Raw genomic sequence first — 42460 nt, forward strand, 5'->3', positions numbered from 1 at the left:
TTTATCAGAAGTTTTAATCTTCATCACCGCCGATGGATGTGCATTCTACAGCATTTCTATCCCCTTGCAACCCCCTTCTCTCAATTATTTATAAAAAAACTCCCACTTGTTTATTTAATCAGCAAAATATTACTTTTTTCTTATTTCTTGAGTGAAAAGGGAACAATTTCTCCAATTTCATTGCGTATTTTTTCTTGTGAGTTATGTTCTTGCCACTTTAAAGCACGACAGTCGACATATTCACAGTAGCCACTTTCACCATTTTCCTCATAGTTATCAATTTTGACTTGATATTTAAAGCTTCCTACATAACCTGCTGCTAAGCCAAACTTAAAGTCTCCACGGCTCTGTGCGCAAATATGTATCCGATATCCCTGCTCACCTTGATAACACCATTCAAACTCTCGTGGTAAATACATTTTTTGCCCATTTGGCGTTTTCACAGCAGGATAAACACGATGAACTTGAAAGCGTACCATTTGGTCAAACATGGAAGTCTGCTGCTTTTTTAAATCACGTAAATAAATCCGTGACTGAACGACTCGATTAAATGAATCCCGAATTTGCTCTAATAAGAGCTGACGTTGATCTGCTAGATTAATGATTTGATATGTAAAAAAAGCTAAAGGAACATAACTAAAGTCAACACTGCGCCCATATTCAAATGCGCCGAGTTGATCTATGTCATAGTGTTGTCCTTTGTATTTTACCTCGCCCTGACACTGACACATCACCGACCAATGTTCAGCTAAGCCAAAACGTAACTTGGTAAAATGAGAAATCAAGGGTGTGGTGATAACTTCTATCTCAAAGCTTAGTTCACTATCTTTTCGTTGAATCTGAAATTTAGGAAATGCACCTATAACGTGTTCTTTGTTTGCAAATTTAAATTGTTGTTTTTCAAAAGCACATTCAGCAGAAATAGAATAGCGACTCAGTTGACCTGCCATATGCGGACTGCTACTGGCTAGAACCGTTGCTGTGTCTAGTGCTGTGGTTCTAATCGCACTGTTATTCCGAAGCATAGGCGTGTTGGGCTGCCCGATCATACTCAAAAAATTTAAGTAATGTAATGGTGCAGGAAGGTTAGGAATGGTTACAGCCTGATGAATGATTTTGTATTTCTTATTGGGCGGATGGTAGGCAGGCAAAGACCGTGAAGGAGTTTGATTAAGTTGTTTAGACTGATCGAGAAAATCTTGGAACAACCACATATCGCACTCCTTCTACATATTATTAACTCATCATGGGTTTTGTTGGCTTCGTGCTAAAAATGTCGTAACAAATCCAGATAACGCATAAATCAAGGAAATCACCAAAATACCCACAGGAATATTGTAGGTCATTGCTGCAAAAATAAAGACTGCAATCGGCAGAACAAAAAATGGAACGCGCTTGCGATCTACTGTTTTAAATGAATAATACTTAATATTCGAAATCATCAATAGACCAACAGAAACAATCACTACAGCGCTGATTGCTTGGATACCGCGCTCACGAATATCAAAAATTTCAGGAAAATCGAGCCCAACCCAAACCAATGAAATAATGATAATGGCTGCAAGTGGACTAGCCACACCAATAAAGTAACGCTTATCGACTACACCAATTTGCACATTAAAACGCGCTAAACGGAACGCAGCACATGCGGTATAGACAAAACAGCACGCTAGACCGATACGACCCAGCGAATCCAAACTCCAGCTATACATTAAAATCGCTGGCGCAACACCAAAGGCAAGTAAATCAGACAAAGAGTCATACTGCTCACCAAAAGCACTCTGCGCACCAATTGCACGTGCCACACGGCCGTCTAGGCCATCCAACAATGCTGCTAAGAAAATAGCATAAATCGCTTGTTGGAAATTACCATTCATACTAGCAATAATGGAATAAAAGCCTGACAACAACGCTGCCGTTGTAATCAGGTTCGGCCACAAATAAATACCTCGACGTTTTACTTTTTGACCTTCCTGTGTATGCTCTTCTTCTTCCACCTCGAAAGTGATCCCATCAAAGCTGGGAACACTGCGTGGAGTAGATTCGCTTTCAGGTTTATTTATATTTGTCATTTTCTGTCGATCCTAATGTAGCCTTTTTCTCTTTAAGTCTGTCTTTATTCGCCAACTAACCAACGAACAGCAGCATGACCACCATTTTCACTCATACGTAAATGCGGGAATAACCACTGTAACGCCTCATCGGCATCTTCGGAGAACTTCCAAGGCGGGTTAATCACCAATAGACCACAGCCGTTTAAGCCCACTGGAGTGTCATCTGGCCAAACACATACTTCACAGATCAACTGACGACGAATACCCGTTTTAATCATTTTCTTTTCAAAACGTTCAATCATCGCGCGGTCTTTAATTGGATACCAAATCGCAAAGACCCCTGTTGACCATTTTTTATGTGCTGCTGCAATCAGGTCAACTAACTGTGGAAAGTCTTTACGTTCAACTTCATAAGGTGGGTCAATCATCACCAAACCGCGTTTTTCTTTAGGCGGAATGACACCGAGTAAGCCTTCATACGCATCGCGCTCATGCAAACCCGCGCGTTTATCACGAACGTTGTAATACAACTGTTGGAATACATCACGCTGCATTTCAAAAATAGTGGCTTTGTCGATTTCACGCATGCCTTCTAAGGCAAACCACGGCGAACCAGGATAGGCACCTTTACCTGAACCTTCACGCATTTTTTCAACAATTTTTAAATACTGCTGAACGCCTTCAGGCGCATTACGCTTGATTGAATCATCTAGTTTCACTAAACGATGGATGCCATTTAAAAACTCACCTGACTTTTGTGCTTCTGAAGTCGATAAATCATATTTACCAGCACCGCCATGCGTATCAATATAACGATACGGTTTATCTTTTTGATTGAGGCGAGTCAAAATCTGAAGCAAAAGAACATGCTTCATGACATCGGCAAAGTTGCCTGCATGGAAATGGTGACGGTAATTCATGTTTGTATTATTCCTAAAATCAATGAGTATTTTAGCATGAAAAATAGTTTCGTTCAGACAGCTTTCTTACACTAGAATAACAGCGGCTTTTCTTTGTCTTTTAGGTTTTATGTTATGGAAGCAGTTCTTCTCCCAAAGTCTTGGAATGTTGATCAAATCCTAGATGATTTAGATCAACATGGTTTTGCCATCATTGATGACGCCTACTCTGGTGACTATGTACATCAACTCATTGAAGAATGTACTTCGAACTTAAACCGCTTTCGTGAAGCCGCTATTCAAAACGGTGTCATCAGTAAGATCCGTAGTGATCACATTTTATGGTTACATCCCGAACTCCACATTTCCAATCGACATGTACAGTCCCTTTTTAGCTTAGGTCAAGAGCTCAACCGTGCTTTCTATCTTGGTATTCGGGACGTCGAAGCGCATTTTGCTTGCTATAACGCCGGCGAGTTTTATGCACTACACCGTGATAATCCTCAAGGTAAAAATGGTCGTATGATTTCTGCGGTTTACTACTTACATGAAGACTGGCAAGACAGCTGGGGAGGCGAGCTTCATCTACAAGATAAAAATAACATTTGGCACGTACTGCAACCCAAGCCAAATCGTATCGCACTGTTTCAAAGTGACTTGCTACATGAGGTTTTAAAAGCAAAACATCAGCGTTTATCAATTACCGCATGGTTACGGAGTGACAGTACAATCCTGTAATTCAGGCAATAAGACTTTAAATTGTAAAAAGTATCCTCATATACTGAACATTCATTGAGGAGGATGTAACCGATGCGTGCCAACAGTCAACACATTATTCAGCGTATTGGTGAAACAGACCAACTCTACTTACAAGGCAATAGCCCTGAATTAGCACTTGAGCGTGCTGATTTGCGCTTACAGTTAGTCACACTGAGCCAACTGCGCCAAGAACAAGTCCACTTTTTACAAGAAGCGGTGGTATTACTTGAGCAAGGTCGAATTGAGTTTGAGGAAATGCCTCTGTCTTTGTACCTCAATTTGTCTTTGCATCTTGCTAAGGCATATATGCTGTACTTTGAAATCACCAAAGAAGATCGCTTTGCGTTGATTACACAGCAAATTTTAAAACCACTGACCAGCTATGGTCAGGGTGATATTTACCTGTTTTTGGCCTACGCCTCTGTGAGTAGAAAAGAATCTGCATTGGCACGACACTGGCTTGGAAAATATGCAAAAAGTACAGAGTTTGATTTCATTTTACTGCGTGAACATGCCGCTTTTATCAGCTTCCATCAAGAAGATTGGTTTATCAAACTCATACAAAGTAAATTACACTAAAATGTGGGCATCCAAGTTATACACCTAAAGAATAAAAAACGCCTGTGATCAGGCGTTTTTTATAGTTCAAAGACCGTGTTGATTTCAGTTGTGATTATTCATTTAAGCTGTTTGAAGCTTATAAGCATCTAAGTGCAGTTGTTGATTGAGTTCATCGACCATAATCGCCCAGTCATCATCTTGCACCAAATGGCTGATGAGTAATGCACGCTGTGCTGGATTCCAAAACGCTGCATCATGTAAAGATTGATGGGCGGGTAGTTGATGCGTACGAATATATAACTCAATGGCAGCTGCACTATTAGCAAGTCCCAGTTGAGAGAATAAAAGCTCTAAGGATGGTTTGTGTTGATTGAGCATCTCGCCCTCCTTATCAATACTATTGTCAATTGTTATTGAATTAACTTATATGTATTTTTTAAAAAAACCTAGTCTTAAAACTAGGTTTGTTGTTTCAATTTGTGATTATAAATGACACGAACCCGAAAATTTATTTTCTGTGTGTAATTGCTCGTTTAACTGGTCAACGACCAATGACCATTCATCATCTTTTTTCCAATTGCTGATAATAAAATCATGCTGTGCTTTAGACCAAAAAGGTGCTTTATGCAATGGAACATCTGAAGTGAGTTGATGTGTGTCAATAAACTGATTTATCGCATCCGCACTTGCATCAAGCCCCAATTGCTCAAATAAAAGTTCTAAAGTCGGTTGTTGATCAAACATCATTGTTCTCCTCAAGCCCTTGATCATACCTTTACAGATTAAGGTATGCTTATTTTTTAGTCAGTTGTGTCTATATCTCAGCATGTTATTTTTTGTTCAATAAAGCATTTGTATAAAAAAAGCACCCCGAAATGGAGTGCTTTTTCAACTTAATCAGTTCGATTAAATTATTTAACCATGTCAGCAACTGCTGCACGTTCTTCTTCTAACTCGTTCAGAGTGAAGTTGATACGCTCACGGCTGAATTCGTCGATCTCAAGACCTTCAACGATTTTGTATTCGCCATTTTCAGTTGTTACAGGGAAACCGAACATTACGCCTTCTGGAATACCATAAGAACCGTCAGAAGGAATACCCATTGTTACCCATTTGCCGTTTGTACCAAGAGCCCAATCGCGCATATGGTCGATTGCAGCATTTGCAGCAGACGCAGCAGAAGACAAACCACGTGCTTCGATGATCGCAGCACCACGTTTACCAACAGTTGGAAGGAACACATCTTTGTTCCAAGCTGCATCGTTGATTTTGTCTTTTAAGCTTTCGCCATTCACAGTTGCAAAACGGTAGTCAGCATACATTGTTGGAGAGTGGTTGCCCCAAACAGTCATGTCTTCGATGTCAGAAACTGCAACACCTGCTTTTTGAGCAAGTTGAGTCAAGGCACGGTTGTGGTCAAGACGTAACATTGCTGTGAAGTTTTTCGCTGGAAGATCTGGAGCAGATTTCATTGCGATGTAAGCATTGGTGTTTGCTGGGTTACCCACAACAAGTACTTTAACGTCACGGCTAGCAACTTCGTTTAGTGCTTGACCTTGACCAATGAAGATTTCACCGTTCACTTTCAATAAGTCAGCACGTTCCATACCTGGACCACGTGGACGTGAACCAACCAATAACGCGTAGTCAGCATCTTTAAATGCAACTTTAGGATCATCAGTACCGATCATGCCAGCCAATAATGGGAAAGCACAGTCGTCTAATTCCATCATTACGCCTTTAAGCGCAGCTTGAGCTTTCTCAAAAGGAACTTCTAACAATTGCAGAATAACTGGTTGGTCTTTACCTAACATTTCGCCACTAGCGATACGGAATAATAGGCTGTAACCAATTTGACCAGCTGCGCCAGTAACGGCAACGCGAACAGGTTGCTTCATGTACTTATCTCCATTTGAGGAACGTTAGATATGATTAAATAGCTGTTCTATCTAATCTTAATAATCATAAACGGCAAAGATTGTACTCCAATACTTTGGCAGATGCATGTAAAAGAGAATGAATTCCAACAAAAGTATGATAGGAAATATAAATTAATTTAGAAAAAGAGATTAGTAAGAACCTTTGATCGCAAAGGAACTTGGGCAGTTTTCTTGAATATTCTCTGCACAAGCTTTGTACTGACCGTTGGGTTTATAACAGACCTTGACTTCGGTCAAAATGTTGGTTTGTCGTTGTGTCCGACAGCTAAAACGTAGCCCACTTGCAGGTAGCCCTGGGTTTAAACGTTGAAATTGCCCTCGCAGTGTATTGAGCTGTGCGGTTTTATTTTCAGAAGAAGTCAAATCTGCAGGAATTTTTAAACGCTCTGCATAATTAATCACATTACGGAAATACTGACTAGCATTCATCGGCACACAACCGCCAATTTCTGCCCATAACTGGCGGCGCGCATGTTCATCAGGCATGACTCTCGCCACGACTTTGGTTTGAAGCGGAGAAAGGACCGCAGAAGAATTGGTCTGACACTCCCGTGTGGTGGTTTCAGGATATAAACCCGTAATATTGAGTGAATAACCCTCTAGACACTTCCGTTTTTTCGAGCCTTGGTTATCAAACATACACACGGCGGGTGTCATTTGAATTTCCATCACATAACCAAATACCGTCGGTGCAGCATGAGCAGATGTCGTAAAAAATCCCAAAACAAGACTACTACCAATCATCTGCAGTAGTTTTTGCGTTAAGACTGATGGGAGTGACATCAAAACCATAAAATGTCTAGACCTTTATTATTGACTTTTAAAAGGAATATTTTGCATACGTTGAGTAATGGACTGCGGTCCTTGGCCAAGCAAAACACCATAATGCGTGGCATTACTCATCACATGCTTGACGTAATCTCGGGTTTCAGTCAGTGGAATACTTTCCGTGTATTGATCCGCTGCAATGGCTTGATTTTCAGGCTGCCAACGACGTGCACGGTTCGGACCCGCATTATAACCTGCTGTCGCCAACACTGGATTATTGCTTAACTGACTTTGGATCATGGACAGATAGAAAGTGCCATAACGTACATTGGTATTCATATCACTCAGTGCGGCTGGATTATAGGTTTCACCCATTTGTCTTGCGACCAATTTTGCCGTATCTGGCATGATTTGCATCAAGCCACCTGCCCCGACATGCGAGCGAGCATGGGTGACAAAGCGGCTTTCTTGGCGCATTAGCCCATACGCCCATGCAGGATCTATGCCTGCATTACGACTGTGACTCACCACATAACTTTGGTGTGGCATGGCATAGCGATAGCTATAGTTATGTTGCTTGACTGTTCGATCGGCCGCATAGATCGCTCGGTCATACCACCCCATCTCCGTTGCCCGTTTTGCTGCAGCTAAAATTAAACCATCATCTTGTTTTAAATAAGCTTGTCTGACCGCCCAATTCCACTCACGGTTGACATAATTGTCTGGTGCGTTGACATTGCGCAGTGTAAAAGCACGACTAAAGTGAATATCTTGACTCAAACGCTGCGCATCTGCATTGCTCGGTTGGGTATTCGCAGGAATGGTCTGATAACGTTGTCCAATACGATCTTTTGCCAATAAGTTATGATAATCGTCACCTACTGACAATTTTTTGAAGATCTCACGCGCCAAGGCTTTTGACTTTGCATCACCTCGTTGTTCTGAAGCTCGGGCTAACCAATATTGCCAGCGATCTTCTTGTTTTTGCGTCACACTCATACCATCAACGGCACGAATCACACTCTCCCATGCACCAAAGCGAATGGCTTGGCGCGCATAAATTTCGGCTTCTTCTTCACTAAATGCCAAACCATAACTCCGATCGAAGGCTTGTAATACCTCCACATTAAAATTATTTTTCATGACAGTTGTGCCACCGATATACCCCACAGCACGGTACAACGCTTTTTGCACCGACTCAGGGGTACCCTCTGCAGCACGCTTTACCGAAGCCAATGCAGTATTTAGATCACTATCGGCTAAGCGCCCAATGGCATAAATTAAATATGCTTGATCTACAGCCGATGCTTTCGGTGCTGACCATAGATAGTTCAGTGGATCAGCTTGAATGCTATTCAGCTGCGCCAAAGACAAATTCATACCGATGGTTTGTGCAGTTGCAATCGCTTGACCTGACTGCCCTGCACGTAGCTGCGCCCATAGACGTTGTTGCTTGTCTTGTTCCGTCATGAGAGGGCTCGACAGCATCATGCGTCCCAGCCCAGTACATGATTCAGGTTGTGAATTGGTCGCGAGCCAAACATCTTTATATTCGGCGAAAACCAAAGGGTCGCCCGACTTGGCGCGGACTTGCGCCATAGCACAGCTTTCTGCTTGGTCTGCATTAGACACATACGCCAATACTGGCTGTGCGGAAGTAAAGTCAGCCATTTTGACTTTTTCTTCAATATAGTCTGCTGCCAATTTTTCAGCCATCGCGGACTGAGGATAGCGCTGTGCAAAGCCCACGATATTGGCCGCTGGTTGCAACGCTAAATTACTGTTTAATAGCCAATATTCAGGGTAATAGCCCAAGACATCACCCTGCATACTGCTTTGATATTCTTGCAACAAGCTGGCATTACCCGTATTGGCTGCGCGTAAAGCATCATTGAATTGTTCATCTGCGGCATGTGTCGCTGCAGATAAACCCAAGGCAGCTACACCCAACGCAAACACTTGATAATATTTATTCTGTAATCGTTTTAACATGGGTGTGCCTTCTGTCATCTTTGTATAGCCTAGTCTCGTCTCATCATTTTGATTAGTTTAATAACTCATAACAGACTCTATTGTTCTCTTATGTAACCTTATGATTAGACAATATTAATTTTCCTGTATTTTCACTTCACAAATCAATCTTTTTAGCTTCAGATTTAAAGCTATAAGTTTATTCAGATTTCCTGCTAAAATATGCGCCTTTCGTAGATTTCAAATGGTGCTTGATCGAGCATTTTTGTCGCTAGCCAAGCCCTGCTTTCGCCGCCACAGATACCGATCAGACACAAAAAACCTAGATTTATCCCCCTTAGGAGCCTACATGACGGTTCAAACCTTCATTCCAAATGGTGCCCAAGCTGCCTCAGAAAACACTGTCACCCAGCCACAGCACACCCCAGCCACCGATGGATCAGTTAAAAAACTGTATATCGAAACGCAAGGGTGTCAGATGAATGAGTATGACAGTCACCGTATGGCAGACTTACTGGGCGACTCACACGGTTATGTACTGACCCAAGACCCGAAAGAAGCCGATATTCTACTGATGAATACCTGTTCGATTCGCGAAAAAGCCCAAGAAAAAGTGTTCTCTGAGCTGGGTCGTTGGCGCAAGCTGAAAGACAAAAACCCTGACCTGATCATTGGTGTCGGTGGTTGTGTAGCCTCTCAAGAGGGCGACAACATTCAAAAACGTGCCAACTATGTCGACATGATTTTCGGTCCACAAACCTTGCACCGTTTACCACAAATGCTCGATCAGCACTTTGATCAAATCGAAAAACCCAAGAAAGAAAAAATCAAATTGGTAGATATTTCTTTCCCTGACATTGAAAAATTCGACTTTTTACCTGAACCGCGTGTGGAAGGTTACAAGGCTTTTGTTTCAATTATGGAAGGTTGTTCAAAATATTGTTCATTCTGTGTGGTGCCCTACACCCGTGGTGAAGAAGTTTCTCGTCCACTGGATGACGTTTTAGCTGAAATTGCCACCTTAGCCGAAAAAGGCGTCCGTGAGATTTCGCTATTAGGTCAAAACGTGAATGGTTACCGCGGTGAAACATTCGAAGGCAATATCTGTACTTTTGCAGACTTGTTACGTCTTGTTGCAGAAATCCCAGGGATTGGTCGTTTGCGTTATACCACATCACACCCGCTTGAGTTTAATGATGACTTGATTCAGTGCTACCGTGATTTACCACAAATGGTATCGCATCTACATTTGCCTGTACAAAGCGGTTCAAATGATGTGTTGCAAGCCATGAAACGTAACCACACCATTGACGTCTATATCGACAAAATTGCCAAGTTACGCAAAGTTCGCCCAGACATGCATTTATCGAGTGACTTTATCATTGGTTTCCCAGGTGAAACCGATGCACACTTTGAAGAAACTTATAAATTTATCAAAGACATGGACTTCGACCATTCCTATAGTTTTGTTTACTCAAAGCGTCCGGGTACACCTGCATCTGAGCTTGAAGACACCACTTCTGAAGACGTGAAAAAAGAACGTTTATCCAAAGTCCAAAAGTGGATTAAACAATCGAGTATTGAAAAGACCGATGCCATGCTCGGCACGATTCAACGCGTTTTGGTCGAGAAAGTTTCGGATAAAGATCCAAACCTACTGATTGGTACGGCGGATAACACTCGTTATGTGAGTTTTATTGGTGATGCAGCATGGGTCGGACGTTTCGCAGAAATCGAAGTGACAGAGATTAAAACTTTGAATTTTGTTTATGGCGAACTCTTGAATCTTGAGCCTGACGTGGCGTAATGTAAGAGAATAGATTCTGACTACTTAAAGGAATTCTCTTGACTGCAGCGATTCGACGTACAGTAACTTTTCCTGGGGTTTCAATTGAACGTTTAAAGAGCATGCTCGGTGCTTATAACGGTCATTTGAAACAAATCGAACAGCGTTTAGATGTCACTATTTCCCATCGAGGTGATGCATTTTATGTCGATGGTGAAATGGATGCAGTTGAGAGAGCAGAAGGTCTGCTCCATCGCCTGCATGAAGAAGCAGAAAATACGGTACAAATCAGTGCCGACACCTTACACCTCATGATTCAAGGCAGTCAGACTGACCGTGAATTGCAAGAAGACCTTGATGGGCAAGAGCACACTGGTTTAGATGAAGTGTGGCTTCAAACCCGTAAAGGTCGTATCAATCCACGCGGTGCTAACCAAAAGCGTTATGTGCAGCGTATTCTACAAAGTGATATTTCTTTTGGTATTGGACCTGCGGGTACAGGTAAAACCTATCTCGCCGTTGCAGCCGCAGTCGATATGCTAGAACGTAACGAAATTCAAAGGATTTTATTGGTTCGTCCTGCCGTTGAAGCAGGTGAAAAACTGGGTTTCCTACCAGGTGATTTAAGCCAGAAAATAGATCCGTATTTACGTCCACTCTACGATGCCTTGTATGAAATGCTTGGCTTTGAAAAAGTGGCAAAACTGATTGAACGTCAGGTGATTGAAGTCGCACCACTGGCTTATATGCGTGGTCGAACCTTAAACCACTCTTTTGTGATTTTAGACGAAGCGCAAAATACCACACCTGAACAAATGAAAATGTTCCTCACACGTTTAGGCTTTGGTTCACGTGCAGTGATTACTGGAGATATCACACAGGTCGACTTACCACGTGGCCAGCAATCTGGTCTAGCACATGCTTTGCGCATCATCGACAAGATCAAAGAAATTCACATCACCCGTTTCCACTCACGTGACGTGGTACGTCACCAACTGGTGCAAAAAATTGTTGAAGCTTATGAGGGATGGGATGCAGAACAACATCGCTTAACCGCTGAAGCGCGTGCTGAACGCAAAGCGCGTCAAGAAGCCTTAGTGGCTGAAAATGATGCTGCTGCTGATGCTCAGCATTAAATTACAGCCTACTGACAGCTAAACCCTGTCAGTAGGCTTTATTATCTAAGGATCTATTTTGAAACTGAGTCTTTCTCTACAACAGGACTTTCAAGCCCCTGAATTGGTCTTGAAACGTGGCTATCTCAAAAAAGTTGTAGAAACTGTTTTACGTCATATTGGCACACAGAGTAACTGTGAAATTGGTATTGCTTGTGTTGACCATGATGAAAGTCATAAATTGAATTTGGAATATCGTGGCAAAGATAAATCAACCAATGTGTTGTCTTTCCCTAGTGATTTGCCCGATGAAATGGCGCAGATTCTTGACTCATTTCCCATTGGCGATTTGGTCATTTGTATTCCTGTGGTGTTGTCGGAAGCAAAAGAACAAAACAAAGCGCCACTGACGCATTTCACTCATATGCTGGTCCATGGCACTTTGCACCTTATGGGCTATGACCATGAAACATCAGAAGCAGATGCTGAAGAAATGGAAGGCATCGAAATTGAAATTTTGGCTAAACTCGGTTTTGAAAACCCTTATTTAGCACAGTAACTATTAGATTTGAAACAACTTACCCGATTCATTTCGATGTATCGGGTTTATTTATGCTAAAAATAAAGCAAGATGAAAAAATAGATGAAGAGATTATAAAAATGCATACACCAATTTCAAAACTACTCTGCATGATCGCCCTATCCTGCACCACGCCACTTTATGCCAAGAGCAATGATGAAAATCAAACATCCTGTCAGGAAGTAAAGTTTCTAGATTCAGCTCAGGCTTGGGCTGGACATTATTATTTGCAGGGCGTTATGGAGGTTGGTTCTGAGCTTCTACTAGAACCTGACGGCAAATTTAAATGGTATTTAGCTGTTGGCTCTTTAGACCAATATGCCGAAGGGTCATGGTGGAAAAATGGCAACTGTATTGGTTTAAAAGCTTTGCCTAAATATAGCAAGCATTTAGAAATTTTTCCTATCCGCTTAGATGAAGAGGAGTCTCATTTAAGCGTAACTTGGATGGGTGGACATCAAGACGGCGCCTATGTCCGTGCAACTCAATAAACTGAGTTCACCCACATAATCAAAGCCTGATTAGAAATGCACAGCTCAACGCACTTCAAACTCTGCCTCTGCTGGGTCAAAGACCACATAGCATAACAACTGAAAAACAATGATACAGCCATTTAAAGTTGAAGTCTGAAACTTTGAAAGCGCTTACTCAAGTCAAGATTGCATGTGAATAAGCCTAGACTTATCCATATTTCCAACAAAAAACGGCTTTTAATAAGCCGTTTTTTATTTCTCAAGATTTTTTAGAATTGATAGCGGAAAGTTAACGTTGCATTGCGTGGTGCGCCATAGACCATGCCATTCATACCAAGACCTTCATAATATTTTTCATCAAATATATTATTAATATTCAGTTGCGCCTTGATATTTCGATTAAAATCATAACCGACCATTAAATTAGTCAATACATAAGCATCCTGCGTAATTCGACCTAAACTTTCATCCACATAAGTCTTGCTCTTATAATTTAGACCACCACCTACGCTCCATTTATCAACTTTATATTTGGTAAATAGATTAACACTGGTACGTGCAGATGTTGTTTGGACTTCTTTGCCATTCGCATCTTGTGCATCGAAATGCGAGATACCGAAACTAAGATTCCAATTATCTTTAATTTCACCATCTAGCTCAAACTCAACGCCTTTGCTTTCAACACCATCTACGCTACGATAAGCTTTTTCAGTCGTTGGGTTACCATTTGCATCAGGGACAAATACACCACTGATTTCTTCTGCAACATTATCCTGTTTAGTTTTAAATATTGATAATGCAGCATTCAACTTACCATCCAATAACTCACCTTTTAAACCCGTTTCATAGCTCTTACCTTCACGAGGATCAAGATATTGGCGATCAACACCTCTTTTATCCTCTGGTTTAAAGATGCTGGTATAACTCATGTACCAAGAATAATTGTCCATAAAATCGAAAATTAGACCTGCATAAGGAGTAACCTCGTTATTAAACTCACGATTACCATCGCCATCTTCACTTTCATATTTCCAGTTAGACAAACGTACCCCTGTCACCAGTTTTAAAGGTTCCAACAAGGTAAATTTACCTGCGACATAAGCGCCTGTCTGTGTAGTTTTATTGGATGGCATTTTATTGTTGTTATTGATTGAACCCAAAAGCCTTGAATTTGCTGCTTCATCAAAGTCAATTACATAATCATCAAGCAACGGATTACCATAGGCAGCATCCGTTTTCTTGCTCTGATTATACATAAAGCCAGCAATCACCTCCTGCTTTAACCCGGCAACAGTAAATGGGGCTGAAAATGAAGCGTCCACATTATTCTGAGTAAATGTAGATTCACTCGTATAAGGATATAATCCCGATGCACTATTGGTCGTTTTATCTACACCCGTCGTATTCCATAAATACAATAAGGCTGTTTCACCTTTTAATTGGCGATAGTCATAATTGACATTCAAGCTAATGTCATTCCATAATTTTTGCTTAAATGTGGCAAACGCAGAAGTTGTATCTGCATTCCAATATGTCCAGTCAGAGGTAACTGATTTGGAGTCATCAAAATTAGTACGTGTACCATCGCTATAAAATGCGGGCAAACCACCCCATTTAATCCCACTTCGTTCAAGATTCTGGTAACTTGCGCCTACCGATAAATATGTACTATCAGTTAAATCTGCATCAATCACACCATAAACCACATTATTGTCTTTATTATAATGGTCAGCAAAGGAATCTGTTTGTTCGTGTTTTACTACCACACGACCACGAACACTACCCTCCGAATTTAATGGCGTAGAAATATCTGCAGTGCTGTTCCATGCATTCCATGAACCTAGAGAAGTACTCACATTTCCTGTCAACTCCTTAGAGTTTGCATGTTTTCTAACCATATTAATCGCGATAGCAGGATTTCCTGCACCTGTCATCAGACCATTCGCCCCTTTTACCAACTCTACTCGATCATATAAACTTAAATCTGGATCGCCCGCATTATCAAAATCTGAAGTACTTGGCACACCATCAAACAGGTAATAATCGACATCAAAACCACGAGCCGTTGGATATTGACGCTCATCCCACTGGTTTACAGTGACACCTGTTACATTCTTCAATAATTCCTGAAATGAATTAATATTAGTGTCATCTAAATATTCACGGGTTAAAACTTTAACCGACTGCGGTGTTTCGCGAAGTGACAAATTTAATTTGGTAGAGGTACTGGCACTCTTCGCCGTATAACTCTTTGTCCCTTCCGTTACAGATGGATTCTCTTCCTCGGCTTGACTCGTAATCGTTTCAAGTTGTGCACTTTCATCGCTCGTAGTGGGTGCTGCAGACCCCAAAGTTGGGAGAAGTACTGTGGCTGCTGCCATAGCCAATATCAGTGGACTAACTTTGAAGCGCTTTAAAGTTGGGGAGTAATACATGAAACTATATCCTTATAACAGGGATCAAATATTAAAAAACATGCATGCATCCTCCCCCATTAACTTGCTTTAAGAAAGATTCACGAATGCTTTAAAATATTTAACAAAAAACATACTGCAAATGATAATTATTTTTATTATCAATTCAAGTTTTCACCTTTAAATATAAGATTATGTTTTTATTGAGAAAAAATAAATAAACCTCGGAATAAAAATTTAAGATATTGTTTTACATGTTTTTTTATAAATTAATTTAATCATTATAATTTCCCATAAAGAAGCAAGAATATCAATGAACTTCAAACTCTGCCTCTGCTGGGTCAAAACGCCATGTGCGTACAATGCGTAACTCAGAAATATCCTTCATTTTGGTATCGAAAGCGCCGAACGGGGCTGCTTTACGTACTGATGCCTTTGCTGCTTCATCCAATATCTCATGCCCTGAGCTATCAATCAGGCGAATGGCGCGGATACCACCTGAAGCATTTAAAATCACCATTAAACGTACTTCACCCGCCAGTCGTTGTTGTTTAGCTGCTTCTGGGTAGTAACGGTTGCCATAAAATTCTACTTTCTGACGAAACTTTTCAAGATAGGCTGCCGAAATATCTTGCTTGGCTTGAATACCATCAACTGTTTTGATTTTTTGCTGACGGCTAAAGTTTTGTTGACGTTGCAAATATTGCGCTTCAAGGCTTGCCACCATGGCTGCTTTGGCCTGAAACTGGCTGTTCATTTCTTCCATGGCTTTTTTGCGCTGATTATCTTCCGCTTGTTTTTGCCAGCTAAGTGTCGTCATTAACAACTTTTCTTCAAAATTTAATTCACGCTTTTGCTGGACCTGTTCTAAAGCTTCTCGCTGTTGTTCCCCAGCACTTTGCTCAAGCATCGGCACGGGCATATCACTCGACATCCGGTGGGACTCGCGAAAGGTGCCAGAACCCTGTTGATCCGCTTGCGCCAAGAAATCCGCATCTTCAATTTTTTGATCTGAAGGGCGTAAAGTCACTGCAATTTCTTTCACTGCGGCATCATTTTCTTGAGGCATGGCAAACTGTACAGTCAAAATCACCAGATGCAAAAAAGCTGCAAGCACAACGGTTGCTGTAAAAATTGGGTCTTTCCACCAATTATGCGCCAAAGGCATTACATTTATTTTTTTGAACATCACTTCAAACCGACAATTTGTCTTGTTCCCCTAAGCGTATGTACGCAGTATAAAATAGACACAGTTTTCATTTTATTGCTTAGAATGAGGCACTGTACCCTGTAGATTCACTGTTTCATAAAATCATGAAAATGGTGCAATTAATTTTGCTAAACTGCAAGCTTCATGAGCAGTATTTTTCAAACATTTCAACCAGAGATCTGATCGCTCAAAAACACTGATTAGCTAGGACGCCTCTTATGCAAACGCTTATTTCCAATATTTCTAATCGTTTACGCCAAGTTTATCAAAAGGCGGAAGGATTTATTGAGGATGAGCGCGAGTTTCCAATGTCTCAAGTCTTTTTAAACGCCACATTTCAACGATTTGTGACCGACAATGTGAGAATGTTAAAAGACTTACATGCAGACTTACATGATGACTGGTTACGCTTATATGCCACACTCGATTATAACGGTCTCAAACTGACGCTCTCTGTTGACTTGAAATTGGTGCAAATGGAATTGAATAAAAAAACGCAATTGATTGTGTTCGAACAAATCAGCGATACCAGTGTGCTAGATGCTGAATACCCAACGGTATTTCATAAAATGGGCGTGCGCTGTGCCCTGTTTTTTTATCAAAAAATCCTAAACCAAGATCCTTTAGGTATGATTTTAGAAAAGCTGAATGTGATTAAGGTTAAAGATGAGTTACTACATTTAAATTTGAACCGTTGGTTAGGCAAAAACCGTTCAATCATCGACACGCTAGGCAAAGTCCATGTTAATCATGCTGTGCTACGTGAAGCCGAATTGGTCGTGATTGGTAACGTCAATTTAACTGCACTATTTAATAAATTCTCTCAAACCTCGATTGATGATTTGATTGAACCCAATTTGGATGAAAGTACAGTCTCTCCCATTCGACAAAAATAGCTGATCATTTGGTGACAAAACCGTAATTTCAAATATGTAAATGAAACATAAAACTACAGTTCCCCTTATGTTTCGAATTTTTTCTTCATAATCAATGTGCATAATAGTTATATGCAAAAATTTTGTGCCTACAACTAAATAGGAAACTTTTTCTTATGGCTAAATCAAAATTGAAAACAGCCACAATCGCGACAAGTATGAGCGCTTTGCTATTTGTCGGGTTCTCAAGCCAAACCTTTGCCATGAGTCCATTTCAGGCCAGTTATCAATTTAACTATAATGGCAAAAATTTAGGCTCTGCAACTCGGACTTTATCAAAGTCAGGTAATAACTGGAACTATGTTTTTGCAGCCAAAGCAGGCGGTATTGCCTCAGCAACCGAAAGTAGCCGCTTTAGTTTAAATGGCAAACAAATTCAGTCCAATAGCTTTAGCCGTAGCAGTAAAATTTTGGTGCATAACAACACCATGAGTATTAACTTCAATCCAGCAGCAAAAACCATCAATACCAAGAAAGACAACGAAACGCGTTCATTTGCATGGAAAGCGGGTGTCTTAGATGAGCTCAATGCAGAATTGCAAATTCGTGAAGACATTAAAAATGGTGGTTTAAAATCAACTTACTATTTGGCCGATGCTAAAGAGGTTGAAGCACGTAAATTTGTGAAGCAAGGTACTGAATCTATCAAAACAGATTATGGAACTTTCGAGACCATTAAAGTAGTCATGAAACATGATAAGCCCGGCCGTGAAACCATTTTCTGGCTAGCTCCGAAATTAGACTATCTTCCTGTTAAAGTCAGCCATGTTGATAAGAAAACATCTTATGGATTGCTCTTAACGAGCTATAAAGGTGCAAGCAATTAGTCATTTTGACGAATTTTACTTGCATTTTTTCAGGTGCTTCCTAAAATACGCATTTGCTTGAAAAAGCACCTGCCCTTAGAGGATTCTCCCGTGTACGCACTAGAACAGAAAATCTTAAGCGAAGGTATCGTTCTATCTGATGAAGTTCTGAAAGTTGATGCTTTCTTAAACCACCAAATTGATCCAGTGATGATGCAATTGATCGGCAAAGAATTTGCTCGCCGTTTCAAAGATGCTGGCATCACAAAAATCATCACGATTGAAGCATCAGGGATTGCACCTGCAATCATGACAGGTTTAGAACTAGGCGTATCTGTTATTTTTGCGCGGAAATACCAATCTTTAACCTTAAAAGATGAGCTTTATCGTTCAAAGGTATTTTCATTTACCAAGCAAACAGAAAGCACCATTGCCATTTCAAATAAACACATCAGCTCATTAGACAAAGTACTTGTGATTGATGACTTTCTGGCCAATGGTCAGGCTGCACTTGGTCTAATAGATCTAATTCATCAAGCCAAAGCAGAAGTCGTGGGTGTAGGTATTGTGATTGAAAAATCATTTCAGCCTGGTCGCGATATTTTGCTTGAAAAGGGATATCGCATCGAATCTCTAGCTCGAGTTAAGTCACTAGCAAAAGGCACTGTAGAATTTGTACGAGACTAATCACAGCACCCTCCATAAAAAAAGAGCATTTTAAAATGCTCTTTTTTTATGACATTCATGACCCGCAGGTCATCCACACACAAGCGCCATATTTGCGCGGTAGATTACTTTTAATTTAAAGTAAAAAATATATCGTCTTTTATCAATTTAATTACATTTTTAAGTTGGAGAAACATGATTTATATAGCATGATCAAATTTAAATGGTCATAACCACTTTCTAAGACTAAAAATAAACAGCGATTAAACGAAATACTTTTTTATTGAGAAAGCCACACAAATGATAAAGAAGAAAGAAACGAGTGAACGATCGTTTGATCCAAATCAATTATCAGGATTTGATGGAGCTCACTCCATTCAACTTCCCGTCGACTTTATTCACGACCTAAGTAAAGCCAGCTCTTTACAGGTAGTATTAGATACAATTGCCTACTGGATTTCATACGTTTTCGATGCAGATCGGGCCAGCATCACCCTGCAAGATACTGAAGATTATCTCAAGCTATACTCAATTTCGGGCAATCATGCAATTCCGATGGATTTTAAAATTCCAATTGGACAAACTTTTGTAGGCCGAGTTTTTGCTGAGTCACAACTGATCATTTGCGATGACTTAAGCCTGTCGGATGAACTCGACTGTCAAATGCTTTCTGAACACGGTATGGGTAGCTGTATGGATGCCCCAATGATTCATAATGATATTTGTATTGGTACACTCAATGTGGCCGATGTGCGTAAACATCATTACACCCTACAGCAAGCCATCCTGTTACAAACCCTTGCAAAATGGTTAGCGTTAAACATCAAACTACATTTACAAGTTCAAGAGATGGCTATTTTAGCCTCTACCGATGAACTGACAGGCACTTTTAACCGAAGAGTATTTGTACAAGAAAGCCATCAAACCATGCTGCATTTTAGCAAATCCCGCGTACCGTTTAGCATTGGCATTTTAGATATTGATCACTTTAAACAGCTAAATGATTGCTATGGGCATACTGCAGGTGACTATGTGCTCAAAAAAATGGTGAAAAAAATACGAAGCATACTGCGTGATGAAGACTTTTTAGCCCGTATTGGTGGCGAAGAGTTTGCCATTATTCTACCTGCCTGCTTAGGTGATGAGGCTATGCGAATCTTTCGACGGATTTGTTCAACCATCGAAGCGATGGAAGTCAGTTATGAACAGGAAATACTATGTTTTACAGTTAGCATAGGCGTTGCAGAGGTCGGCAAACAAGATACCGATGCCGAAGATGTATTTAAACGAGCAGATAAAGCCCTCTACTGTGCAAAAGAAGCGGGACGAAATCGGATTCACTTTGCCAACTAAGTTAAGCCATGAACTTGAATACCGAGAACAATGGAGTAAGACTCTACAGAAACAGCGTAGATATTCCCAGAAAATTACAAGTCTAATAAATATTCTCAACTCAAATTCAGCTAGTATTTACTCTAGATTCAGATGTTTAGAAATCTTAGATCTGAGGTAACACGGTTGTCATGCGTCATGAACACCATAATCAGGCTATATATTTTAAGTACAGCTAGCCCTTATAGGTCAAATAAGCTATGGAAAAAACAATTCTCTGCCCAAAGTGTGGCTCAAGTGATATCGAAAAAAGAAATCATGAGCAACAACTGACAAAAATTGGAGGCGTATTGCTCAGTTCAGCAGGTGCAACCGCAGGTACTGTTGGGGGAGCAGCATCTGGAGCCTCTATAGGCGCAGCGATCGGTGCAGCGGCTGGGCCTTTAGGAGTCATTATGGGCGGTACCATTGGCACCTTCGTCGGTGCAGTCAGTATTGGGGTCACAGGTGGTTTTTTAGGACATCGCTTTGGTAAAAAAGCAGGTGTGATTGTCGATAAAAATGTGTTTCTCGACTATAAATGCCTAAACTGTGGTGCCAAATTTAAAGAACAACACCTAACACCAATTGAATAATAAAAAAGCCCATCATTCATGGACTTTTTCATGTCGCAATCACTAGGCTTGCAATTTCTTTACAACTTCGCCAAGACGTTTTCCTTGTGTTTCGCACAACACTTTTTCATCTTGGCTTAAACTCTGGTCATGCCGAGGACCACTGACATGACTCGCCCCATAAGGCGTCCCGCCTGTTTTTGTATTCGACAGTGCTGGAACAGCATTGTTTAAACCAAGAATCATCATGCCATGATGAAATAACGGGGGAAGCATGGTCAACAAGGTGCTTTCTTGCCCACCATGCATCGAACCTGATGAGGTAAATACACAAGCAGGCTTGCCATGCAAAGCACCATTGAGCCAAAGACTGGTGGTTTGATCGAGAAAATATTTCATTTCAGACGCCATATTGCCAAAACGCGTGGGGGAGCCTAGTGCCAAACCTGCACAGTTTTCCAAATCCTCTACGCTACAATAAATATCACCATCGGCAGGAATACTGGCTTCTGCTTCTTTCACCACAGTTGAAATATTTGGAACAGTTCGAATTTTTACAGCTATACCACTCGCCTCAATTCCATTTGCAATCAAATGCGCCATTTCACGGGTACTGCCATATTTGCTGTAATATAAAACTAAAACATAGGTTTGCATGAATAGAGTTCGGTGACAGAAAAAATAAAACTATACGGTATTTTTTCTATTTTTTGGTTAAGCTTAGAGTGAAAAATGTAGAAAAGATGAAGAAAACAAAGAGATACTTTGCCTATGTTAGAACAGTACTTAAAAAAACTTCCTTTCTATAAGAAAACTTGGTTTCAGTTCGTCTTATTTGTAGTACGGCGCTTTGAGGCCGACCGTTGTCGTGAACAAGCAGGTTCACTGACCTACACTACCTTGTTTGCGGTCGTACCAATGCTGACAGTTTTCTTGGTCATCATCTCGTCCATCAAAGCACTGGAACCTGCACGTCAGCAATTACAGCAATTGATTTATAGTAATTTTTTACCTAAAACCACCATTGCTTTTGATAAGGCTCTCAATGCTTTTACCGATAAATCGAGTAATTTGACCATTATCGGAATCTTATTTCTCTTCGTCACAACGGTCATGATGCTGACCAGTATTGAAACTGTCTTTAACCGAATTTGGCGAGTGCGCGAAACCCGCGGTGGCATTATTGGCTTTATGCGCTACTGGACCATTATTTCTTTAGGACCAATTCTCCTCGGTAGTGCCTTTGTTATTTCTTCTACTGTCGCCTCTTTAAATGTCTTAAGCAATAATTTTGCAGGCTATGAGTTAGATGGTGCTTTTATATTTTGGTTAATTTCATTCGCCTTAACGGTACTTGGTTTTTTTATTTTAAATTGGACCATTCCAAACCGAAGTGTGCCGATTAAATCGGCTCTCATTGCTGGTTTATTTAGTGCTATTGTCTTTGAATTACTGAAACATTTGTTCGGTTTTATTATGTCGAACTTTACCAGTTATGAAATTATTTATGGTGCGTTTGCCGCAATTCCCATTTTCCTGCTGTGGATTTTTCTATCATGGAATATCGTCCTGATTGGGGTTGAAATTAGTTATGCACTTACTGCATTTACCTCTCATAAAGAACAAAAGCGCCATCCTGTTATTATGTTGATGGATTTACTGGAACTATTTTATAAAAAGCAACAACAAGGCTTAAGTGTTTCAGACGATGAAGCGCTTGATATCTTGGGGCGAGATGAATTGGGTCGCTGGCCAAGTTACGTCCTCATGCTTGAAACACAGAATTTAGTTAAACGTACTGATGACAATCAATATGTTCTTGTACGCAATCTGTCTCACGTTGATTTTTGGAGTTTTTATAGCAGGCTTCCCTATCCACTGCCACAGCGTCAGGACTTAGGCAATATACATCCTGACGATGTCTGGATGCAAAAAATTGGTCCTGCCTTGGTGGAGTCAGATGATTACTTGGCTGCAAAACTCGCCATTCCACTTTCCAAAATTTTTGATGATAAATCCTAATAAAACCGTGTCTTATCTCTTCTATATAGATAAGACACGGTTTTTATACATCACAGGTAAAGCCTAACCTTAGTCCAAAACATACATGATTTTTTTACTGCAAAGCCGCTTTAAAGGCCTGTAAGTATTGTTTAATCTTGTGATGTAGACTCACCACCATTACCCCCATCAAGACAAAACCCGTACCCAATAAGAAATTCAGCTCCAACTGTTCTTTTAAGAACATCACCCCAAAGCACATCCCAAAAATCGGGGTTAGAAAAGAAAATACGCCCAACTGTGAAGCCAAATACTTTCTTAATAGCCAAAACCAAATCAGATAACTACCAAATGACACCACCACGGTATGAAACAGTAAACTACTGATCGACAGTGCGGACCAGTGAATGGTGGCCTGCCCCATAAAGAAAGAAAGCGGCAAGAGCAATAAAAATGCGATAAACAACTGATAAAACAAGGTCTGTGTCGCAGGTGCTTCAGCCAATTTGGTCAGCCGAACAGCGATCGTGGTGGCTGCCCATAAAATCCCTGCTAAAAGTGCCAAGACATCCCCCCATAAAGCCGATGTGACTAAAGCTTGAGAATCAGAAGGATGAAATAAAAAGGCAATTACAATTCCAAAAAATGCCAATCCAATTCCTAACCACTGTATGACCGACAAACGCTCAGACGGCAGTTTCCAGTGTAAACCCAGTGCCACAAAAATAGGGGCGGTATACAATAAAACCACGGTATGCGAAGCAGAGGTAAAACGTAAAGCCTGTGCCACTAAAAAAAATTCGGCTGCAAATAATACCCCCACCAAAATGCCTGCAGGCAAATAATCACTCCCCCATAATGAAGCCCCCTTTGCTAGCTTAATCATAGGATAAACCATCAATGCAGATAGACCTGATCGAAGCGCAATTTGCATCACTGTAGAAATATCAGGGGCTGCAAGTTTTAACACCACTTGTTGTAAGCCCCATAACACGCAAAGCCCCAGCATAATACCTGAGGCTTTTCCGTCTAGCGCCTGACGACTGCTCACGATCTGCTCCACTAAAAAAGATGAACCCATACTATAAATTTGTCTGAAATAAAACATATAATCTAAAACAGACAAGAGATCTTCTTATTCAGGCAATTTCAGCCATGCCCTACAAACAACAAAAAAACAGTGCACCACTCAAACAACTACCGACCAATGATCATATTGATAAATTATTGTGGATTCATTTTCGCGATGATCCCGCTCAGTCGGTTTATCCCGTACATGGACATGCATGGGGTGAATTTGTCTATGCATTTAATGGAGTCATGGAAGTCCATATTAATCAAGTTGACTATCTCACTCCACCGCCATACGGAATTTGGCTACCACCCCATGTCGCACATAGCGGTTTAAACCGTACCGATGTTTCTCACGGTACGCTCTATATCCATGAAAGCTTATGCAGCCACTTACCACAGCAAGCCGGTATTATGCTGAGCTCACCTTTAGTCACCGCACTCTTTAAACATTTAAAACAGTACCACTTGGCAGATGATTCAGCTGAGCATTTACGCTTACTTTATGTCTTGCTTGACCAACTACACCATGCAGAATTGGTGAGTAGTTATTTACCACACTCCGAACATCCTGTGCTCAAGAGTATTTTAGATTTTTTACATTTACACCCTGCCGACAACAGCGCTTTGCAACAACTGGCAGTTCAGCACAATATGACTGAACGCACACTTGCGCGTTATAGCCAAAAAGAACTCGGCATGTCTTTGAATGAATGGCGGCAGCGCTTAAAAGTCATGAAAGCCATGAGCATGCTAACCGAAGGGAAAAAAGTGGAAAGTATTGCATTAGATTTGGGCTATGCCAATGCATCGGCCTTTATCAACATGTTTAAGCGCTGGATGGTGTATACACCCGATCAATTTCGAAAACTGTATCATAGCCACCAACAACGCTAAAAAAAGACCACCGTGGTGATCTTTTTTAAGATATTGCAGTTAAAACCAATTAGGCTTTGACAAAAGTCGTCCATGTATAATCTTGAGATTTACCGTTCAAAGTCATTTGTAACTGTTCACCCGGCTGCAATGCTGCAACCCCTGCTGGTGTGCCCGTCATAACCACATCGCCTGCTTCCAAAGTGAAGACTTGGCTAATATCAGCCAACAAGGTACCAATATCAAAAATTAGATGTGCCGTATTACCTGCTTGACGCAGCTCATTATTGACATGAAAGGTATAGTGCACATCATTCCAATCTTGTACCACATCGGAAACAGCAACCCAATCTGCCAGTACACACGAACCATCAAAGGCTTTAGCACGCTCCCACGGCTGACCTTTGCCTTTCAAATCATCTTGCAAATCACGTAAGGTTAAGTCTAAGCCTAAGGTCACTGCACCTACCACTTGAATGGCCTTGAGAGGGTCAGCTTCTTGAGTTAAACGTTGATCTATACGTAAAACCAGTTCACATTCATAGTGACAACTGCCCCACGCAGGATTCCAAGAAATACCCGCATCTAAACTGAGCAGACTACTTGGTGGTTTGATAAATAAAACGGGACGATCAGGAATCGCATTGCCTAATTCTTTGGCATGGTCTGCATAACTACGACCGACACAGACAATTTTAGATGGACGTGTACTCATGATCTTCCTCTTGCTTGGCGAATAATTTTATCGTGTTACTGTCAATACGCTTATTTTTTAAAGGTATTCTCAAACTTCGTTTGATCTGCACTCTCTATGAGTGCGCGCTTAGGCACAATCACCACAGTACGGTTTTTCAGCTCTAACATATAAGTTAACTTGCCGATGGCAAATTTCTGTACTTCATTATAATGGACCACCTGCTTGCGGCCATTGGCATAAATTTCCGCATAATCTTGATATAAATCTATGCCCTGCTCACTTTTACCAAACTGATATTTCACAAACTGACGCTTAAACATCATTGGAAGAAACCAATAACGCATGAGAATTTGTAAAACCAAGAAGAATACACCCAATGCCACATAATAACGCCCGACACCTGTAAAGCCGAGCATAAAGCCCCACACAATAATCCCGATACTAATCAGAGGTGTAATAAAGCGCGTAATTTGCTTTTTACCAAAGGTCGCTAAAGCAAAACCATTTTGCGACTCTTCTAAAGTGAGAAAATAACGTGTCGATAATGCAGGTTTGTTCTCTGACATAAGGCTAGATCAAATTACTAAAAATATTGATCTCAATACTACAACACTATTTGGCATTTTCTTAGGACTTTCATACACGCAGCTGAATGAGCTGGTTGTACACATGCAGTACGCGGTTAACTCTAAAAAAGAATCTGAATGAATATAAAAAGCGCCAATACGCACACGTACAATAGAGAAAATGTAGCGAAATGAAACCTATGTTTTGCATATCAAAGTGAACAAAAACAATAGGCACAAAAAAACCGCAATTAAGCGGTTTTTTCAATATTGATCAAGTTGGTGCGCTCAGAGAGATTCGAACTCCCGACCCCTTAGTTCGTAGCCAAGTGCTCTATCCAGCTGAGCTATGAGCGCGACGTCTTGATGGGGTGCATTATACGTGAATCCTATTTTTTGTTAAGTCTCATTTCCATAAAAGTCGATCAACCGCCCACTTATTAAGCACAGAAGGTACGAGATGCTGTATAAATCAACAAATTGAGGTTCCATAGCAGAATAGATAGGCAATCATGCAAGACTAAAGCTTTATTGATATCAAATCTTTCTTGATGAATCACTTTCTCAAGCAAAGCATTTCACTTTTTACAGACACAAAAAAACCGCAACATGTGCGGTTGATTGTTCAAGTTGGTGCGCTCAGAGAGATTCGAACTCCCGACCCCTTAGTTCGTAGCCAAGTGCTCTATCCAGCTGAGCTATGAGCGCATTACTTGTGTGCCAATTCAGGCGTTACGTTACATACAGTTTACTTATTGGTGCGCTCAGAGAGATTCGAACTCCCGACCCCTTAGTTCGTAGCCAAGTGCTCTATCCAGCTGAGCTATGAGCGCGACATAAGTAAAGTTGGCGGTGAGAGAGGGATTCGAACCCTCGGTACAGTTACCCGTACGCATCCTTAGCAGGGATGTGGTTTCAGCCACTCACCCATCTCACCGTAACGTGCCGCCATAATACAAACTTCATGCTAGCACTGCAAGCACAGACGCTGCCTTTTTTGCATATTTTCGTTCAATTAAATACTTTTTAAACAATTTAGTGCTGATTCATCACAATTTCTTCTTTTCAACGCATCGCTGTGCTGAATAAAACAGCAAATATCCTAAATTGCCGACATAAAACACAATATTGCAATCATTTGCGTGCAGTCTGTCTTCGCATGACTTATGCTAATCCTATCTACTGAGATACAGCCAAAGACATTATGAAAAATTGGGTCGATCCTGAAGCAAAAGCTGAAGCTGAACGTTATGACAATCCTATTCCGAGTCGCACGCTCATTTTAGAAACCATCGAAGAAAAAAAGACGGCGCTTTCACATGCGGATCTGGTTGAGATTTTTGAAATTGCAGATCAAAAAAGTATTGATGCGCTCAGCCACCGCCTGATTGCAATGGTTCGTGATGGCCAACTCATGAAAGATGGTTTCAAGTTCCTTCTTGCGGAAGAACAACCTGAACATGAAGCCACGGTCTACATTAATAGTAAAGGCTTTGGTACGGCGAATATCACAGGGCATGAAGACCTTCTTCTCCCTGAGCGTGAACTTCGTCAAGTCTTTAATGGTGATCGTGTTAAAGTGCGCCAAACCTCAGTAGATCGTAAAGGTAAAGCTTGGGGCTTTATTACCGAGGTAGTGCAACACCGTGTGAAGCAAATCATTGGTAAAGTGTCGATACATGACGGTGAATACTTTATTCAGCCAGCAAACCCCAATGCGCACCAACCAATTACCTTAGAAAAAGAGTTAATCGAACACGCACAAGTCAAAGTGGGCGATTCGGTTCGTGTGGCAATTGATGACTACCCAACCAAAGAAGAGCTCGCCACTGGTCATATTGTACAATCTATGGCGGATAAGGCAGACACCGAAATCATCATCCCACAAACCATTTTAGAGTTTGGTCTGCCGTATGAGTTTCCTGAAGAGGTACTTAAAGAAGCAGAAAGTTTTAAAGAGCCATCGGCGCAAGACCGTGAAGGTCGTATTGACCTACGTGATTTAGCCTTAGTCACTATTGATGGTGAAGATGCACGCGACTTCGATGATGCTGTTTATGCAGAAAAACGTCCAGGTGGAGGTTATCGTGTCGTGGTAGCCATTGCGGACGTCAGCCATTATGTCCGTTCGGGCAAACCGTTGGATGATGAAGCCCAGGAACGCGGTACATCGGTGTATTTCCCGCACTTTGTTTTACCTATGTTACCTGAAGCCCTGTCGAATGGCTTATGTTCACTCAATCCACATGTGGACCGTCTGTGTATGGTCTGTGATTTAAACCTGTCCCGTGCAGGTCGCGTCACCAAGTTTGAGTTCTATCCATCAGTCATGCATTCAAAGGCACGTTTAACCTATACCAACGTTGCTCAATACTTTGAAGGTGACAGCAGTGCCATCCCAGAAGACCGTGATGTGCGCAAATCCTTAAACACCCTGTTCCAACTTTATCAAGTCCTCAAAGGTTTACGTGCAGAACGTCATGCTATGGAATTTGAAACCGTTGAAACCTACATGACCTTTGATGAGCTAGGTGGGATTAAGGAAATTTTACCGCGTACGCGTAATGATGCTCACAAGCTGATTGAAGAATGTATGTTATTGGCAAACGTGGCCGCGGCTGAATATGCACTCGAACATGACGTGCCAATGCTATACCGTATTCATGAGCCACCTGAGTTCTCACGCATTCAAAAGGTACGTGACTTTGTCAAACTACTAGGTCTACCGTTCCCAGAACAGCCGACTCAGAAAGACTATCAGGCCGTAATTGATGCAACCAAAGACCGGATTGATGCGCCTAGTATCCATGCCGTGCTGTTACGTTCGATGATGCAAGCCTACTACGGTGCGAATAACGCAGGTCACTTTGGCTTGGCTTATGAAGCGTATACGCACTTCACTTCTCCAATTCGTCGTTACCCAGACTTGTTGTTACACCGTGCCATTAAAGCCAAGTTAAAACATAAACCTGCACCTCTTTCAGGGGCTGCTTTGGATGATGCGGGTCAACATTTCTCCGCAACTGAACGTCGTGCAGATGAAGCGTCCCGTTCTGTCACCACATGGTTGAAATGTCATTATATGCAGCAGCATTTGGGTGAAGAGTTTGTCGGCACCATTTCTGCCGTAGCAGAATTTGGTCTGTTTGTAACGCTCAAAGACTTATATGTTGACGGCATGATCCATGTCAGCCAACTGGGCGATGACTACTTTGTCTATGACCAACCAAGTCAGAGCTTGATTGGGCAGGCACGCGGTCAAAGCTTTAGTTTGGGCGATGAAGTAAAAATCAAAGTTGCAGCAGTGAATTTAGAAGATCGAAAAATTGATTTTGAATTATTGCAACAACTCTCACATGGTGGTCGGCCCATACGAAGTCGAGCACCCCGTGTTGGCAAAGCCAAAACAGCACGAAGCGAAAGTAAAGAAGAAGTCTTTAGCGAGTCGACAAACGCCTCTCCCAGTAACAGCGGAGACCAGCCCATACGACGCAAAAAAGATAAATCCCAACCTAGCTCCTACAGCAAAAAGCCTGGTAAAAAATCTTCATCAAAGTCTGAAACAAAGGTTAAAGATAAAGTGAAGAAAAAGTCGAAACCTAAAAAGAAAAAATCCAACGCAAAAGCGAAAACTGAGTAAATGATGTAAAAGGTGCTAGGGCTTCATGTTCTAGCACCTTTTTTCATAGGACCAACATGAATTTTTTGCGTTTATTTTTAAGCAAACCCATCAGCCAATATCATCCCCTACTTTATTTCATGGCTACACGTAGCCGACGTATGATGCGCTATTTGCAGTGGAAAACAGATGGGAAAGACTATGCACATTCATTTTCTAACGTCCCTTTGGCTTTTCGCGTCAAAAAGCATCAGTCCGTTCTGATTCGTAAATTAGGCGACAGTGATCAACACTGGCAACACAATAAAGTCATCAATCTCAAAATTGCCAGTCCATGTATTTCTGGGATTTTAGTCCATCCACAACAAACGTTTTCTTTTTGTCAGTTGGTGGGACAACCAACAACTCAAAAAGGCTATGTCGAGGGAATGGAACTCAGCTTTGGGCAGGCTCGTGGTGGTATTGGTGGTGGTATTTGCCAAATTGCCAACCTCATCCACTGGCTTGTCTTGCATAGCCCGTTACAAGTGGTACAACGTTCACAGCATTCCTTTGACCCTTTTCCAGATCATGGTCGAGTGCTCCCTTTTGGGAGCGGCGCTGCAATTTTTTATAACTATATTGATTATCAATTTTACAACCCCACTCCGCATAGCTTTCAAATTCGGCTTTGGTTTAGTGAGAAATGCCTAGAAGGTGAACTGCGCTGTTCCGCCGATTTAGGCTATGTCTACCATGTGTTTGAACAACAGCATGCTTTTCTTAAAATCGGGACGGATTACTATCGTCAAAACGAAATATGGCGACACCGTAAAGAAAAATATAAAAGTGGTGAAATCTTAACAACCGAATGTATGACCCGTAACTTTGCCAAAGTGCTTTATCAGCCCTCACACATTGACCTGCACTATGCATCATGGACTGAATTTCAAACGGCGCAGAACATCAAAACCAATTAAAACTTGATTTCCCACGGCATCACCCTTACATCTAGTGATATCTGAACATTTAATTTGGCTTAAACGCATGACATTAGAAAAAGCAACCTTGCCTGTTCCACAGTTTGATCAAATCACCTTAGTACAACTCCAACAACAGATTGAACAAGCCATTCAACAGGGGCAAAGTTTTTTAAAAGACCTGAGTGAAGTCCCTGAATCGATTCAGGCACAGCTTGCGGTCTTAGAACAAGTCGATACTCTAGAAAACAATATGAGCGAAACGTGGGGCGTACTGTCTCACCTCAATGCCGTGATGAACAATACTGAAACCCGCGAGCTCTATCAGTCTTTATTACCTGCATTAAGTGAGTACTATACCGAACTGGGTCAGCACACCGTACTGTATCAAACCTATCAGCACATTCATGATGCTGCACAATTTGATCACCTCTCAGAAGCCCAACAAAGTGCGATTAAACTTGCACTGCGCGACTTTAAACTGTCGGGCGTAGCTTTAGAAGGTGAAGCCAAAAAACGTTATGCAGAGATCTCAGCTCGCTTATCACAACTGTCATCGGACTTTTCTAACCATGTTTTGGATGCAACACAAGCCTACTTCAAACCATTAACGGAAGATGAACTGGCAGGCCTCCCCCAAAGCAGTGTTGAACTTTTAAAACAATATGGTCAACAACGCGAACTTGATCAACCCGTTGCCACTTTAGACTTTCCGTCGTATTTGGCGATTATGACCTACGCAGAAAACCGCCCTTTACGTGAAGAGTTGTATCGTGCTTACACTACACGTGCATCTGACCAGTCTGAACATGCTGAGTTTGATAATACCGCAGTGATGGAAGAGATTTTAAGCCTGCGTCAGGAAATGGCAGCACTGTTAGGTTTCAACAATTATGCCGAGCTTTCATTGGCCAGCAAAATGGCGCCAAATGTAGCCACAGTCGATCAATTCTTACGTGATTTGGCTGAACATTCACGTGCCCCTGCGCTCAAAGAAGTAGCTGAGCTAAAAGCGATTGCCGCTGAAGATGGCATTGAAGAGTTAAAACCGTGGGACAGCACGTATTATTCAGAAAAACTGAAAGTCCAACAGTTTAATTTATCTCAAGAAGCGCTCAAGCCTTACTTCCCTGCACCTAAAATTTTGCAGGGCTTATTTAGTATTGTGAACCGTCTTTATGGGATTCAAATTGTCGAGCGTGAAGCTCCCGTATGGCATCCGGATGCACGCTATTTTGAACTCGAAGATCAAGGCACTGTGGTTGGTGGATTCTATTTTGACCTTTATGCACGTCAGGGCAAACGTGGTGGCGCATGGATGAGTGGTTTCCGCTCTCGCACCCAAACAACCCAAGGCCTACAAAAACCGATTTGCTATATGGTGTGTAACTTTACCCCACCTGTCGGTAATCAAGCCGCACTATTGACTCATGATGAAGTCATTACCTTGTTCCATGAATTTGGACATGGTTTACATCATATGTTAACCGAAGTCGACAATATTGCAGTTGCGGGCACACATGGCGTAGCATGGGATGCAGTTGAACTACCAAGCCAATTCATGGAGTTTTGGGCATGGGACACCGAAAGCTTAGACTTACTCAGTGCTCATATTGATACCCAAGAAACCTTACCAGAAAGTCTATTGAAAGCCTTGCTGGATGCACGTTTCTTCCAGTCTGGCATGCAAAGTCTACGTCAAATTGAGTTTGCCCTGTTCGACCTCAGCATTCATAAAACAGTCCCTGCTTTAAAAGCGGATCAAATCCAAGCCACCTTAAATGAGATCCGTGCACAGTATGCTGTTTTAGAAACCACGACTTATAACCGCTTTCAACATAGTTTCAGCCATATTTTCGCAGGTGGCTATGCAGCGGGTTATTATTCTTATAAATGGGCGGAAGTTTTGGCCAGTGATGCCTTTGATCGTTTCGAAAATGAAGGAATTTTTAATACTGCCACTGGAAAAGAATTTCGCCAGTTTATTCTAGCAGTTGGCGGAAAAGATACTGCACTTGATGCATTTATCAATTTCCGTGGACGTGAGCCAAAAATAGATGCTTTACTTCGTCATCAAGGTTGGACGAACCGCTAAAAATGTGAGTAAACTAAGCGCCTAAATTGTTCAGAAGGTAAGTCTAATGACTCTTAAACGCCGTTTCATTGCAGGTGCAAAATGTCCTAAATGTCAGGCAATGGATCGTGTCGTTATGCTTACCTCGAATGACGATGAATGGATTGAATGTATCGACTGTGGTTATTCTGAGAACCGACCTACCCATGTAGACGAGCCTCAGATCCCAGCTACCCCAGACGAAGTTGGGGTCATTCAATTTAAACCGCGTCAATCCAAAGAATAAAAGGTCGAGTCGAATGTCACCCGTACAACACAACAATCCTAAATTGCTCTGGGGAATTACAGCAGGTCTGGTCGCAATCATTGCGATTTTTGCGCTGTATCAATGGATTTTTGCCTCACAAGAACCTGAAACACCCCCTCATCAAGCAGAATTGATTCAACCCACTGTGAAAGCCATTCCAGAAGTGCAAAATGCGGCATCAAAGGCAGCAGCAGAAAATACGGTAAAATTGGTTGAAGAGGATATTCTAACATCCCCTGTGCCTGAAAATTCATCTTTAGCCAAAGAAGAAGTAGCCAAACTGGACGACATTCAAACTCAACTCAAAGAACAAGAAACTACCTTGCAAGCGCAGCATAAAGATGCTGATGAATTAATGAAACTCAAAGAAGAACAAATTAAACTGTTAGAAGCCCAACTGGCAACACAGTAATCCCCCTTTGCACTTTTTAAATACGCTAGAATATCAACCGATACTCTAGTGTATTTTTATCATGTCTACTCAGACCACCTCATCTAGCGTGCTTAAAGCCATAGCCCTACTCATTATTTCAGCGCTGCTGTTTTCTTTGATGGGGGTGTGTATTCGCTATGCTTCACATACAGTGGATAATGCCAGCATTGTTTTTTTCAGAAACTTCGTGGGTTTATTTATTTTTTTACCGCTGATTTTACAGCGAGGACTGGGCTTTTTTAAAACAGAACGTTTGTGGATGCACACTTGGCGCTCCATGGTTGGGCTTGTCGCGATGTATGGTTTTTTCTACGCGATTGCTCACTTAAAACTGTCAAATGCCATGGTCTTTACTTATTCGTCTCCTATTTTTATTCCTTTGATTGCTTGGCTATTTTTAAAAGAAAAAATCACGCGCTCAATGCTGATTGCCGCGTTGATTGGGCTTTTAGGCGTCCTATGTGTGGCGAAACCTGATGCTGGCTTATGGAATCAGTTGTCCTTCATTGGCCTCAGTGCTAGTTTTTTAGCTGCCATGGCTTTTGTCACAGTACGTGCACTTACTGCAACCGAACCACCTGAGCGCATTGTCTTTTATTTCTGCTCTATTGGTACCCTGATTTCCATGATTCCCATGTTTTGGCATATTCGTCCTTACACATGGACAGAACTGAGTTTCCTGATTGGAGCGGGTCTACTTGCCAATGTCAGCCAACTGGTGATGTCTCATGCCTATCGACTGGCGCCAGCAGGTCAAATTGGGCCTGTAAACTATGTCGCAATTATTTTTGCAGGCCTCTGGGGTTATTTATTTTGGCGAGAAACTCCTGATTTTTATAGTTTGATTGGCTTTGCCCTGATTTTATTGGCAATTGTGGTTTGTAGCCCTCTGTTGCAAAGACGACTACGTCCCTAGCAAGCTCTCCAATAAATCCAAAGCATAAAAAAGCATCCGAAGATGCTTTTTTAATGTTCCAAGTTTATTTAAATCTTAGTGATACCAACCGAATAACTTAAAGAAGTAAGGCACATAGGCAATGATCAACATTGCTGGGAATAGTACAATTAAAGGCAAAATCCAGCGCTCATAACGATAATAGAAAGACAGATGACGAACCTCTGCATCGGCCTCATTCACCTCTGCATCACCTATAGATTGCCTTGCCAAGAGATGATTAAGTGCAACAGGTGGTGTCACATAGCCCAACTCAAAACCAATCAAGGTGATCATCCAGAAATGTACAGGATGAATACCATATTGATAGGCCACAGGGGCAACCGTCGCAGAAATCAAAATCACGGCGCCAAACGGATCCATAATCATCCCAACAAAGACCATCAATCCCACAATCAGAGTAATGACCAAGAATGTACTGCTAATATCGGTTGGGAAGAAACTCATCACCTCCGTACGTTCAAGCAATCCACCCACACTGACTGAAAGTGCCATTAAAATAACCAAAGCACCAATATGCCCAACCGTTTCACTGGTCGAGATATGCATCGACTTCCAAAAACCAACTTGGCGCAATACATCCATAGAGCTCGATTGAACCACGCCATGATTCACCACTTGTTCATCATCTGCTGCATTGCCATGTAGCCCTTCACGATATTCTGCATGAGCAACTTGTGCACCCGCTAAAGCAGGCTCATTATTGGAGTTATAATTTGCAGTCAGCGTTTCATCCCAGTGCCCAACTGCAGGCAGTGGCGCAGGTTGATGACGTAATTTATCAAATAACACGATCATCAATAAAATGACAGGCATCATCACTGGCGCTGTAAATTCATTCAGATCAGTGTCTAATAGATACTTATAGAACATCCAGATCAGAACAAAAATTGCTATATAAGGAACCACAGCAAGGAAAGCACGCCCTGATTTCGGTGCGGCCAAACTCGGTGATGCAATTCGGAATTTACTTTCAGCAAAGAACAAAGACACAACCAAGAATAAAGTTGAAGTCAGTAAGAACGTATAGACACCATATTGATAAAGCAGATCTGTAGTTACTTCTTTATTTAATGATGCTACGACAACAATCAATAAACACGGACGTAGCACAACACCTAGCGAACCAGACATTGCCGTTGCAGCTAGAGCAAACTGGCGACGACCACCCGCATTCCAGACTTCTTTATAAATAATCGCCCCTGCTGCAATCACAAAGATCCCTGAAGCACCTGTATATGCAGTCGGTAAAGCTGCAGCGATTAAAATCAACCATGTGAGTGTTTCAGGTGCCAAGTTCCATGGGCGTAAGATATTTAAAAACAGATCCACAACGCGTGTCTGTTTCAGTAACATACCCGCCCAAATGAACAGCGCTAAATTAAGAAAAATACTCGAGAACTCAACCAACTGACCAAGATAAATCCCTTGCCCCATTGGGTAGTCCATAAAGAAGATAAAAGCAACACCCGTGATCACCGCCATGTAGGCATATAAAGGCACACTCAGAAAAGCAAAACCAAGACGCCCACCTGCTTTAGCCTCTTTCGGTGGGCTAAACAACTGCCAAACACTGATCAATGTGAGTACTGAAAATAAAATCATCCACAGCCAATAGATCAGCTGGGTTTCGCCATTCATTGGCACACCCGAGTCTTTGACTGAGTTAAATTGACTAATGCTTGAGTAGGTTAATAACCCATTACCCAGTGTCATCAGTAGACTATAAACACGATAATCCAACTTGGTTGCAGGTCCACGTAAACCAATATGATGGATTTTTAATGTCGCGCTAATTGCAGCTAAGACCACCATAAAAATCAACAGAATGGCACGATTTTCTGTCCCAAATTTAAAAATACCGAAAAAGGTCGTTTCAAAATTACGATAGGCACGAATACTTGGATGTGCCTCCATGTGTAGCATGGCCTTATCGTAAAATTGATACTTTTCCTCACACTGTTGTACACCTGCCAAAATAGACGCACGCACATCCGCTTCTGAAGCAGTACCAAAAAAATCTGCAAACTCATCGGCAGCATTGGCTTGCATTTGAGTTTTGACCATTGCATCCACATTAGGGTGACGATTACATTCGGGTTTGGTCGGTTCAGCCCTTAAAAAAGAGTACTGCATGCCTGTGGCAGGGTCACCATATAGGCGCTCTCCCATACGGAGTAACTGACCATGAATCATTTCACCTGTACCTATTAATAGCGTAAGTAACAGTAAAATCAGAATTAAGAAAGTGGAAATCCACTCCGTCCATATATACTTCAGCAGATCGAGTCCTGATCTGCTCTGTCCATGATTCTGCATGTTGTTTCCTATTTTTATTTGCAGTTCTATTCGGCGTAATACGCTGTAGAACCTGTCGTTTTGTCGGCTTGAGCTTGTCCTTTCTCGATGCCTTTAGATTTTTGTTTTGTTTATCTTTGCATCAAATTTATATTTTTGAATATGACAATCTGGATTTTCTTTTTAGAATTTAGGTCAATAGATTACTCATCAAATAGATTCACCCCGATTAAATACATAGCTGCAATCACAATCCCCCAGATCACACCCAATAAATGTGCTTCGACTAAGACTGGACTCCCGATCAGTTCAGCCGTAGCACTCGCCCCAAGGGTATTTTCCCAAATCAATTTGCCTAAAATGAGAAACAACACCAAACTCGCAAACATCCGCTCTTTACGGTAAAGCAAATGGACGATGGCAATCGCAGTGAACATCCCATGCAATACACCTGACAGCCCAGCATAGGCTTCAATATCGGCCAAGAAATAATAAAAACTGAGACTAATTAATGGCGGTAAAATCAGCAATAACGCCACAAAATGCCAGACACGCACGCGTGGGAAAATAAAAGGCAGACACATAAATGCCAACATATTAAGGGCAAAATGAATCCATCCCACATGCACCCAGTGCGCAGTCCACAAACGCCAAACTTCAGGAAAAATATCCACACGCCAATAAATAAATTGATCTTTAAAAATCTGTAGGCATGCCGAAATTGATACGACGAACGCAATCAAAATGATTTTTCTATATAGAAATTGATCTTGCATCGCATGCCCTTATGCTGTGACTCATTTATTTATTGTTATTTTTTTGACTACATGGCTCAGTTTAAAATTGGTTAACTTTCATTAAACAGTTCATCCAACTCTGAACGATCTTCTTTTTCATCCCAGAAATGCGCCATACCACCATCACCTGTTCGTGTCCCTGTATGTTCAGTCCAATAACGATCAGAAATGCCTTGTACCATACTCGAAGCCATACTATCAATCAGCTTAAACTGTGGATTAGTCTGTTTTTCATCACTATGTGAAGCCGCATAACTTTTCAAGGCATCACGAATTTTCGCATCATCACCACTGGCTTGCGCTGCAATAGCATACATCGCATGGGCTAAACGCACCCCTTTTTGCTCGCCGATTTGCATCGATTGTTTTAAAGTCTGATATGGATCAGGCTTACCTTCACCCGCACCTGGTAACAAGGTCCAAATCACCGCACGTGTTGCATTCGGTGCACCCCAAAACTTTTCATTGTCTAGACACACCATGCCACGCTCGACAATAGCCGCAATGTCTTTTGGAACATTGACTGCACCACCTGAGTTAATATCATTGGTCATCGCTTGTAGACCGCTCAACATCCCTAGCATATATACAGTTTGATCCAAATCGCTGTTCATTTTTGGGCAACCTTCGCCCAGTTGCTTTTTATACTTTTTTTCCCAACGGTATTGGAACAATTGATAGCCTGTATATTGACGCTGTGCAGCAATAGCAGCCCAACGTTTTTGTTCAATACGCGCATCCTGTGCTTCAGAAACATTACCTGCTTTAGAGGCACGTAAATAACGAAGCTCAGACTCTAGCGCCTGATTCTCCGCACAAATACCTGAAGCCGAATAGAGTAAAACCGCAATACGTGTTGGGTCTGCGCCCATATCTTTGGTCGACATAATCGCAGGCGTCAAAGCATTGCCTGAATTGCAGACCATCTCTGCATCTTCCATAGCCAATATCGGCGGAACAATATGTTTTTCACTAAACCCAAGTGCAACATTAGCACCTGTTTTAACTACTTGTGAACAACCCGAAAATAATAAACTTGTAATCGCTACAACAGCCATACCTTGGCCTATTTTTTGGACTTGCGACATTTTCCTGTCCTCTATTTGTATAATTGTATGCGTCCGTGCTGACAAACATAGCAGAAGCAATTTCCGAAGAAAAGAGTATTTACTCTAAATCCGACTACTACTCTGCCATGAAATAAAAAGCGGAAAATTGACTTAAATGACACCCATATTTTTTTTCGGGCAAAAAAAAGTAGCATAGCGACGGTTCGGCACATGCTACTTATGAACTGAGAAGCCTAGCTAGGCTTTGTTTGGTGCAAATCGTTCCTTCAGCACAGTTCCTAATCGTCCTATAACAATCGCTAACACAATTGCTACCACTAGAAACATCCAAGTTGGAATCATCATAAGATTATCCTTGTTTGCTGTTGGTGATTTGAATGTACATTTTAAGAACAACAAACTATAAGAATGTTGTCTGACAATTTGAAAATAGCGTTAAATTTGTTCCGAACTGTCAGACAAAGAGAGATGAAATCAGTTTATATTTATTATTTTTCAATAGTTTGGTTAGAGTATAAAAGCTAATATTGTCCAACAATTACTGCATTTTGGTGAGTATTTTCAACGCTTTCCACTGTCTCAAGGATAACTGATCACACCAGACCAACATCGGTTTGGCACGGAAATGTTGAAAATAGATCACGATATACGCACGATGGTCGATAATATGACTGATCTGCACACGCTGCACATCGCTTTGCGTTTTATGCGACAAGGACCAATCTCGACCATCCAAATACTGTAATTGAAAGTGTTGCGGCCCTCGTAGAAAAAACAGATATAAGATAAAACCTGAGACCAAAGCAATCAGCCATAACCACAAAGGCAATAGCTGATAGAGTACAAACATTAAAATGGCATAAATTGACAACTGAAATACATAAGCTAAACGGCTAGGTTTCAGTTGAAAATGACGATTATCCATTACACTTATCCATGTACATAATGCTTTAACTTTTGAATCAAGGTTTTCATTTCAGGGTACGGTGGTTCAGACACTTCCATGAACCAGTCCAATAAATCTGGGTCTTCTTGTTCAACCAATGCTGCAAACATGGCCTTTTCCGCAGGATCCGCCTGAAGATAATAATTTTTCACATAAGGATCAAAGTACACATCAATTTCTTTTAAACCACGACGTGCACGGTAGATTACTTTACGCTCTTCCAAGCTCATTTCTTCAGTCATTACATTCCCCAGATGAATTACAACGGCTTAGTTTAACCGATCACACCTCCCTCGCCACTAGTTAAATGTCGCAATTTTTTCAACTGGCAAAACCCATCAAAAAATCAACCGCATTTGAGCATTCAGTCCATTGTCGCATGTCCTGCTTTTCACTAATCTTCTAGCAAAATAACAACATCAGGATGAGCTTCCATGCAATCAGGCGCGATTCGCCCGTTAACCAATATGCTGCCGCGTAATTTATTTAATGCTGAACATGAGGCATTTCGAGAAACTGTGCGAAAGTTTTATGCCAAAGAAGTTGTTCCCAATATTGAAAAATATGAACAACAACAACATGTCGATCGTGAGCTATGGAATAAAGCAGGCGCCATGGGACTACTGTGTGCCACCATGCCTGAAGCTTATGGTGGTTCGGGTGTAGACCGTTTATACAGTATGATTTTGATTGAAGAACAAGCCTATGCCATGGATTCCTCGACAGGGTTTTCACTACACTCTGACATTGTCGCGAACTATATCAATAACTTTGGCAGTGAAACACAAAAACACTATTGGTTAACGCGGATGGCTTCGGGTGAAACCGTCACAGCCATCGCGATGACTGAACCTGGCACAGGCTCAGACTTGCAAGCGGTACGAACAACGGCTGTTTTAGAGGGAGACGACTATATTATCAATGGCTCTAAAATCTTCATTACCAATGGCTATCTCTGCGATATGGCAATTGTGGTCTGCAAGACGGGTGACAGTGAGAAAGGTTCAGCCAATCTCTCATTAATCATCGTTGAAGCAGATCGTGTAGGTTTCAGTAAAGGCAAACCCCTCAATAAAATTGGAATGAAAGGACAAGACACCTGCGAATTATTTTTTGATCATGTCCGAGTCCCTAAAGAGAACCTGCTCGGTTTGGAAGGCATGGGCTTTATGATGTTAATGAAGGAATTGGCTTGGGAGCGCATGTTGGTGGCAATTATCTGCCAAGCTGGTGCAGAAGCAGCACTGGCACATACTGTTCAGTACACCAAAGAGCGTAAAGCCTTTGGAAAAAGTATCTCTAGCTTTCAAAATACCCGCTTTAAACTGGCAGAGTTGCGTACAGAAATTGACTTTTGCCGGGCTTATCTGGATCGTTGTATGCAATTACAACTCGAAGATAATTTGGGGGTTGACGCAGCAGCAGCAGCTAAATATAAAATTTCAGAGATGTTTTCTAAAGTTGTGGATGAATGTCTGCAACTACATGGCGGCTATGGCTATATGTTGGAATATCCAATTGCACGTGCCTATTTAGATAATCGCGCCAATCGTATTTACGCAGGTACCAATGAAATCATGAAAGAACTCATCTCACGTTCTCTTTAACTCAAATAGCCCATCTCTAGATGGGCTATTGTATTTATATATTTGCTTCAAGAAAGTCCGCAATCAACCCAACCACCAAATCGGGTTGCTCTTTATGCGGCATATGATGTAGACCTTCTAAAATGTGCAGCTCAGCCTGTCCAGACACCCCTTCAAAAATCTGCTGAGGTTGTGCCGTACTGCCGTATTCATCCAGTTCACCATGAATAACCAACGTCGGACAACAGACACCGCCAATTATCTCAGCCAGACTCCAATCCTGAAAAGCGGGGGCCAACCATGTTTCAGTCCATGCATCAAGCACCCACTGTGCTTTGTTCGGATGGTATTTGGCTAAACGCTCTATTTGCCCTGCTTGTTGAAAGCCTAGTTTTGCCTCTCGAATGCCTGCTAGAGTCAGCTCTTCAACGGTATACTGTGTAGAGATAGAAATTAAGGCGTGGCAACATTCTGGATAAATTGCTGCAATCACAATCGACATCCCACCTCCGACACTGTGCCCAAGGATAATAAAATCCTGTATCGAGAAATAATCCAAAACTGCTTTAAAGCACTGTGTGGCTTCCGTGGATACAAAACTATACGCCAGTGAAGTCGGATGAGCATCGGATAAACCAAAACCCAGTCGATCATAAGCATAAATCACACGGCCTGTTGCCCGAGCCAGCTGTGCAGGAAAATCCCGCCATAAGCTCACTGAGCCTAATGAATCATGCATTAAAATTATGGGTGCCAAAGATAGATCGCCCGAATCAGTTTGCCACTTTTTGGCGTGAATCCTATATTCTGTATATTGAATTTGATAGACTTCTTCTAAGATTTTCAACGCATTTCCTATTCTTTGTTTTCTTAGTGTTCAAAATCATCTAATAGTTCAAACCTGAAAGAAAGCCCCAAAAGAGAACTGCTCAAGTCATTAAAAAAGGAGCCTAAGCTCACTGCTGTCCCACAAATATCACAAGAAGAACCTCAACTGAGGTTCTTCTTGCTTATTCCACTTCTTATCAGGAAGAAATAGTGCCTTTAAGAGCTTCCTTTCAAATAAATTCACCTGAATAATTCTTAATAATCTTTGAACACTCCATCCCTCTTGAGCCATATGTTTCGCAAAACTCACAAGTAAATACGCAATTAAGGCAATCCATATTTGTGTTTGTATCGCATTGCGACTACGGCCTAAAAACGATTTCAATTTTAGGTTTTGCTTGATCGCTTTAAAAAATAGTTCTACCTTCCACCGATCTTTATAAATTGCAGCAATGGTAGATGCAGCTAAATGAAAGTTATTACTTAAAAACTCA

41 protein-coding genes and 4 tRNA genes are annotated in these 42460 nt (G+C 41.5%); 20 read left to right on the plus strand and 25 right to left on the minus strand.

Features of this window, described 5'->3' with window-relative positions; all coding sequences use genetic code 11:
- Nucleotides 1–140 precede the first annotated feature (140 nt).
- The 3 genes from ACE01U_RS15275 to ACE01U_RS15285 are packed head-to-tail and all read right to left on the minus strand — an operon-like array spanning nucleotide 141 to nucleotide 2974.
- On the minus strand, nucleotides 141–1214 hold the full coding sequence (locus ACE01U_RS15275; RefSeq protein ID WP_119064820.1) for a DUF6670 family protein: 1074 nt from the start codon (nucleotides 1212–1214) through the stop codon (nucleotides 141–143).
- 30 nt (nucleotides 1215–1244) lie between these two features.
- Nucleotides 1245–2072 (minus strand): CDP-diacylglycerol--serine O-phosphatidyltransferase, encoded by an 828-nt coding sequence (gene pssA, locus ACE01U_RS15280; protein ID WP_086208911.1) that lies wholly within the window; start codon nucleotides 2070–2072, stop codon nucleotides 1245–1247.
- 44 nt (nucleotides 2073–2116) lie between these two features.
- Nucleotides 2117–2974, minus strand: coding sequence for a 23S rRNA (adenine(2030)-N(6))-methyltransferase RlmJ (locus ACE01U_RS15285; RefSeq protein ID WP_086208912.1), 858 nt, complete (start codon nucleotides 2972–2974; stop codon nucleotides 2117–2119).
- A 114-nt stretch (nucleotides 2975–3088) separates the two neighbouring features.
- On the opposite strand from ACE01U_RS15285, the gene ACE01U_RS15290 reads away from it, so the two are divergent.
- Nucleotides 3089–3691, plus strand: a complete 603-nt coding sequence (locus tag ACE01U_RS15290; protein WP_395579865.1) for a 2OG-Fe(II) oxygenase — start codon at nucleotides 3089–3091, stop codon at nucleotides 3689–3691.
- Between the two features lie 72 nt (nucleotides 3692–3763).
- Nucleotides 3764–4291, plus strand: a complete 528-nt coding sequence (locus ACE01U_RS15295; RefSeq protein WP_086208914.1) for a hypothetical protein — start codon at nucleotides 3764–3766, stop codon at nucleotides 4289–4291.
- 102 nt (nucleotides 4292–4393) lie between these two features.
- On the opposite strand, the gene ACE01U_RS15300 is transcribed toward ACE01U_RS15295, so the two are convergent.
- The 5 genes from ACE01U_RS15300 to ACE01U_RS15320 form a co-directional block, all read right to left on the minus strand.
- Nucleotides 4394–4651, minus strand: coding sequence for a DUF2789 family protein (locus ACE01U_RS15300; RefSeq protein ID WP_086208915.1), 258 nt, complete (start codon nucleotides 4649–4651; stop codon nucleotides 4394–4396).
- Between the two features lie 105 nt (nucleotides 4652–4756).
- On the minus strand, nucleotides 4757–5017 hold the full coding sequence (locus ACE01U_RS15305; RefSeq protein WP_395579866.1) for a DUF2789 family protein: 261 nt from the start codon (nucleotides 5015–5017) through the stop codon (nucleotides 4757–4759).
- 167 nt (nucleotides 5018–5184) lie between these two features.
- On the minus strand, nucleotides 5185–6171 hold the full coding sequence (locus tag ACE01U_RS15310; RefSeq protein ID WP_086208917.1) for a malate dehydrogenase: 987 nt from the start codon (nucleotides 6169–6171) through the stop codon (nucleotides 5185–5187).
- 171 nt (nucleotides 6172–6342) lie between these two features.
- On the minus strand, nucleotides 6343–6957 hold the full coding sequence (locus ACE01U_RS15315) for a ribonuclease T2 family protein (RefSeq protein WP_228146990.1): 615 nt from the start codon (nucleotides 6955–6957) through the stop codon (nucleotides 6343–6345).
- Between the two features lie 66 nt (nucleotides 6958–7023).
- Nucleotides 7024–8991 (minus strand): lytic transglycosylase domain-containing protein, encoded by a 1968-nt coding sequence (locus ACE01U_RS15320; RefSeq protein WP_395579867.1) that lies wholly within the window; start codon nucleotides 8989–8991, stop codon nucleotides 7024–7026.
- Nucleotides 8992–9301: 310 nt separating this feature from the next.
- On the opposite strand from ACE01U_RS15320, the gene miaB reads away from it, so the two are divergent.
- The 4 genes from miaB (at nucleotide 9302) to ACE01U_RS15340 (ending at nucleotide 12924) form a co-directional block, all read left to right on the plus strand.
- A complete protein-coding gene (miaB, locus tag ACE01U_RS15325) occupies nucleotides 9302–10759 on the plus strand; it encodes a tRNA (N6-isopentenyl adenosine(37)-C2)-methylthiotransferase MiaB (RefSeq protein ID WP_395579868.1) in 1458 nt (485 codons plus the stop codon).
- Nucleotides 10760–10797: 38 nt separating this feature from the next.
- Nucleotides 10798–11874 carry a PhoH family protein gene (locus ACE01U_RS15330; protein ID WP_062032459.1) on the plus strand — a complete coding sequence of 359 codons (1077 nt, stop codon included), beginning with the start codon at nucleotides 10798–10800 and terminating at the stop codon, nucleotides 11872–11874.
- Nucleotides 11875–11932: 58 nt separating this feature from the next.
- A complete protein-coding gene (gene ybeY / locus ACE01U_RS15335; RefSeq protein ID WP_086208921.1) occupies nucleotides 11933–12412 on the plus strand; it encodes an rRNA maturation RNase YbeY in 480 nt (159 codons plus the stop codon).
- 101 nt (nucleotides 12413–12513) lie between these two features.
- Complete coding sequence (locus ACE01U_RS15340; protein ID WP_086209183.1) at nucleotides 12514–12924, plus strand: hypothetical protein; 411 nt, start codon at nucleotides 12514–12516, stop codon at nucleotides 12922–12924.
- 251 nt (nucleotides 12925–13175) lie between these two features.
- On the opposite strand, the gene ACE01U_RS15345 is transcribed toward ACE01U_RS15340, so the two are convergent.
- A complete protein-coding gene (locus tag ACE01U_RS15345; RefSeq protein WP_395579869.1) occupies nucleotides 13176–15341 on the minus strand; it encodes a TonB-dependent siderophore receptor in 2166 nt (721 codons plus the stop codon).
- A 289-nt stretch (nucleotides 15342–15630) separates the two neighbouring features.
- Entirely contained in the window at nucleotides 15631–16488 is an 858-nt protein-coding gene (locus ACE01U_RS15350; protein ID WP_395579881.1) for an energy transducer TonB, read from the minus strand.
- A gap of 260 nt (nucleotides 16489–16748) precedes the next feature.
- On the opposite strand from ACE01U_RS15350, the gene ACE01U_RS15355 reads away from it, so the two are divergent.
- The 5 genes from ACE01U_RS15355 (at nucleotide 16749) to ACE01U_RS15375 (ending at nucleotide 20904) form a co-directional block, all read left to right on the plus strand.
- Nucleotides 16749–17426 (plus strand): hypothetical protein, encoded by a 678-nt coding sequence (locus ACE01U_RS15355; RefSeq protein ID WP_110974084.1) that lies wholly within the window; start codon nucleotides 16749–16751, stop codon nucleotides 17424–17426.
- A 155-nt stretch (nucleotides 17427–17581) separates the two neighbouring features.
- Nucleotides 17582–18292 carry a DUF3108 domain-containing protein gene (locus ACE01U_RS15360; protein ID WP_086208924.1) on the plus strand — a complete coding sequence of 237 codons (711 nt, stop codon included), beginning with the start codon at nucleotides 17582–17584 and terminating at the stop codon, nucleotides 18290–18292.
- A 90-nt stretch (nucleotides 18293–18382) separates the two neighbouring features.
- The gene (locus ACE01U_RS15365) at nucleotides 18383–18958 is read left to right on the plus strand and encodes a xanthine phosphoribosyltransferase (protein ID WP_086208925.1); all 576 of its coding nucleotides are present in this window, start codon (nucleotides 18383–18385) and stop codon (nucleotides 18956–18958) included.
- A 279-nt stretch (nucleotides 18959–19237) separates the two neighbouring features.
- The gene (locus ACE01U_RS15370) at nucleotides 19238–20290 is read left to right on the plus strand and encodes a sensor domain-containing diguanylate cyclase (RefSeq protein WP_086208926.1); all 1053 of its coding nucleotides are present in this window, start codon (nucleotides 19238–19240) and stop codon (nucleotides 20288–20290) included.
- A gap of 239 nt (nucleotides 20291–20529) precedes the next feature.
- Nucleotides 20530–20904, plus strand: coding sequence for a hypothetical protein (locus ACE01U_RS15375; protein WP_086208927.1), 375 nt, complete (start codon nucleotides 20530–20532; stop codon nucleotides 20902–20904).
- Between the two features lie 42 nt (nucleotides 20905–20946).
- Here ACE01U_RS15375 and wrbA read toward each other — a convergent pair whose 3' ends face one another.
- A complete protein-coding gene (wrbA, locus tag ACE01U_RS15380) occupies nucleotides 20947–21540 on the minus strand; it encodes an NAD(P)H:quinone oxidoreductase (RefSeq protein WP_395579870.1) in 594 nt (197 codons plus the stop codon).
- 114 nt (nucleotides 21541–21654) lie between these two features.
- Between wrbA and ACE01U_RS15385 the strand changes: the two genes are divergently transcribed.
- Nucleotides 21655–22905: a YihY family inner membrane protein gene (locus tag ACE01U_RS15385; protein ID WP_395579871.1), complete on the plus strand. Its 1251-nt coding sequence runs from the start codon at nucleotides 21655–21657 to the stop codon at nucleotides 22903–22905.
- A gap of 94 nt (nucleotides 22906–22999) precedes the next feature.
- Here ACE01U_RS15385 and ACE01U_RS15390 read toward each other — a convergent pair whose 3' ends face one another.
- Nucleotides 23000–23935: a DMT family transporter gene (locus tag ACE01U_RS15390; RefSeq protein WP_110974097.1), complete on the minus strand. Its 936-nt coding sequence runs from the start codon at nucleotides 23933–23935 to the stop codon at nucleotides 23000–23002.
- A 104-nt stretch (nucleotides 23936–24039) separates the two neighbouring features.
- Between ACE01U_RS15390 and ACE01U_RS15395 the strand changes: the two genes are divergently transcribed.
- Nucleotides 24040–24852: an AraC family transcriptional regulator gene (locus tag ACE01U_RS15395; protein WP_086208930.1), complete on the plus strand. Its 813-nt coding sequence runs from the start codon at nucleotides 24040–24042 to the stop codon at nucleotides 24850–24852.
- Between the two features lie 49 nt (nucleotides 24853–24901).
- On the opposite strand, the gene ACE01U_RS15400 is transcribed toward ACE01U_RS15395, so the two are convergent.
- The 6 genes from ACE01U_RS15400 to ACE01U_RS15425 all read right to left on the minus strand — a co-directional run bounded on the left by ACE01U_RS15400 (nucleotide 24902) and on the right by ACE01U_RS15425 (nucleotide 27031).
- Nucleotides 24902–25546 (minus strand): fumarylacetoacetate hydrolase family protein, encoded by a 645-nt coding sequence (locus tag ACE01U_RS15400; RefSeq protein ID WP_119064808.1) that lies wholly within the window; start codon nucleotides 25544–25546, stop codon nucleotides 24902–24904.
- A 50-nt stretch (nucleotides 25547–25596) separates the two neighbouring features.
- The gene (locus ACE01U_RS15405) at nucleotides 25597–26094 is read right to left on the minus strand and encodes a YcxB family protein (protein ID WP_395579872.1); all 498 of its coding nucleotides are present in this window, start codon (nucleotides 26092–26094) and stop codon (nucleotides 25597–25599) included.
- 280 nt (nucleotides 26095–26374) lie between these two features.
- Nucleotides 26375–26451: transfer RNA gene (locus ACE01U_RS15410), tRNA-Arg, on the minus strand.
- Nucleotides 26452–26725: 274 nt separating this feature from the next.
- Nucleotides 26726–26802: transfer RNA gene (locus ACE01U_RS15415), tRNA-Arg, on the minus strand.
- A 48-nt stretch (nucleotides 26803–26850) separates the two neighbouring features.
- A tRNA-Arg gene (locus ACE01U_RS15420) sits at nucleotides 26851–26927 on the minus strand.
- 14 nt (nucleotides 26928–26941) lie between these two features.
- A tRNA-Ser gene (locus ACE01U_RS15425) sits at nucleotides 26942–27031 on the minus strand.
- Nucleotides 27032–27295: 264 nt separating this feature from the next.
- Here ACE01U_RS15425 and rnr point away from each other — a divergent pair.
- From rnr to ACE01U_RS15455, 6 genes are all read left to right on the plus strand, one after another.
- Nucleotides 27296–29734, plus strand: coding sequence for a ribonuclease R (gene rnr / locus ACE01U_RS15430; RefSeq protein WP_213033325.1), 2439 nt, complete (start codon nucleotides 27296–27298; stop codon nucleotides 29732–29734).
- 56 nt (nucleotides 29735–29790) lie between these two features.
- Nucleotides 29791–30672, plus strand: a complete 882-nt coding sequence (locus ACE01U_RS15435) for a VanW family protein (protein ID WP_395579873.1) — start codon at nucleotides 29791–29793, stop codon at nucleotides 30670–30672.
- A 52-nt stretch (nucleotides 30673–30724) separates the two neighbouring features.
- Nucleotides 30725–32767, plus strand: a complete 2043-nt coding sequence (locus ACE01U_RS15440) for a M3 family metallopeptidase (protein WP_395579882.1) — start codon at nucleotides 30725–30727, stop codon at nucleotides 32765–32767.
- 46 nt (nucleotides 32768–32813) lie between these two features.
- Nucleotides 32814–33032 carry a YheV family putative zinc ribbon protein gene (locus ACE01U_RS15445; protein WP_086208936.1) on the plus strand — a complete coding sequence of 73 codons (219 nt, stop codon included), beginning with the start codon at nucleotides 32814–32816 and terminating at the stop codon, nucleotides 33030–33032.
- Between the two features lie 13 nt (nucleotides 33033–33045).
- Nucleotides 33046–33465, plus strand: a complete 420-nt coding sequence (locus tag ACE01U_RS15450) for a hypothetical protein (protein ID WP_086208937.1) — start codon at nucleotides 33046–33048, stop codon at nucleotides 33463–33465.
- Nucleotides 33466–33526: 61 nt separating this feature from the next.
- On the plus strand, nucleotides 33527–34402 hold the full coding sequence (locus ACE01U_RS15455) for a DMT family transporter (RefSeq protein ID WP_395579874.1): 876 nt from the start codon (nucleotides 33527–33529) through the stop codon (nucleotides 34400–34402).
- 75 nt (nucleotides 34403–34477) lie between these two features.
- On the opposite strand, the gene ACE01U_RS15460 is transcribed toward ACE01U_RS15455, so the two are convergent.
- The 5 genes from ACE01U_RS15460 to ACE01U_RS15480 form a co-directional block, all read right to left on the minus strand.
- The gene (locus tag ACE01U_RS15460; protein WP_395579875.1) at nucleotides 34478–36760 is read right to left on the minus strand and encodes a TRAP transporter large permease subunit; all 2283 of its coding nucleotides are present in this window, start codon (nucleotides 36758–36760) and stop codon (nucleotides 34478–34480) included.
- A 182-nt stretch (nucleotides 36761–36942) separates the two neighbouring features.
- The gene (gene rrtA / locus ACE01U_RS15465) at nucleotides 36943–37515 is read right to left on the minus strand and encodes a rhombosortase (protein ID WP_086208940.1); all 573 of its coding nucleotides are present in this window, start codon (nucleotides 37513–37515) and stop codon (nucleotides 36943–36945) included.
- Nucleotides 37516–37586: 71 nt separating this feature from the next.
- On the minus strand, nucleotides 37587–38624 hold the full coding sequence (locus tag ACE01U_RS15470; protein WP_395579876.1) for a hypothetical protein: 1038 nt from the start codon (nucleotides 38622–38624) through the stop codon (nucleotides 37587–37589).
- 520 nt (nucleotides 38625–39144) lie between these two features.
- Nucleotides 39145–39531 carry a hypothetical protein gene (locus ACE01U_RS15475; protein ID WP_395579877.1) on the minus strand — a complete coding sequence of 129 codons (387 nt, stop codon included), beginning with the start codon at nucleotides 39529–39531 and terminating at the stop codon, nucleotides 39145–39147.
- A gap of 5 nt (nucleotides 39532–39536) precedes the next feature.
- Nucleotides 39537–39794, minus strand: a complete 258-nt coding sequence (locus ACE01U_RS15480; protein ID WP_086208943.1) for an FAD assembly factor SdhE — start codon at nucleotides 39792–39794, stop codon at nucleotides 39537–39539.
- A 192-nt stretch (nucleotides 39795–39986) separates the two neighbouring features.
- Between ACE01U_RS15480 and ACE01U_RS15485 the strand changes: the two genes are divergently transcribed.
- Nucleotides 39987–41159 carry an acyl-CoA dehydrogenase family protein gene (locus tag ACE01U_RS15485; protein WP_395579878.1) on the plus strand — a complete coding sequence of 391 codons (1173 nt, stop codon included), beginning with the start codon at nucleotides 39987–39989 and terminating at the stop codon, nucleotides 41157–41159.
- 34 nt (nucleotides 41160–41193) lie between these two features.
- Here the strand turns inward: ACE01U_RS15485 and ACE01U_RS15490 are convergent, their stop codons facing one another.
- On the minus strand, nucleotides 41194–41985 hold the full coding sequence (locus ACE01U_RS15490; protein ID WP_395579879.1) for an alpha/beta fold hydrolase: 792 nt from the start codon (nucleotides 41983–41985) through the stop codon (nucleotides 41194–41196).
- 129 nt (nucleotides 41986–42114) lie between these two features.
- The coding region (locus ACE01U_RS15495; protein WP_395579880.1) for a transposase at nucleotides 42115–42460 on the minus strand (346 nt) is incomplete at its 5' end.

It is taken from the genome of Acinetobacter halobius, from assembly GCF_044130335.1.
In the GTDB taxonomy this organism is placed as follows: Bacteria; Pseudomonadota; Gammaproteobacteria; order Pseudomonadales; family Moraxellaceae; genus Acinetobacter.

Coding starts and splice junctions, on each gene's coding strand:
- ACE01U_RS15275 (WP_119064820.1), bottom strand. CDS start 1,214: ATGTGGTTGTTCCAAGATTTTCTCGATCAGTCTAAACAACTTAATCAA.
- pssA (WP_086208911.1), bottom strand. CDS start 2,072: ATGACAAATATAAATAAACCTGAAAGCGAATCTACTCCACGCAGTGTT.
- ACE01U_RS15285 (WP_086208912.1), bottom strand. CDS start 2,974: ATGAATTACCGTCACCATTTCCATGCAGGCAACTTTGCCGATGTCATG.
- ACE01U_RS15290 (WP_395579865.1), top strand. CDS start 3,089: ATGGAAGCAGTTCTTCTCCCAAAGTCTTGGAATGTTGATCAAATCCTA.
- ACE01U_RS15295 (WP_086208914.1), top strand. CDS start 3,764: ATGCGTGCCAACAGTCAACACATTATTCAGCGTATTGGTGAAACAGAC.
- ACE01U_RS15300 (WP_086208915.1), bottom strand. CDS start 4,651: ATGCTCAATCAACACAAACCATCCTTAGAGCTTTTATTCTCTCAACTG.
- ACE01U_RS15305 (WP_395579866.1), bottom strand. CDS start 5,017: ATGTTTGATCAACAACCGACTTTAGAACTTTTATTTGAGCAATTGGGG.
- ACE01U_RS15310 (WP_086208917.1), bottom strand. CDS start 6,171: ATGAAGCAACCTGTTCGCGTTGCCGTTACTGGCGCAGCTGGTCAAATT.
- ACE01U_RS15315 (WP_228146990.1), bottom strand. CDS start 6,957: ATGATTGGTAGTAGTCTTGTTTTGGGATTTTTTACGACATCTGCTCAT.
- ACE01U_RS15320 (WP_395579867.1), bottom strand. CDS start 8,991: ATGACAGAAGGCACACCCATGTTAAAACGATTACAGAATAAATATTAT.
- miaB (WP_395579868.1), top strand. CDS start 9,302: ATGACGGTTCAAACCTTCATTCCAAATGGTGCCCAAGCTGCCTCAGAA.
- ACE01U_RS15340 (WP_086209183.1), top strand. CDS start 12,514: ATGCATACACCAATTTCAAAACTACTCTGCATGATCGCCCTATCCTGC.
- ACE01U_RS15345 (WP_395579869.1), bottom strand. CDS start 15,341: ATGTATTACTCCCCAACTTTAAAGCGCTTCAAAGTTAGTCCACTGATA.
- ACE01U_RS15350 (WP_395579881.1), bottom strand. CDS start 16,488: ATGCCTTTGGCGCATAATTGGTGGAAAGACCCAATTTTTACAGCAACC.
- ACE01U_RS15355 (WP_110974084.1), top strand. CDS start 16,749: ATGCAAACGCTTATTTCCAATATTTCTAATCGTTTACGCCAAGTTTAT.
- ACE01U_RS15360 (WP_086208924.1), top strand. CDS start 17,582: ATGGCTAAATCAAAATTGAAAACAGCCACAATCGCGACAAGTATGAGC.
- ACE01U_RS15370 (WP_086208926.1), top strand. CDS start 19,238: ATGATAAAGAAGAAAGAAACGAGTGAACGATCGTTTGATCCAAATCAA.
- ACE01U_RS15375 (WP_086208927.1), top strand. CDS start 20,530: ATGGAAAAAACAATTCTCTGCCCAAAGTGTGGCTCAAGTGATATCGAA.
- wrbA (WP_395579870.1), bottom strand. CDS start 21,540: ATGCAAACCTATGTTTTAGTTTTATATTACAGCAAATATGGCAGTACC.
- ACE01U_RS15385 (WP_395579871.1), top strand. CDS start 21,655: ATGTTAGAACAGTACTTAAAAAAACTTCCTTTCTATAAGAAAACTTGG.
- ACE01U_RS15395 (WP_086208930.1), top strand. CDS start 24,040: ATGCCCTACAAACAACAAAAAAACAGTGCACCACTCAAACAACTACCG.
- ACE01U_RS15400 (WP_119064808.1), bottom strand. CDS start 25,546: ATGAGTACACGTCCATCTAAAATTGTCTGTGTCGGTCGTAGTTATGCA.
- ACE01U_RS15405 (WP_395579872.1), bottom strand. CDS start 26,094: ATGTCAGAGAACAAACCTGCATTATCGACACGTTATTTTCTCACTTTA.
- ACE01U_RS15435 (WP_395579873.1), top strand. CDS start 29,791: ATGAATTTTTTGCGTTTATTTTTAAGCAAACCCATCAGCCAATATCAT.
- ACE01U_RS15445 (WP_086208936.1), top strand. CDS start 32,814: ATGACTCTTAAACGCCGTTTCATTGCAGGTGCAAAATGTCCTAAATGT.
- ACE01U_RS15450 (WP_086208937.1), top strand. CDS start 33,046: ATGTCACCCGTACAACACAACAATCCTAAATTGCTCTGGGGAATTACA.
- ACE01U_RS15455 (WP_395579874.1), top strand. CDS start 33,527: ATGTCTACTCAGACCACCTCATCTAGCGTGCTTAAAGCCATAGCCCTA.
- ACE01U_RS15460 (WP_395579875.1), bottom strand. CDS start 36,760: ATGCAGAATCATGGACAGAGCAGATCAGGACTCGATCTGCTGAAGTAT.
- rrtA (WP_086208940.1), bottom strand. CDS start 37,515: ATGCAAGATCAATTTCTATATAGAAAAATCATTTTGATTGCGTTCGTC.
- ACE01U_RS15470 (WP_395579876.1), bottom strand. CDS start 38,624: ATGTCGCAAGTCCAAAAAATAGGCCAAGGTATGGCTGTTGTAGCGATT.
- ACE01U_RS15475 (WP_395579877.1), bottom strand. CDS start 39,531: ATGGATAATCGTCATTTTCAACTGAAACCTAGCCGTTTAGCTTATGTA.
- ACE01U_RS15480 (WP_086208943.1), bottom strand. CDS start 39,794: ATGACTGAAGAAATGAGCTTGGAAGAGCGTAAAGTAATCTACCGTGCA.
- ACE01U_RS15485 (WP_395579878.1), top strand. CDS start 39,987: ATGCAATCAGGCGCGATTCGCCCGTTAACCAATATGCTGCCGCGTAAT.